Origin of the sequence: Citrobacter sp. UYEF32 (assembly GCF_040546205.1) — a bacterium.
Lineage (GTDB): Bacteria > Pseudomonadota > Gammaproteobacteria > Enterobacterales > Enterobacteriaceae > Phytobacter > Phytobacter diazotrophicus.
Genome location: NZ_JBEPNI010000004.1, coordinates 346,029 through 402,912, shown reverse-complemented (window position 1 = coordinate 402,912; position 56,884 = coordinate 346,029). Strand labels below are relative to the sequence as shown.

The 56,884-nt window shown below is 50.9% G+C and carries 54 protein-coding genes and 1 pseudogene (1 of these 55 running past the window's edge); 28 read left to right on the top strand and 27 right to left on the bottom strand.

Annotated features, from left to right (window positions below):
• From ABIB59_RS13285 to yqhD, 3 genes are all read right to left on the bottom strand, one after another.
• Positions 1–1,312 carry the 5' portion of a DASS family sodium-coupled anion symporter gene (locus ABIB59_RS13285; protein WP_039078082.1) on the bottom strand. It extends 143 nt beyond the left edge of the window, so the window shows 1,312 of its 1,455 coding nt (coding positions 1–1,312); the start codon lies at positions 1,310–1,312; its stop codon lies beyond the left edge, outside the window.
• A gap of 205 nt (positions 1,313–1,517) precedes the next feature.
• On the bottom strand, positions 1,518–2,345 hold the full coding sequence (dkgA, locus tag ABIB59_RS13280) for a 2,5-didehydrogluconate reductase DkgA (RefSeq protein ID WP_039078081.1): 828 nt from the start codon (positions 2,343–2,345) through the stop codon (positions 1,518–1,520).
• Positions 2,346–2,446: 101 nt separating this feature from the next.
• Positions 2,447–3,610, bottom strand: coding sequence for an alcohol dehydrogenase (gene yqhD / locus ABIB59_RS13275; RefSeq protein ID WP_354035732.1), 1,164 nt, complete (start codon positions 3,608–3,610; stop codon positions 2,447–2,449).
• Between the two features lie 193 nt (positions 3,611–3,803).
• Here yqhD and ABIB59_RS13270 point away from each other — a divergent pair, with 193 nt between their 5' ends.
• A complete protein-coding gene (locus ABIB59_RS13270) occupies positions 3,804–4,703 on the top strand; it encodes an AraC family transcriptional regulator (RefSeq protein ID WP_354035730.1) in 900 nt (299 codons plus the stop codon).
• Positions 4,704–4,742: 39 nt separating this feature from the next.
• Here the strand turns inward: ABIB59_RS13270 and yghB are convergent, their stop codons facing one another.
• Together yghB and metC are read right to left on the bottom strand one after the other, a co-directional pair.
• Positions 4,743–5,402, bottom strand: a complete 660-nt coding sequence (gene yghB / locus ABIB59_RS13265) for a DedA family general envelope maintenance protein YghB (RefSeq protein ID WP_039078078.1) — start codon at positions 5,400–5,402, stop codon at positions 4,743–4,745.
• Between the two features lie 131 nt (positions 5,403–5,533).
• Complete coding sequence (gene metC, locus ABIB59_RS13260) at positions 5,534–6,721, bottom strand: cystathionine beta-lyase (RefSeq protein WP_110295745.1); 1,188 nt, start codon at positions 6,719–6,721, stop codon at positions 5,534–5,536.
• A gap of 252 nt (positions 6,722–6,973) precedes the next feature.
• Between metC and exbB the strand changes: the two genes are divergently transcribed.
• Together exbB and exbD are read left to right on the top strand one after the other, a co-directional pair.
• A complete protein-coding gene (exbB, locus tag ABIB59_RS13255) occupies positions 6,974–7,708 on the top strand; it encodes a tol-pal system-associated acyl-CoA thioesterase (protein ID WP_039078076.1) in 735 nt (244 codons plus the stop codon).
• Between the two features lie 6 nt (positions 7,709–7,714).
• Complete coding sequence (gene exbD / locus ABIB59_RS13250) at positions 7,715–8,140, top strand: TonB system transport protein ExbD (RefSeq protein ID WP_125123857.1); 426 nt, start codon at positions 7,715–7,717, stop codon at positions 8,138–8,140.
• Positions 8,141–8,333: 193 nt separating this feature from the next.
• On the opposite strand, the gene ABIB59_RS13245 is transcribed toward exbD, so the two are convergent.
• Both ABIB59_RS13245 and ABIB59_RS13240 read right to left on the bottom strand, forming a co-directional pair.
• Positions 8,334–8,804, bottom strand: coding sequence for a cytoplasmic protein (locus ABIB59_RS13245; RefSeq protein WP_079497104.1), 471 nt, complete (start codon positions 8,802–8,804; stop codon positions 8,334–8,336).
• Positions 8,797–9,201, bottom strand: a complete 405-nt coding sequence (locus ABIB59_RS13240) for a hypothetical protein (protein ID WP_039078073.1) — start codon at positions 9,199–9,201, stop codon at positions 8,797–8,799. The genes ABIB59_RS13245 and ABIB59_RS13240 overlap by 8 nt, the downstream gene beginning before the upstream one ends.
• Positions 9,202–9,304: 103 nt before the next feature.
• On the opposite strand from ABIB59_RS13240, the gene ABIB59_RS13235 reads away from it, so the two are divergent.
• Positions 9,305–9,811: an ESA_00282 family adhesion-associated protein gene (locus ABIB59_RS13235; RefSeq protein ID WP_039078072.1), complete on the top strand. Its 507-nt coding sequence runs from the start codon at positions 9,305–9,307 to the stop codon at positions 9,809–9,811.
• Positions 9,812–9,859: 48 nt separating this feature from the next.
• Here ABIB59_RS13235 and ABIB59_RS13230 read toward each other — a convergent pair whose 3' ends face one another.
• The 3 genes from ABIB59_RS13230 to ABIB59_RS13220 form a co-directional block, all read right to left on the bottom strand.
• Positions 9,860–10,972: a phosphoserine transaminase gene (locus ABIB59_RS13230; protein WP_039078071.1), complete on the bottom strand. Its 1,113-nt coding sequence runs from the start codon at positions 10,970–10,972 to the stop codon at positions 9,860–9,862.
• Between the two features lie 26 nt (positions 10,973–10,998).
• Complete coding sequence (locus ABIB59_RS13225) at positions 10,999–12,225, bottom strand: ATP-grasp domain-containing protein (RefSeq protein WP_071194551.1); 1,227 nt, start codon at positions 12,223–12,225, stop codon at positions 10,999–11,001.
• 214 nt (positions 12,226–12,439) lie between these two features.
• Complete coding sequence (locus ABIB59_RS13220; RefSeq protein ID WP_071194552.1) at positions 12,440–13,480, bottom strand: aldo/keto reductase; 1,041 nt, start codon at positions 13,478–13,480, stop codon at positions 12,440–12,442.
• A gap of 1,097 nt (positions 13,481–14,577) precedes the next feature.
• On the opposite strand from ABIB59_RS13220, the gene ABIB59_RS13215 reads away from it, so the two are divergent.
• From ABIB59_RS13215 to hybG, 10 genes are all read left to right on the top strand, one after another.
• On the top strand, positions 14,578–16,227 hold the full coding sequence (locus tag ABIB59_RS13215; RefSeq protein ID WP_039078068.1) for a methyl-accepting chemotaxis protein: 1,650 nt from the start codon (positions 14,578–14,580) through the stop codon (positions 16,225–16,227).
• Between the two features lie 65 nt (positions 16,228–16,292).
• Positions 16,293–16,580 carry a DUF2623 family protein gene (locus tag ABIB59_RS13210; protein WP_165157976.1) on the top strand — a complete coding sequence of 96 codons (288 nt, stop codon included), beginning with the start codon at positions 16,293–16,295 and terminating at the stop codon, positions 16,578–16,580.
• 226 nt (positions 16,581–16,806) lie between these two features.
• A complete protein-coding gene (hybO, locus tag ABIB59_RS13205) occupies positions 16,807–17,934 on the top strand; it encodes a hydrogenase 2 small subunit (RefSeq protein ID WP_052249210.1) in 1,128 nt (375 codons plus the stop codon).
• A gap of 2 nt (positions 17,935–17,936) precedes the next feature.
• Entirely contained in the window at positions 17,937–18,920 is a 984-nt protein-coding gene (gene hybA, locus ABIB59_RS13200; protein WP_132438597.1) for a hydrogenase 2 operon protein HybA, read from the top strand.
• Entirely contained in the window at positions 18,910–20,082 is a 1,173-nt protein-coding gene (hybB, locus tag ABIB59_RS13195) for a Ni/Fe-hydrogenase cytochrome b subunit (protein WP_039078065.1), read from the top strand. Before hybA ends, hybB begins: the two co-directional genes overlap by 11 nt.
• Positions 20,079–21,782, top strand: coding sequence for a hydrogenase 2 large subunit (gene hybC / locus ABIB59_RS13190; protein ID WP_039078064.1), 1,704 nt, complete (start codon positions 20,079–20,081; stop codon positions 21,780–21,782). The genes hybB and hybC overlap by 4 nt, the downstream gene beginning before the upstream one ends.
• Positions 21,782–22,276, top strand: coding sequence for a HyaD/HybD family hydrogenase maturation endopeptidase (locus ABIB59_RS13185; RefSeq protein WP_039078063.1), 495 nt, complete (start codon positions 21,782–21,784; stop codon positions 22,274–22,276). The genes hybC and ABIB59_RS13185 overlap by 1 nt, the downstream gene beginning before the upstream one ends.
• Complete coding sequence (hybE, locus tag ABIB59_RS13180) at positions 22,269–22,745, top strand: hydrogenase-2 assembly chaperone (protein WP_039078062.1); 477 nt, start codon at positions 22,269–22,271, stop codon at positions 22,743–22,745. Before ABIB59_RS13185 ends, hybE begins: the two co-directional genes overlap by 8 nt.
• Positions 22,738–23,082 carry a hydrogenase maturation nickel metallochaperone HypA gene (gene hypA, locus ABIB59_RS13175; protein WP_071194557.1) on the top strand — a complete coding sequence of 115 codons (345 nt, stop codon included), beginning with the start codon at positions 22,738–22,740 and terminating at the stop codon, positions 23,080–23,082. The genes hybE and hypA overlap by 8 nt, the downstream gene beginning before the upstream one ends.
• Positions 23,083–23,084: 2 nt before the next feature.
• On the top strand, positions 23,085–23,339 hold the full coding sequence (hybG, locus tag ABIB59_RS13170; protein ID WP_071194558.1) for a hydrogenase maturation factor HybG: 255 nt from the start codon (positions 23,085–23,087) through the stop codon (positions 23,337–23,339).
• Here hybG and fucR read toward each other — a convergent pair.
• From fucR to ABIB59_RS13150, 4 genes are all read right to left on the bottom strand, one after another.
• Positions 23,330–24,052 carry an L-fucose operon activator gene (fucR, locus tag ABIB59_RS13165; RefSeq protein WP_039078059.1) on the bottom strand — a complete coding sequence of 241 codons (723 nt, stop codon included), beginning with the start codon at positions 24,050–24,052 and terminating at the stop codon, positions 23,330–23,332. The two genes, hybG and fucR, sit on opposite strands and share 10 nt — an antisense overlap.
• On the bottom strand, positions 24,049–25,035 hold the full coding sequence (locus ABIB59_RS13160) for a sensor domain-containing diguanylate cyclase (RefSeq protein WP_039078058.1): 987 nt from the start codon (positions 25,033–25,035) through the stop codon (positions 24,049–24,051). The genes fucR and ABIB59_RS13160 overlap by 4 nt, the downstream gene beginning before the upstream one ends.
• Positions 25,036–25,169: 134 nt before the next feature.
• Entirely contained in the window at positions 25,170–26,039 is an 870-nt protein-coding gene (yghU, locus tag ABIB59_RS13155) for a glutathione-dependent disulfide-bond oxidoreductase (protein WP_071194560.1), read from the bottom strand.
• A gap of 74 nt (positions 26,040–26,113) precedes the next feature.
• Complete coding sequence (locus ABIB59_RS13150; RefSeq protein ID WP_039078056.1) at positions 26,114–26,668, bottom strand: DsbA family protein; 555 nt, start codon at positions 26,666–26,668, stop codon at positions 26,114–26,116.
• 274 nt (positions 26,669–26,942) lie between these two features.
• Between ABIB59_RS13150 and cscK the strand changes: the two genes are divergently transcribed.
• The 5 genes from cscK to ABIB59_RS13125 all read left to right on the top strand — a co-directional run bounded on the left by cscK (position 26,943) and on the right by ABIB59_RS13125 (position 33,458).
• Positions 26,943–27,869, top strand: a complete 927-nt coding sequence (gene cscK / locus ABIB59_RS13145) for a fructokinase (RefSeq protein ID WP_071194562.1) — start codon at positions 26,943–26,945, stop codon at positions 27,867–27,869.
• 152 nt (positions 27,870–28,021) lie between these two features.
• The gene (locus ABIB59_RS13140) at positions 28,022–29,539 is read left to right on the top strand and encodes a carbohydrate porin (protein ID WP_039078054.1); all 1,518 of its coding nucleotides are present in this window, start codon (positions 28,022–28,024) and stop codon (positions 29,537–29,539) included.
• 69 nt (positions 29,540–29,608) lie between these two features.
• Complete coding sequence (locus tag ABIB59_RS13135; RefSeq protein ID WP_039078053.1) at positions 29,609–30,979, top strand: sucrose-specific PTS transporter subunit IIBC; 1,371 nt, start codon at positions 29,609–29,611, stop codon at positions 30,977–30,979.
• Positions 30,979–32,388 (top strand): sucrose-6-phosphate hydrolase, encoded by a 1,410-nt coding sequence (locus ABIB59_RS13130; protein WP_354035721.1) that lies wholly within the window; start codon positions 30,979–30,981, stop codon positions 32,386–32,388. The genes ABIB59_RS13135 and ABIB59_RS13130 overlap by 1 nt, the downstream gene beginning before the upstream one ends.
• Positions 32,389–32,417: 29 nt before the next feature.
• The gene (locus ABIB59_RS13125) at positions 32,418–33,458 is read left to right on the top strand and encodes a substrate-binding domain-containing protein (protein ID WP_039078051.1); all 1,041 of its coding nucleotides are present in this window, start codon (positions 32,418–32,420) and stop codon (positions 33,456–33,458) included.
• 63 nt (positions 33,459–33,521) lie between these two features.
• On the opposite strand, the gene ABIB59_RS13120 is transcribed toward ABIB59_RS13125, so the two are convergent.
• Positions 33,522–34,115 (bottom strand): TetR/AcrR family transcriptional regulator, encoded by a 594-nt coding sequence (locus ABIB59_RS13120; protein ID WP_354035719.1) that lies wholly within the window; start codon positions 34,113–34,115, stop codon positions 33,522–33,524.
• Positions 34,116–34,229: 114 nt separating this feature from the next.
• Between ABIB59_RS13120 and ABIB59_RS13115 the strand changes: the two genes are divergently transcribed.
• The 4 genes and pseudogenes from ABIB59_RS13115 to ABIB59_RS13100 form a co-directional block, all read left to right on the top strand.
• On the top strand, positions 34,230–34,814 hold the full coding sequence (locus ABIB59_RS13115) for an NAD(P)H-dependent oxidoreductase (RefSeq protein ID WP_354035717.1): 585 nt from the start codon (positions 34,230–34,232) through the stop codon (positions 34,812–34,814).
• 670 nt (positions 34,815–35,484) lie between these two features.
• Positions 35,485–37,194: a fascin domain-containing protein gene (locus tag ABIB59_RS13110; protein ID WP_125123867.1), complete on the top strand. Its 1,710-nt coding sequence runs from the start codon at positions 35,485–35,487 to the stop codon at positions 37,192–37,194.
• 57 nt (positions 37,195–37,251) lie between these two features.
• Positions 37,252–40,149: a LamG-like jellyroll fold domain-containing protein gene (locus ABIB59_RS13105; RefSeq protein WP_169038826.1), complete on the top strand. Its 2,898-nt coding sequence runs from the start codon at positions 37,252–37,254 to the stop codon at positions 40,147–40,149.
• Positions 40,150–40,290: 141 nt separating this feature from the next.
• A pseudogene (locus ABIB59_RS13100) lies at positions 40,291–40,431 on the top strand (type II toxin-antitoxin system TacA family antitoxin); the annotation flags it as partial.
• A 73-nt stretch (positions 40,432–40,504) separates the two neighbouring features.
• Here the strand turns inward: ABIB59_RS13100 and ABIB59_RS13095 are convergent.
• The gene (locus tag ABIB59_RS13095) at positions 40,505–42,694 is read right to left on the bottom strand and encodes a TonB-dependent siderophore receptor (RefSeq protein WP_169038827.1); all 2,190 of its coding nucleotides are present in this window, start codon (positions 42,692–42,694) and stop codon (positions 40,505–40,507) included.
• A gap of 1,012 nt (positions 42,695–43,706) precedes the next feature.
• Between ABIB59_RS13095 and ABIB59_RS13090 the strand changes: the two genes are divergently transcribed.
• Together ABIB59_RS13090 and ABIB59_RS13085 are read left to right on the top strand one after the other, a co-directional pair.
• Positions 43,707–45,851 carry a hypothetical protein gene (locus ABIB59_RS13090; protein ID WP_354035715.1) on the top strand — a complete coding sequence of 715 codons (2,145 nt, stop codon included), beginning with the start codon at positions 43,707–43,709 and terminating at the stop codon, positions 45,849–45,851.
• Positions 45,852–46,040: 189 nt separating this feature from the next.
• Positions 46,041–46,787 (top strand): hypothetical protein, encoded by a 747-nt coding sequence (locus ABIB59_RS13085; RefSeq protein WP_354035713.1) that lies wholly within the window; start codon positions 46,041–46,043, stop codon positions 46,785–46,787.
• Between the two features lie 272 nt (positions 46,788–47,059).
• On the opposite strand, the gene ABIB59_RS13080 is transcribed toward ABIB59_RS13085, so the two are convergent.
• The 10 genes from ABIB59_RS13080 to ABIB59_RS13035 form a co-directional block, all read right to left on the bottom strand.
• Positions 47,060–47,371 carry a hypothetical protein gene (locus ABIB59_RS13080; RefSeq protein ID WP_354035711.1) on the bottom strand — a complete coding sequence of 104 codons (312 nt, stop codon included), beginning with the start codon at positions 47,369–47,371 and terminating at the stop codon, positions 47,060–47,062.
• Positions 47,372–47,429: 58 nt separating this feature from the next.
• Entirely contained in the window at positions 47,430–48,143 is a 714-nt protein-coding gene (locus ABIB59_RS13075; RefSeq protein WP_354035709.1) for a helix-turn-helix transcriptional regulator, read from the bottom strand.
• Between the two features lie 102 nt (positions 48,144–48,245).
• Complete coding sequence (locus tag ABIB59_RS13070; protein WP_354035707.1) at positions 48,246–48,995, bottom strand: YaaW family protein; 750 nt, start codon at positions 48,993–48,995, stop codon at positions 48,246–48,248.
• 134 nt (positions 48,996–49,129) lie between these two features.
• On the bottom strand, positions 49,130–49,516 hold the full coding sequence (locus ABIB59_RS13065; protein WP_233610853.1) for a hypothetical protein: 387 nt from the start codon (positions 49,514–49,516) through the stop codon (positions 49,130–49,132).
• Between the two features lie 74 nt (positions 49,517–49,590).
• Positions 49,591–49,830 (bottom strand): DeoR family transcriptional regulator, encoded by a 240-nt coding sequence (locus ABIB59_RS13060; RefSeq protein WP_072059255.1) that lies wholly within the window; start codon positions 49,828–49,830, stop codon positions 49,591–49,593.
• The gene (locus tag ABIB59_RS13055; protein ID WP_200037227.1) at positions 49,809–50,273 is read right to left on the bottom strand and encodes a lecithin retinol acyltransferase family protein; all 465 of its coding nucleotides are present in this window, start codon (positions 50,271–50,273) and stop codon (positions 49,809–49,811) included. The genes ABIB59_RS13060 and ABIB59_RS13055 overlap by 22 nt, the downstream gene beginning before the upstream one ends.
• Positions 50,274–50,331: 58 nt before the next feature.
• Positions 50,332–50,760 carry a DUF2787 family protein gene (locus ABIB59_RS13050; RefSeq protein ID WP_200037229.1) on the bottom strand — a complete coding sequence of 143 codons (429 nt, stop codon included), beginning with the start codon at positions 50,758–50,760 and terminating at the stop codon, positions 50,332–50,334.
• A gap of 46 nt (positions 50,761–50,806) precedes the next feature.
• Positions 50,807–51,238: a hypothetical protein gene (locus tag ABIB59_RS13045; protein ID WP_354035704.1), complete on the bottom strand. Its 432-nt coding sequence runs from the start codon at positions 51,236–51,238 to the stop codon at positions 50,807–50,809.
• Positions 51,231–51,584, bottom strand: a complete 354-nt coding sequence (locus ABIB59_RS13040) for a hypothetical protein (RefSeq protein WP_354035702.1) — start codon at positions 51,582–51,584, stop codon at positions 51,231–51,233. Before ABIB59_RS13040 ends, ABIB59_RS13045 begins: the two co-directional genes overlap by 8 nt.
• A gap of 87 nt (positions 51,585–51,671) precedes the next feature.
• Positions 51,672–52,070 carry a hypothetical protein gene (locus ABIB59_RS13035; protein WP_354035700.1) on the bottom strand — a complete coding sequence of 133 codons (399 nt, stop codon included), beginning with the start codon at positions 52,068–52,070 and terminating at the stop codon, positions 51,672–51,674.
• A 191-nt stretch (positions 52,071–52,261) separates the two neighbouring features.
• Here ABIB59_RS13035 and ABIB59_RS13030 point away from each other — a divergent pair, with 191 nt between their 5' ends.
• The 3 genes from ABIB59_RS13030 to ABIB59_RS13020 all read left to right on the top strand — a co-directional run bounded on the left by ABIB59_RS13030 (position 52,262) and on the right by ABIB59_RS13020 (position 55,643).
• The gene (locus ABIB59_RS13030) at positions 52,262–53,236 is read left to right on the top strand and encodes a tyrosine-type recombinase/integrase (protein WP_354035699.1); all 975 of its coding nucleotides are present in this window, start codon (positions 52,262–52,264) and stop codon (positions 53,234–53,236) included.
• A gap of 58 nt (positions 53,237–53,294) precedes the next feature.
• Positions 53,295–55,217 carry a DUF927 domain-containing protein gene (locus ABIB59_RS13025; protein WP_354035698.1) on the top strand — a complete coding sequence of 641 codons (1,923 nt, stop codon included), beginning with the start codon at positions 53,295–53,297 and terminating at the stop codon, positions 55,215–55,217.
• Positions 55,218–55,292: 75 nt separating this feature from the next.
• On the top strand, positions 55,293–55,643 hold the full coding sequence (locus tag ABIB59_RS13020) for a hypothetical protein (protein WP_200024184.1): 351 nt from the start codon (positions 55,293–55,295) through the stop codon (positions 55,641–55,643).
• Between the two features lie 51 nt (positions 55,644–55,694).
• On the opposite strand, the gene ABIB59_RS13015 is transcribed toward ABIB59_RS13020, so the two are convergent.
• On the bottom strand, positions 55,695–56,882 hold the full coding sequence (locus ABIB59_RS13015) for a tyrosine-type recombinase/integrase (RefSeq protein WP_354035696.1): 1,188 nt from the start codon (positions 56,880–56,882) through the stop codon (positions 55,695–55,697).
• Positions 56,883–56,884: the final 2 nt, after the last annotated feature.

The following is a 56,884-nucleotide window of genomic DNA, read 5'->3' as shown; positions in this document are numbered from 1 at the left end:
GGGTGTACTGCGTCAGTGAGCAATAGAGGCTACTGGTAAACGCCAGCATCAGCGCCATTGGCGCGGCGGGAATATTCAGGTGAATACCCACGCCGAGGAAGACGGCGTACAGTGCGGCGATTTGCGCATTACCGCTGGCGAAAAAGTAGTGGGTATAGAAATAGGCGGCATTCAGCAGCAACAGTACAATCACCCAACTTGTGCCGCCCATTGCGTTTCCGATGCTTTCACCAATCACGCCGCCAAACCAGGTGGTGAAGCCCAGTTTTTTCAACTGGTTCGCCATCATCAGCAGCGCCGCAAACCAGATCAGCGTATCCCAGGCCCCTTTCTCGCTTTTCACATCTTCCCAGCTCAGTACTCCGGAAAGTAACAGTACCGACAGGCCAACAAAAGATGCGGTTGTCGGGTCCACCCCCAGCGCATCGCCGAAGATCCACAGTATTAGCAGAAGCAGGACGGTGCCGAGCATCAGCCATTCGCCGCGGCTCATTTTCCCCATCAATGCCAGCTCACGCTGCGCCAGGACGGGGGCATCCGGGGTATGTTTGATTTCGGGACGCGTTATCCAGTAAACCAGCACCGGCACGATAAGCAAGGAGACAACGCAGGGGGCCAGCGCGGCGATAAACCAGCCGCCCCAAGTCAGCGTGACGCCTGCGTTTGCCGCCAGCTTCACCGCCAGCAGGTTACCGGTATAGCCGGTCATAAACAGCGCGGCGGTGACATCGTTAACGTTGCCGATACAGGTAATAAGAAAGGTACCGATTTTGCTACGCGATTCATCTTCCGGGCGAGAGTCAAAGCTGCGGGCCAGTGAGTCGGCAATCGGGTAGATGACCCCACCGCAACGCGCGGTATTACTTGGCATGGCGGGGGAGAGGATCAGATCGGCAAACGCCAGACCATATGCCAGCCCAAGCGTGCGCTTACCGAGCAGGCGGATCATTTGTAGTGCGATGCGTCGACCAAGCCCGGTTTTGATAAAACCACGGGCGATCATAAAGGCGACGACGATAAGCCAGATAAGTGAACTGTTCAGCTCGCTTAATGCCGTGAGGATAGCGCCATTAGCGGTTTTATCGCCCGCGGCGTAGGTGAGGGCGAACACGGTAATACCGATGATGCCGACAGCGCCAATAGGCAGCACTTTCGCGACGATCGAGGCAATGGTTGCGACAAAGACAATAGCTGAATGCCAGGCCTGGGCGCTGAGTCCTTCCGGAGGGGCTATTTGCCAGAGGCCGGTGGCGATAGCAACGATAATAATTAAAGGGAGCCATCGGACTCCTGACGTGGTTTTTTCGGCCATAAAGTCATCCCTATTCATGGTGTAAATAAAACATCGCGAATAAATAATCATTACAAGTGATTATGTGGTTTCAGCATAAATTATGCTGCGCTACAAATGTGAACAAATACACAATAAGAATAGGGTTAAATTGTTTCTTGATGTTTCTGATTTCAGAGAAAAAAAAGCCCGGCATGGACGCCGGGCGGGTGGAGAGTAAAAGGCATTAGCCGCCGAACTGATCCGGGTCAGGGCCAAGACGTTTACCCTGATCGAGTTTAGCGATTTCGGCCAGCTCGTCTTTATCGAGACGGAAATCCCAGACGTCAAAGTTTTCGGCAATGCGCGCCGGAGTGACGGATTTCGGGATCACAACCAGACCGCAGTCCAAATGCCAGCGAATCACAATCTGTGCGGGGGTCTTGCCGTATTTATCCGCCAGCTCGCGGATAATTTTCTGGTCAAATACCCCTTCGCCGCCCTGTGCCAGTGGGCTCCAGGATTCGGTCTGGATTTTGTGCGTGGCGTTCCAGGCATGCAACTGGCGCTGCTGCAAAAGAGGGTGCAGTTCAATCTGGTTGATAACCGGGGTCACGTTCGTCTCATCAATTAGCTTTTGCAGATGATGAATCTGGAAATTACATACCCCAATGCTCTTCACCAGCCCCTGTTCCTGGAGTTTGATCATTCCTTTCCAGGCCTCAACATAGTGATCGATAGCCGGAACCGGCCAGTGCATCAGGTAGAGATCAACATAATCGAGCTGCAGTTTATCGAGGCTTTCTTGCAATGCTTCCTGTGGGCGTTTCTGATCGTCATTCCACAGTTTTGTGGTAATAAACAGGTCTTCACGCGCAACGCCTGCACTTTTTAATGCCGTGCCGACGCCGTCTTCATTTTTATACGCGGCAGCGGTATCAATAGAGCGATAGCCCACTTCCAGCGCCTTGTGAATGGCGGAAACCACTTCCTCATTGCCCGCTTTCCACACGCCAAGACCCAGCTGCGGCATCAGGTTGCCGTCCGAAAGCTTAATCACGGTTGGATGTGTCATGCATTCCTCCTGTATGAGCTTACCGGGACAAGTCCCGGTAAGGTTGTGTGCATTAAGTCTGGACGAAAAGTCCAAAAACGAAAGGCAGCGGAGTAAAAAGCTTAGCGTGCCGCTTCGTAAATGCGACGGCTGACTTCAAGAGTAATATCCTGATGTTCACCGAGTTTTGTCATGCCATGTTCTTCCAGTTTTGCCAGCAATGCAGGGATAGAACTGCCGTCCAGACCGTAACCGGACAGACGCGTCGGCACACCCATCTGCTCAAAGAAACCACGGGTTGCTTCGATAGCGGCATCGATACGACTGTCTTCAGAACCTTCCGTGATATTCCAGACACGTTCTGCATATTGCAGCAGTTTGGCGCGCTTGGTGTCGCGTTTCTCATTCCACAGGGCAGGGAGCACTATCGCCAGCGTCTGGGCATGATCAAGACCGTGCATTGCCGTCAGCTCATGGCCGAGCATATGGGTTGCCCAGTCTTGCGGCACACCCGCACCAATCAGGCCGTTTAGCGCCTGGGTGGCCGCCCACATGACGTTGGCGCGGACATCATAGTTTTCCGGTTCTTTCAGCGCCTTCGGACCTTCTTCAATCAGCGTCAACAGAATGCCTTCAGCGAAACGATCCTGGATTTTGCCGTTTACCGGGTACGTGACATATTGCTCGACGGTATGCACGAAGGCGTCCACAACACCGTTAGCGGCCTGACGCGGCGGCAGAGTGTAGGTGTAAACCGGATCCAGCACGGCAAAAATCGGCTGAACGTGTTCAGACATAAACGCTTGTTTATCGCCAGTGGTTTTACGGGAGATAACCGCGCCTTTGTTGGATTCGGAGCCGGTTGCCGGCAGCGTCAGCACGGAACCCATCGGGATTGCGCTGGTGATTTTGCTGCCGTAGGTTTGCAGAATTTCCCACGGATCTACGCCTTCTGCGTAATGCGCCGCTGCAGCGATGAATTTGGTGCCATCCAGCACTGAGCCGCCGCCGACCGCCAGCAGGAAGGTAATTTTTTCATCCTGCGCGATTTTGACGGCTTTCATCAGCGTTTCGTAAGATGGATTGGGTTCGATACCGCTGAATTCCCGCACATCCAGACCTTCCAGCGCGCTATACACCTGATCCAGCACACCGTTTTTCTTCACGCTACCGCCACCGTAGGTAATCAGGACGCGAGCGTCTGCCGGGATTTGTTCACGCAAATCGGCAATTGCGCCTTTACCAAACAGGATGCGGGTAGGGGTATGGAGATTAAAGTTGTTCATTGCTCGTTCCCTTTATGTGGGTGATAGATGAGCAGGCAGTATGCTGCCCGATGGCAATAATTGTGGCCGTGGTGGGCTTACCTCTCAATGCACGTTTCTGCCGATGTCTTGCCTGTTTCTCCAGCTTGCTGGAGAAACCGCACAAAAGATTGCACACTGTAGCGGTCGAAAAACAGTGAAGGAGCGGCGAGCTATGAACCGTGACGAGATTTGCCAGGCGCTAACGCATAAAGTAAAACTACTGAAAAATAATGAAAACTATCTCAGTACGCTGCTTCCGGATATCCGTTTACTTTACGGTACTGAACCGGGAACCCGCACGCCGGTGATGTATCAACCGGGGATCGTTTTTCTCTTCTCCGGCCATAAGATTGGTTATATCAACGAGCGTGTATTTCGCTATGATACCAATGAATATTTACTGCTTACCGTACCCTTACCCTTTGAGTGTGAGACCTATGCAACGCCGGAGGTTCCGCTGGCGGGGTTACGCCTTAACGTCGACATTCTGCAGCTACAGGAACTGCTGATGGATATTGGCGAAGATGAATCTTTCCAGCCTGCGATGGCGGCAAGCGGCATCAACTCTGCCACGCTGTCCGAAGAGATCCTGTGTGCGGCGGAGCGTTTACTCGACGTGATGGAACGCCCGCTGGATGCCCGTATTCTGGGAAAACAGATCATTCGCGAGCTGCTCTATCACGTGCTCACTGGACCGCGTGGCGGCGCACTGCTGGCGCTGGTTAGCCGCCAGACCCATTTCAGCTTAATCAGCCGGGTGCTGAAACGCATTGAGAGCCAATACACGGAAAACCTGAGCGTCGACGAACTGGCGGCGGAAGCCAATATGAGCGTCTCTGCGTTTCACCATAACTTTAAGTCGGTGACCAGCACCTCGCCGTTGCAGTACCTTAAAAGCTACCGTCTGCACAAAGCGCGAATGATGATGATCCATGATGGTATGAAAGCCAGTGCTGCGGCCATTCATGTGGGGTATGAGAGCCCGTCGCAATTCAGCCGCGAGTTTAAACGCTATTTTGGCGTCACGCCGGGGGAAGATGTTGCGAGAATTCGCATGATGCAAGCGGGTTGATTTTCCTTCTCCTTTTGGGAGAAGGAAAAAGGAAAGGTATCAGGCGCTGCAGTATTTTTTCTTAATCACGACGGCCAGCGTACCCACCAGCCCGGCGACCAGCAGGAAAAGCGGCAGAATCATCAGGAATGTCATCACTTGATCTTCGTGGCGTTTGACGAAGGGGATCATGCTAATGGCATAGCCCAGCGTGGTGATCATGCCGACCCACAGCAGGCCACTGAGCCAGTTGAAAAGCTGAAAGCGGCGGCTGGACAAGCCTGAAATGCCGGCCATGGTTGGCAACAGAGTACGCACGAAAGCCAGGAAGCGCCCGGCCAGCAGCGCCAGCAAACCGTGACGGTCAAACATGCAGGTTGCGCGCTGGTGATATTTCTCCGGCAACTGCGCCAGCCAGCTCTTCACCACTCGCGTATTCCCCAGCCAACGTCCCTGCAGGTAGCTTAACCAGCAGCCCAGACTGGCGGCAGACGTCAGGATCAGGAGTGTCGACAGGTAGTCCATGCAACCACGCGCCACCAGTGCGCCAGCCAATAAAAGCAAACTGTCCCCAGGTAAAAACGAGGCCGGAAGCAATCCGTTTTCTAAAAAGAGTGTGGCAAACATCACGAAATAGACGACGCCAACAATATGTGGGTTCGCCAGCGCTGCAAAGTCGTGGTGCCAGAGCGCAGCGATAATGTCTTGAATTACAGCCATGGACTTTCCTGTGGTACCGCTTAGAGAAGGCTATTGTACCTGCTTATCGCCCGAAACACCTTGATCCCAGGCGCAATTAATACAGAGTATTCTGCTAGCGTAATCAGAATTTTCAACCAGCAGTTAACAATTTAAACGATACGCTGGAAACCTGCGGCCAAATCTTCAATTAAATCATCAACATCTTCCAGACCAATATGAACACGAATCAGAGTACCGCTAAAATCCACTCCGCCATCAGGACGAATAGCAGCGATCTGTTCCGGTTGATTTGCCAGAATTAATGATTCATACCCACCCCATGAGTAGGCCATGCTGAACAGTGAGAAATTATCGAGATAGGCCGCCAGCTCTTCATTGTTAAGACGCTTGTTCAGAATGAAGGAAAACAGGCCGCTGCTACCGCTAAAATCGCGCTTCCAGAACTCATGACCTTTGCTCCCGGGCAGCGCCGGATGGTTAACCTGCGCGACTTGCGGGTGCGAAGCCAGCCACTTCGCGATTTTCAGACTGCTTTCATGATGCTGACGCAGACGTACGCCAAGGGTACGCAGGCCACGGCTGGTCATATACGCCGTATCCGCATCGACCATTTGCCCCATCAGATAGGCATTCTCACGCAGTTGATCCCAACAACGGGCGTTGGAAACCGCGGTGCCGATCATCCCATCAGAGTGGCCAATCAGGTATTTGGTGGCGGCCTGAATGGAAATGTCGATATCGAATTCAAGGGCTTTAAAGAGAATGCCTGCCGCCCAGGTATTGTCGATCATAATGATCGCCTCTGGCGCCACGCTTCTGACCGCCTGCACAATTGCCGGTACGTCATGAACTTCCATGGTAATGGAGCCAGGGGATTCGAGGAACACGATTTTCGTATTGGGCTGAATCAGACGCACAATGCTTGAGCCGATCATCGGGTCAAACCAACTGGTGGTCACGCCGAGCTTGGTGAGGATCTTCGTACAAAAATCCTGGCTTGGTTCATAGGCGCTATTGGTCATCAGGATATGGTCGCCCTGTTCTACAAACGCCAGAATGGTATTTGCCACTGCCGCGGCGCCACACGGGAAAAGGGCACATCCCGCGCCGCCTTCCAGCTCACACATGGCGTCCTGTAACGAGAAATGGGTCAGCGTGCCGCGACGCCCGTAAAAAAGCTCGCCTTTTGCGCGATTACGCGTGGCCTGCTTTTTCGCTTCGACAGTGTCGAAAACCAGGGAGGAAGCCCGTTGAATGACACTATTCACCGAACCCTGCGTGTATTTCTTGCTGCGCCCCGCGTTCACCAGAGCGGTATCAATATGCTTCGCCGTCATGTTCGCCTAACCTGTTTTTATACGTCTGGATGTCCAGACTACCATGAATGCCAGACGATGCATCGGTGCCTGTTCTGATAAAGCATAAAATTTTATGAATATTCGGCGATGAAACTTTTTTACTGCGTGAGCGCAAGGAAAAAGCGGGAATATTGCGGCAGTATGTAAATACTAATGAGAACTACTATCAATTCGACGATGTTTTGATATTATTATGCTCAGATTTTGTGATATGCGTCGTGGAGATACACAGTGGGTAATAATTTGATGCAGGCGGATCTTTCCGTTTGGGGTATGTATCAACATGCCGACATCGTAGTAAAAATTGTGATGATCGGGTTGATTCTGGCATCAGTGGTCACCTGGGCAATCTTCTTTAGTAAAAGTGCTGAGATGATTGCGCATAAACGCCGCCTTAAACGTGAACAGCAATTGCTGGCTGATGCCCGTTCGCTGGATCAGGCCAGTGACATCGCCTCCGCTTTCCATGCCAGAAGCCTCAGCACGCAGTTAATTAACGAAGCCCAAAATGAGCTGGAGTTGTCCGCGGGTAGCGAAGATAACGAAGGTATTAAAGAGCGCACGGGTTTCCGCCTTGAGCGTCGCGTTGCCGCTACGGGCCGTCATATGGGCCGTGGTAATGGTTATCTTGCGACGATTGGCGCTATTTCCCCGTTCGTGGGGCTGTTTGGCACCGTATGGGGCATCATGAACAGCTTCATTGGTATTGCCCAGACGCAGACCACTAACCTTGCCGTGGTTGCACCGGGTATCGCGGAAGCGTTGCTGGCCACCGCGATCGGTCTGGTGGCGGCAATTCCTGCGGTGGTTATCTATAACATCTTCGCCCGCATGATCGGCGGTTATAAAGCGACGCTGGGTGATGTTGCCGCACAGGTTCTGCTGCTGCAAAGCCGCGATCTGGATCTGGCTGCCAGCGCCGCAGCAAAACCCGTTCACGCCGCCCAGAAACTACGAGTAGGTTGATGCCCCATGGCAATGCGTCTTAACGAAAACCTCGACGATAACGGCGAAATGCACGAAATCAACGTAACGCCGTTTATCGACGTTATGCTGGTTCTGCTGATTATCTTCATGGTGGCTGCGCCGCTTGCAACGGTAGATGTGAAAGTTAATCTGCCGGCTTCTACCAGTCAGCCGCAGCCGCGTCCGGAAAAACCCATTTACCTGTCTGTCAAAGCGGATAACAGCATGTTCATTGGTAACGATCCGGTGACTGACGAAACGATGGTGACTCAGCTTGATGCCATCACCGAAGGGAAGAAAGACACGACGGTCTTCTTCCGTGCGGATAAGACTGTTGATTACGAAACCATCATGAAGGTGATGGATACTCTGCATCGCGCGGGCTATCTCAAAATTGGCCTGGTCGGCGAAGAGGTTGCAGCCGCGAAGTAACCTTCGCGTTTGCTTATTAAGGCTGGCCTGCGGGTCGGCCTTTTTGTTTTCAGGGCTCCGCTCAGCCGACGATATAACACCTTATTTCAGGGAATCTTAACCTGAGAATGCGTAAACCAATACAGTGGGAATGATTCAGTGAATAGTCAAATCGGGTGAATAATTATTGATAATAAGGGGAGGGATAATAAGGTTATTTCAGTGCTTGCGCAGGCTCTGACGTGAGGGGCGTTGCCGCGTCTTCTGACGCAGGTTTTTCCTCAGGCGCAACGGTCGTCACAACCGCGGTGCGGTATTCTTCATCGGCAAGCTTACGGCTGATGCGCAGGGTTGCGGTCTCTCTGGCAAGGATATGCTGGTAATTGGCTTCCAGCCTGGCCATTATTTTTTCCAGCAGTTCAGGGCGCTCCTCCACGATAGCGTTGATTGTCGCACCATAGATCTCTTCTTTGACCTGAAAGGCATAGATTTCCCGGCGATTTTGCCACTTTAGTCGTACAAGGGCCGCAGGGATAGAGATGAGCTCATGGGCAATGCGCTGTATGGTGGCGTTCTTACTCTGAATCAGTGCATCAATATTTTGCTTTAAGATAAATTCGTCGCTGGGTTGATTGTCTAAAGTCAAATAAACGTCGTTATTATCTATTTTCTCCACGTCATTCATCCCCTAGCTTATAAAACAAAGGCGTATCTTTTTCGCGGGTAATGAGATTAAGCCAAATTTCATTTCCTGCTTCATTAATTTGTTTGGTCTTTTCGGAAATTATTTGGCTTAATGTCTGGGCATCAATCTCGCCTTCGGCTTGCAAATCGTTCAGCAGGCGGGCAAAAGTTTCGATTTTTACCACACGATATAATCGATCTTTTATATGACGATCGCGCTCCTCAAGCAACATATTCCGCGACTGACCGGTACGATTGGCATTCGCTAATATATCGCTGGCATAATCAGAGAGCGTTCTTTTTCCCTGAGTTAAATTAGTGTCTTTTTCTGCTTCTCCCGGTTCTGTTTCCGTAACAGAAATGTGAAATCGAGCCGGGACAAGATTCTCGGGGAGCATTTCTAATATCCTTTAATATCAATAAGGTAGGAGAAGTTCAGGCGTGAGGTTCGTTGACAATATCATGGCGCACTTTTAAAATCAAAAAAAATGGAGCCTGCATATGAACAGTATTTATTATTCTGTTGTCATTTTATTGCTGTTAACGGGCGGCGTACTTTTATTGATGCGCGAGAACAATAAAAAGCCGTCCATAGCTGAAACTGAAACGTTGGCGCCGCAAGCTAAGCCTCTGTCCAAAGAGGAGGGCGAAGACCATTTCGCAATGCTAATGAATGCCATTACCCCGGTGTGGTACTGGCGTGTAAATCATGAATATATCGATTTTCTTCATGCGACGATTAAACGCATGAACATGGCGGAGATAAATAGCGTTCCCGGGTTATTTGAGGCGCAGCGCCGTTGCAGCGATCTCAATTCTGCCGTCTACAAGTATTATGACAATATTAAAAAGCGCTGTTTAAACGGCGAAAAAGTGATGCACTCTGACCTTGATGTGTTGAACCTGCGCCAGTGTTTTCGCGAGTTCAGCATGGAGGCCTACCCGGAACTGGTCGTGCTGGTATGGCCGGAATATCAGCGCCCGGAGATAGACCCGGCACAGGTGTAACCTGTCGTGACGCTCCACTGCTGCCGGAGCAGCAGTGGAGCAGGCGAATCAATATTTCGCGTGGTGTTTAAAGCGGAAATCTTCCATAAAACCGGTCAGTTTTTCTACCGCACCGAGCGTCAGCGCGTTATAGATTGAGGCGCGTACGCCGCCAATCGCGCGGTGACCGCCAAGGCCGGAGAATCCAGCGGCTGTCGCTTCATTCAGGAACAACGCTTCCAGCTCTTTCGTCGGCAAATTGAACGCAACATTCATATCAGAACGGAAAGCCGCTTCACCCCATGGGCGGTAGAAATCATTGCTGCCGTCAATCAGGCCATACAGCAATTTCGCTTTTTGCTGGTTGATTTGAGCCATGTTTTCCAGCCCACCGACGTCATTGAGCAGCCAGCGTGTGACCAGCAGTACAACATAAATTGCGAAGACCGGCGGGGTGTTGAAGTTCGAGTGTGACTCAACCTGACGGCGATAGTCCAGGAATGACGGCAGGTTATCCGGGGCGTTTTGTACCACGCTGTCACGAACCAGTACGATGGTAACGCCTGCCGGACCAATGTTTTTCTGCGCATGGGCGTAAATCAGCGAGAATTTATCGGCCTCACACGGCTTAGACAAAAAGTCAGAAGACATGTCACAGACGCGCGGCACGTCGTCGCGGCCCAGAATACGATTGAACTGCAGACCTTCTACCGTCTCGTTGGAGACATAGTGAATGTACGGAGCGTCCGGCGAAAAATCTAACTCTTCATCGGTCGGCAAACGACGATACCCATGTTCCTCACCGCTCCAGATGACGCGAACCGGGCCTTCACGCATGGCCTCGGTCACCACTTTACGGCTCCAGTAGCCGGTATCAAAATATTCTGCCGGGTGTTTTTTCCCCCGCAGCATGGTCATTGGGACCATAGAGAACTGCTGTGTCGCACCACCCTGCAGGAACAGGATATGGTAGTTGGAAGGCAGGCCTAACAGCGTGCGGATATTGTTTTCGGTTTCACGCACCACATTTTCAAACCAGTCCGAACGGTGGCTGATACCAAGAATGGACAGCCCCGCCTCAGGGACATTAATGATCGCCTGTTGGACCTGGTTTAATACCACCTCGGGCAGCGCGCCCGGGCCGCCGGAGAAGTTCAGTGCGTTATTCGGATTCAATGACATGTTCATACCTGTGTAGCATAAATGGGTTAGAGCGTTTTACCGGCCCGTTGTAACAACATTTCCCGCATCGCAGTTTTGACTTTATGCATATGAATCTGCTTGTTGGGAAACATCACTTCGTCGTCCATGGCGTGCACGACCATCGCCGGATCGATTTCAAAAATCAGCAGTTCGCCGCTCTGCGTCTCGGCACAATCGATACCGATGTACTCAAGGCCTGTGCGCTGGCTAATTGCGTCCAGCGCATCATGGTGGCGTGCGGCAAAATCAGCGAATTCGTTCAGGAAGCGGGCTTCCTGAGCGCGTTTGTTTTCGTCTTCGTACATCCCTGCGTTGACGTAATGGATCATCCAGTTGGACGACACGCCCATATGGCAGGCATACGCTTTGCCGTCGATTAGCACCAGGCGCATTTTGCGAAACAGACCGTCGTCACCGCTGTAATCCACGAAACGGGACAAGAAAAACGTATCCTCGTCGTTCTGCTGCAGATAGGACGCGACGGCCTCACGGTTATCCACTTTTTGTAGACCGTGACCACCATGGCTGCCGACCGGGCGCAGAATAATCGGAAAGGCGTGATCGTCGGCGATATCGGAGACGGACTTCTCTCCCGCTGCCACAGACTGCAGAGACTGGCGGCTGATATGCAGCGCCGGACAGATCACCAGACCGGGCACATTTTGCAGCAGGATACTGGCGTTGTGGCGTTCAGAATTGGGGACGTTTTGAGGCGGATTCAGGACCGGCGTAGGCCAGTCGCGCAGAACATTCTCCAGGCGCTGCAAAACGGCACTTTGTTCGTCGCTGGCACCAATCGCCACCATCACCAGATCGTGTTCCGGCACGGGTGACGTCAACGGATGCGGCGCAGTGGGATCGACATAGTAATTGATGAGATCGATGTCGCTATCTTCAAGCAGGCAGTCGAGCGGAATATTGGCCGAAAGATTACCCGGCACCATCAGCATCAGTACACGCAGTTTCGTTGGCTGACGCGCATGCCAGTGGTAAACACGTTGCATCTGCAGCGCCTGGTTTTGAATTTGCAGACCTAACTCTTCATGTTTCAGGCTCATCATGGCCGTGGCAAGGTTCATCCACAGGGTCGCATCTTCCGGTGCTTTTTCCGCAAGGGCGATCATTTCTTGTGCCATAGAGGAGAAGTCAATACCTGCGATGCTCATACGTAAAAACGGCGCCATTCCCAGGAATGGCAACGATTGAGCTTCCGGCTCTGACGTTAACGACATACTGAGTGCCTCTGGTTATACAGTCGATATGACTTATGATGCTATAAATGACCAGATGGCAATGCGGTGATTAGCGGGGATAAAAAGCGGGATAACGGGAGTTACCCTCGGAAAGTGCGTCATTGCTGGGGTAAATAGTGCGAATTTTTCTATGAAATGCCGATAAACCACCTGAATGGTAATAAAAGAAGGGGGAACTGCGCCCCCATCATTTTTACTTATCGGAGGAGGCGTGCCAGAGGTTGAGTTCACCGTCGGCAACATGCTTATCGATCTGCGCCAGTTCGTGTTCACTGAATGTCAGATTGTTTAGCGCCAGCACGTTTTCTTCCAGTTGCTCCGGACGGCTTGCGCCGATCAACACGGAGGTGACACGGTCGTCTTTCAGCAGCCAGCTCAGCGCCATCTGCGCCATGGATTGCCCACGCGCGGTGGCCATCTCGTTAAGCAACCGCAGACTGTTCAGGTTGGCTTCGGTCAGCATTTTTTCCGACAGTCCGCGAACCTTCTTCCCTTCTTTCTGCATCCGCGAACCTTCCGGGATCCCGTTAAGGTATTTTCCGGTCAGCAATCCCTGTGCCAGCGGGGTAAAGGCGATGCAGCCAACGCCGTTGGCGTCGAGCGTATCCAGTAAGCCGGTTTTATCGACCCAGCGGTTAAGCAAGTTGTAAGAAGGCTGATGGATCAACAGGGGAATCTTCCACTCGCGCAGCAGCGCTACCATTGTCTGGGTTCGCGGCGTTGAATAAGAGGAGATACCGACATAGAGCGCTTTGCCGCTCTGTACGGCCTGGGCCAGCGCAGCGGCGGTCTCTTCCATCGGCGTATTCTCATCGACACGGTGCGAATAGAAGATATCGACGTAGTCCAGCCCCATGCGTTTCAGGCTTTGATCGAGGCTGGCGAGTAAGTACTTACGGGAGCCGCCGGAACCGTAAGGGCCGGGCCACATGTCATATCCTGCTTTGGTGGATATGATCAACTCATCGCGGTAAGCGGTGAAATCTTCACGCAGCAAACGCCCAAAGTTTTCTTCCGCGCTACCCGGAGGCGGACCGTAGTTATTGGCTAAATCAAAATGGGTGATGCCTAAATCGAAGGCTTTACGTAACAGAGCACGCTGGGAATCAAGGGCTTGAACATGGCCGAAGCTATGCCACAAACCCAGCGACAGTGCGGGCAGGCGCAGGCCGCTTTTACCGCAGTAACGATACTGCATCTGCTCATAGCGAGCAGGGTTGGCAAACCAGGGCATGATGTCTCCTTTCTTGTAGATGTAGGGTCGAAACAGTGTTTTTATTCTATAACGGTTCTGGTGGCGTGCTCTCGACGGGATAAAAAATCTCTTCGCTAGCGTTCTTCTCTCTAATGATAACATCGCGCGATTATTCGCTTTATGGGGTTATCAGGTGCTGAAATAGATTGTCGACACTGAACTCCGACGAAGGGGCTCTGGGCGTTGAGGTTATATTGTGTTTAAGACGTTACGGCAAGGTAAAATAGGCTTGCGCAAATGCTTCATATCGACAGTGCTGTCGGCGATGCGGCATGCGAGCTTTTCCGGAAGATGCGCAAATTTTCTGAGAAAATTCTTAGGTTATGACGTTCGTGCACCGTTGTTGCTATGAGACGGAAAAACGATAAATTATATTTATTGAATATGATCGAAATAACAGTTGGCTTTCCATGCTTCCCGTCATCCTGCCTGCGCAGTGTCACTTTCAAAGCAATGCGCTGTTCCATTTATCGCATTTTAATCAGAAGGTTACCATTCTCTCTGGACGTCACGGTGGAGACCGCCTTTTGTCACCATTACGGGTAACAAAAAACGCATTAGCATTACAAATGGTATGGTTATTGTTTCTTTGATTTTATTTATGGCAGCATGGTTAATATTTATTTTTGTATTTTATTATGATTCTTATATCTTTGTTTTAAATTTGAATGCGGTGTCGGTATGTTGTTATTTCCTTTATTGGGTGTCTTTTTTTGTTTATTTATAATATTTTTCTCAGATCTTTTTTAATTTTTGTTTTATTTATAAAGAACGTTTTTTATTTTTTACTTTAATTACGGATGTAATAACTCATCAATAAATTTCTCTCATAATATAAAGCAGTTACATATAGTTTAGTTAGGTTGCTAACCTTAAAAATCGAATGATAAACCGCGCCTTGTTTTCAAAAAATAACATTCATAAGTGAAGGTAAACCACGATGGGATATGGACAAATATTGCCCATTTTGTGATCGATTTTTTACTTTGAACCATACAAATTCCCTAAATGTTGCCGATAAAGGAATTAACTCTCAATTTCGAGTAAGCATGTCCCTTCACTGCAAGGAAATAATTATGCGTATGCTTCAAAACTTTACTATCCGAATCGTCATGCTGGTGATCCTGGGCATTTTTGGCCTGTTGTGGTCCGGCGTCGGTTTGTATAGCGTTTTCTCTCTTTCAAAAGTGGCTGATGGCAATGAAGTTGATCGCCAGCTTGTGTCACAGATGACGTTGCTTAGCCAGGGCAATGACCAGTATTTCCGTTTTGTTACGCGCCTTAGTCGTGCGATGGAGGCAAAAAGCGCAGGCGGTGCAGTCGATTTTGGTCCTGCACAGCAGTCGCTTGAGAGCATGGCGAAAAAACTCACCGAGTTTAAAGCTATCTCTCCAGGACCTATGGATCCCAAGGTATCAGAGCAGGTAATCGCTGCCTGGCAGGCACTGCTTGATCAGGGCATTACACCGCAGATGCAGGCGGCCCAACAAGGGTCGGTTGAAGCCTATCGTCAGCAGGCAAACACCGTGACCCCTGCATTGAGTCGGGCATTTGGCGCAACCACTGACAGCTTTAATAAAGCGGCAGGTGTTAGTCTTGACGAAACCCGTGTGATGGTTGACAGCCAGACCCACATCACCCGTGCGATTATTATCGTGGCAATGGTGCTGGGGTTACTGATTCTGCTATTCACCGACCGCTACCTGGTGACGATGCTGGTGAGACCGTTGGATGCCATTCGTGATCACTTCACGAAAATGGCACAGGGTGACCTTAGCCAGCCAATCCCGGATTTTGGCCGCAATTGCGTAGGACGTGTCGTGCCCTTGCTGCGTGCGACTCAGGATAGCCTGCGAGATGCGGTCAGCTCTATCCGTAACGGTAGTGAGAATATCTGGCGCGGCGCGACCGAGATTTCCAGCGGCAACAATGATCTCTCTTCCCGTACCGAAGAGCAGGCGGCAGCGCTGGAACAGACGGCAGCCAGCATGGAACAACTGACGGCAACGGTGAAACTGAACGCCGATAACGCCAGCCAGGCAAGTGAATTGGCCGATGTCGCCTCCTCAACGGCGAGTAAGGGCGGCGCGCTGGTAGAGGAAGTCATCAGCACAATGGATGGCATCTCTCAAAGCTCGAAGAAAATTGCGGAAATCACTACGGTCATTAATAGCATCGCCTTCCAGACCAATATCCTGGCACTTAACGCCGCTGTCGAAGCTGCTCGTGCGGGTGAGCAGGGGCGTGGCTTTGCGGTTGTTGCAGGCGAAGTGCGTAACCTGGCCAGCCGAAGCGCAGGCGCGGCGAAAGAGATCGAATCGCTTATCGCGGACTCCGTTACCCGCGTGGAGAAAGGCGCCAAACTGGTCAATGACACCGGCACTACGATGGAAGGCATTCTGCGTGCGGTTACCGAAGTGACCACCATCATGAAACAGATTGCTGCCGCATCCGCGGAGCAGAGCAAAGGCATTTCGCAGGTAGGCGTCGCGATTACTCAGATGGATAGCGTCACCCAGCAGAACGCCTCGCTGGTAGAAGAAATTTCTGCTGCAGCGGCGGCACTTGAGGTACAAACAGAAGAGTTGCAGCGTTCTGTACAACAGTTCCGTTTGTCTGCTAATGAGCAGGTCAACGTCGCTGCGCCGACGGCAGTGAAAACACCTGCCTTGCGCGGTACGGCTAAGAAAGCCGCTTCTTCGTCAGATGAATGGGTCGCGTTTTAAATAACACTGTTACTGCTCAAAATATCGCTATATAGTTATGTATATATCGGTTGAGGGCAGTAAGAATGGAAAACCATTTTGGCAAAGGGTTGATGGCAGGGCTTAAGGCAACACAGGCGGATGAAGCCAGTAGGGTCGCGCGTTTTTGTTCTGACTATAAACGCGGTTTTGTGCTCGGTTTTTCGCATCGTATGTTCGAAAAAACCGGTGACAGGCAACTGAGTGCCTGGGAGGCTGGCGTGCTGACGCGCCGCTATGGGCTGGATAAAGAGATGATCATGGATTTTTTCCGTGAGAGCCATTCCGGCACGGCGATGCGTTTTTTTATGGCTGGCTACCGGGCCGAAAGCTAAGCATACCGGAACCGTTTTACCCTTTTAGAAAGCCACTCTTCTGCGTGGCTTTCTTCGTTTTTATGCCCTGTGTAAACACCCTGTACTTTGTGACATACCACGCTGATATTGAATGTTTCATTCGTATAGACACACTTTTTGTATGATTACTTGATCGCACGCGCACACCCATTGCCTGAATCCAGTGTAAAAACAGGGCTAATTTTTGGCAAAGGAATGACAATGCATGGCCGACGAAATTCCTCAACTGACTTCTTTTACCTCCTGCGGCATTAATCGTCGCGATTTTATGAAGCTTTGTACCGCACTGGCAGCCACGATGGGGCTTAGCAGCACTGCTGCTGCGAAGATGGCGCAAGCCGTCACCCAGAGCAGGCGCCCGCCCGTGGTCTGGATTGGCGCACAGGAGTGTACTGGGTGTACTGAATCGCTGCTTCGCGCAACGCATCCCACCGTTGAAAACCTCGTGCTGGAAACCATCTCGCTGGAGTACCACGAAGTACTGAGCGCCGCGTTTGGTCACCAGGTCGAAGAGAACAAACACCACGCTCTGGAAACCTATAAAGGGCAGTACGTTCTGGTGGTAGACGGTTCGATTCCGCTTAAAGATAACGGCATTTATTGCATGGTGGCGGGCGAACCGATTATCGACCATATCCGTAAAGCGGCAGAAAATGCCGCGGCGATTATCGCGATTGGTTCCTGTTCTGCATGGGGCGGTGTGGCCGCAGCCGGGGTTAACCCCACCGGGGCGGTGGGCCTGCAAGAGGTGCTCCCAGGCAAAACGGTGATTAACATTCCAGGCTGCCCGCCAAACCCACACAATTTCCTCGCCACGGTGGCGCACATTATTACCTTTGGCAAACCGCCGAAGCTTGATGCGAAAAACCGTCCGCTCTTTGCCTATGGCCGCCTGATTCACGAGCATTGCGAGCGGCGTCCCCATTTCGACGCCGGACGCTTCGCCAAAGAGTTTGGCGATGACGGGCATCGTGAAGGCTGGTGCCTCTACCATTTGGGATGTAAAGGACCTGAAACCTGGGGCAACTGTTCAACGCTGCAATTCTGCGACGTGGGCGGTGTCTGGCCGGTTTCCATTGGTCACCCTTGCTATGGCTGTAACGAAGAGGGCGTTGGCTTCCACAAAGGCATCCACCAACTGGCGCATGTTGAAAACACCACGCCTCGCGTTGATAAGCCACAGGTGAACAGCAAAGAAGGCGGCGTGATGTCGGCTTCCGCTGTCGGTCTGCTGGGTGGCGTGGTGGGATTACTGGCAGGCGTAGGGGTAATGACGGTGCGCGAGCTGGGCCGCCAGCAAAAGAAAAACAACGCTGACTCACAGGGAGAGTGACCGTGAACAGACGTAACTTTCTGAAGGTGGCCTCCGGCGGAGCGCTACTGGCGGGGGGAGCACTACCCGTTTCCGCCGCTGTGCATAACCGCCCGGCGATACCGGGCGCGTGGGGAATGCTCTACGACTCCACCTTGTGTGTCGGTTGCCAGGCGTGCGTCACCCGCTGTCAGGATATCAACTTCCCGGCACGTAACCCACAGGGCGAACAGACCTGGTCGAATAATGCCAAACTCACCCCCTATACCAACAATATTATCCAGGTGTGGCGTAGCGGTACGGCGCAGCATAAAGATCAGCCGACAGACGGTTATGCCTACATCAAAAAACAGTGCATGCACTGCGTTGACCCGAACTGTGTTTCTGTCTGCCCGGTTTCGGCCCTGAAAAAAGATCCCAAAACCGGCATCGTCCATTACGACGCCAGCGTCTGTACCGGTTGCCGCTATTGCATGGTTGCCTGTCCCTACAACGTGCCGAAGTACGATTACAACAACCCCTTCGGCGCGCTGCATAAATGTGAGCTCTGTAATCAGGCGGGCGTGGAGCGGCTCAACAAAGGGGGGCTGCCGGGCTGTGTCGAAGTCTGCCCAACCGGCGCGGTGATTTTCGGTACGCGCGAAGCGTTGCTGGCCGAGGCGCAGAAGCGCCTGAAACTGCAACCCGGCAGTGAATATCCTTACCCGCGCCAGACGCTGGATGCCAACGATCCTAACGTTCGCGAAGTCCCGAAATATCATCCGCACCTTTATGGCGAGCATGAAGGGGGAGGCACGCAGGTCATGGTACTGACGGGCGTGCCTTATACCTGTCTGGGCTTGCCGGAGCTGGATGATGTTTCAACCGGTGCGCGTTCAGAAAACATTCAGCATACGGTGTACAAGGGGATGATGTTGCCGCTGGCCGTTCTTGCGGGTTTGACCGCGCTGGTGTATCGCCATACCCGAAGCGATGACCATAAGGGAGGGGATGACGATGCATCATGATCCGCAGCCGCTTGGCGGAAAGTTACTCAGTAAACCGATCTATATGTTTGGGCCGCTGATCGTCTTGTGCGGGCTGTTTATCCTCAAGCGCCTGGTTTTCGGTCTGGGATCCGTTTCCGACCTGAATGGTGGGTATCCGTGGGGGATTTGGATCGCCTTCGACTTGCTCATCGGCACCGGTTTCGCCTGTGGCGGCTGGGCGCTCGCCTGGATGGTCTATGCCTTTAATCGTGGCGAATATCATCCGCTGGTGCGTCCGGCACTGCTGGCCAGCCTCTTCGGTTATTCGCTGGGGGGCTTATCCATTACCGTCGACGTTGGTCGTTACTGGAACCTGCCGTATTTCTACATTCCGGGCCATTTTAACGTCAACTCGGTGCTGTTCGAGACTGCGGTGTGCATGACGATTTATATCGGCGTGATGGCGCTGGAGTTTGCCCCTGCTTTGCTGGAGCGTCTGGGCTGGAAGGTGTCGCTAAAACGGCTCAATAAAGTGATGTTTTTCATCATTGCGCTGGGTGCGTTACTGCCCACCATGCACCAGTCGTCAATGGGATCGCTGATGATTGCCGCCGGACACAAAGTGCATCCGCTATGGCAAAGCTATGAAATGCTGCCGCTTTTCTCGTTGCTGACGGCGTTTATTATGGGCTTCTCCATCCTCATTTTTGAAGGTTCTTTGCTACAGGCGGGGTTAAAAGGAAACGGGCCGGATGAACGGCACCTGTTCAGTAAACTTACCGGTACGTTGAGCGTGCTGTTGGCGCTGTTTCTGGTGGCGCGCTTTGGCGAGCTTATCTGGCGTAACAAACTGTCGTTCGCTTTTGCCGGGGATGGTTACAGCCTGATGTTCTGGGCCGAAATACTGCTGCTGGCTTTCCCGCTGGTGGTGTTTCGTGTGCCGCGCCTGCGCAACGACGCCCGGTTCCTGTTTACCGGTGCGGTGAGTATGCTGCTGGGTTGTGCGCTGTGGCGTCTGTCCTACTCTTTACTGGCATTCAATCCCGGTGACGGCTACCACTACTTCCCAACGGCTGAAGAGCTGATCATTTCCATTGGTTTTGTGGCAACGGAGATTTGCGCGTACATCCTACTTATCCGCCTGTTACCCATAATTCCCCCGTTAAAACAATCAGAAAGCCATGAGGCGAGTAAAGCATGAGTCAACGTATCACCATCGATCCGGTGACCCGTATTGAGGGTCATTTACGCATTGATTGCGAAATTGAAAACGGCGTGGTTTCCCGTGCCTGGGCATCGGGAACCATGTGGCGCGGAATGGAAGAGATTGTGAAGGGGCGGGATCCGCGCGATGCGTGGATGATCGTGCAGCGCATTTGCGGCGTTTGCACCACCACCCATGCGATTTCCTCGGTGCGTGCGGCGGAAAGCGCGTTGAAAATCAATGTGCCGCTAAACGCTCAGTACATCCGTAATATTATTCTGGCGGCGCACACCACCCACGACCATATCGTGCATTTCTACCAGCTTTCCGCACTCGACTGGGTAGATATCACCTCGGCTTTGCAGGCCGATCCGCAAAAAGCGTCGGCATTGTTAAAAGGCATCTCGAACTGGTCGCTAAACAGCGCCGAAGAGTTCGCCAAAGTGCAGCAGAAAATCAAAGCGCTGGTTGCCAGCGGGCAGTTAGGTATTTTCGCCAACGGTTATTGGGGACATCCGGCAATGAAACTGCCGCCGGAAATTAACCTGATTGCCGTGGCGCACTATCTGCAGGCGCTCGAGTGTCAGCGTGATGCCAACCGCGTGGTAGCGTTGCTTGGTGGCAAAAGCCCGCATATCCAGAACCTGGCGGTTGGCGGCGTGGCTAACCCGATTAACCTCGATGGGCTGGGCGTGCTCAATCTTGAGCGCCTGATGTACATCAAAACCTTTATTGACCGGCTGGAAGACTTTGTCGAGCAGGTTTACAAGGTCGATACGGCGGTGATCGCGGCGTTCTACCCGGAATGGCTGACGATGGGCAAAGGCGCGGTTAACTATCTGAGCGCGCCGGAATTCCCTACTGATGCCCAGAATGGCAGCTTCCTTTTCCCCGGAGGCTACATTGCCAACGGGGACCTCGCTACCCGTCGTGAAATCACTTCCCACAGTGACGAATACCTGATCAAGGGGATTCAGGAGAGCGCGAAACACGCCTGGTATAAAGATGAGGAACCGCAGGCGCCGTGGGAAGGGACGACCGTGCCTGCCTATACGGGCTGGCAGGACGAGGGCAAATACAGTTGGGTGAAATCCCCCACCTTCTATGGCAAAACCGTGGAAGTTGGCCCGCTGGCGAACATGCTCAATAAGCTGGCCGCGAAACGGGAAACGACCTGGGAAAAACTTAACGATATCATTGCTATTTACCAGAAACTTACCGGGAAAACCCTTGGCGTCGAGCAGTTGCACTCCACACTTGGCCGCGTGATTGGCCGTACCGTTCACGCCTGCGAGCTACAGCATATCCTGCAGCATCAATACAAGGCGCTGATTACCAATATCGGCAAAGGCGACCACGTGACGTTCGTGAAACCGGATATTCCGGCGACGGGCGAGTTTAAAGGGGTGGGTTTCCTGGAAGCGCCACGCGGTATGTTGTCGCACTGGATGGTTATCAAGGACGGCAAAATCAGCAACTACCAGGCGGTAGTGCCGTCGACCTGGAATGCCGGTCCGCGTAATGCTAATGGCGATATCGGGCCGTATGAGCAGTCGCTGATTGGCACTCCGATTGCGGATGCGAATAAACCACTGGAAGTGGTGCGTACCATCCACTCGTTTGACCCTTGCATGGCTTGCGCGGTGCATGTTGTCGACGCGGACGGTAACGATGTTGTCTCGGTGAAGGTGCTGTGATGCGTATTTTGGTACTGGGTGTCGGTAACATTTTATTGAGCGACGAAGGCATTGGCGTTCGTGTTATTGAAGCGCTGGAGCAGCGTTATGTTATGCCGGAAGGCGTAGAGGTGCTGGACGGCGGCACTGCGGGCATGGAGTTGCTGGAAGCCATGGCGAATCGCACCCACCTGATCATCGTTGATGCGATCGTGTCGCGCAAAAGCGAGCCGGGCGCGCTGCTTATCCTGCGTGATGAAGAGGTGCCGGTGCTGTTCAACAATAAAATCTCGCCCCATCAGTTGGGGCTATCTGATGTCCTTTCCGCCCTGCGCTTTACCGGCGAATTCCCGGATAACATTACCCTGGTGGGGGTGATTCCCCACTCGCTGGAGCCGAACATCGGGCTGACGCCAATCGTTGAGGCAAGCCTGGAGCCTGCGTTACAGGCGGTACTTATGGCGCTACAGGAATCCGGCGTAACACCGGCATTACGGGAGCGCGCGTATGTCTGATTTCCTCGGTTTTCAACATTCCCCGCATGAACTGGTGGAAGCAGCGTTTGCGCGCATTGCCACAGATGAGATGCAGGATTTGCCCTTTTTACATCCGACTATGCCGGTTTTTGTCCCCGGCTTTACGTTGTTTGAAGGGCAATGGATCGGCTGCGTATTGACGCCCTGGATGCTGAGCCTGGCTATCTTTCCCGGCCCGGATCAGTGCTGGCCCCCGCGAAAAGTGGGGGAGAAGATCGGCCTGCAACTTCCCTTTGGCGAGATGATGTTTACCGTCGGCGAACTGGATGGGATATCCCAGTACTGCGCCTGTTCACTGATGTCGCCGTTGGCGCACGATCTCTGTGTCGGGCAAGGGAAAACGCTGGCCCAGGATTGCCTGCGTATGGTGCTTTCTCTGCCGGTGCGTGACCCGCAGCTCAGCCGCCGAGCCCTGTTTGCTGGCCTTAAAGGCGGCGAGTATGCATGAGCTTTCCCTGTGCCAGAACCTGGTTGAGATCCTTGAACAACAGGCTCAGCAGCATGGGGCAAAGCGGGTAACGGGCGTCTGGCTGGAACTGGGGGCGTTTGCCTGTATCGAGGAGAGCGCCCTGCGTTTTGGCTTTGAGATAACCTGCCGGGGAACGGTGGCAGAAGGGTGTCAGTTGCATCTTTCACAGCGTCCTTCGCTGGCCTGGTGCTGGAACTGCAACGAAAGCGTTGAGGTGAGCGGGGATGAGGTGTGCCCGCATTGCCACAGCCCCGGCTTGCAGCGGGAAAACGACAGCGGCATGCAAATCAAAAGTATCGAAGTCGATCAGGAGTAACTATGTGTATTGGTGTGCCCGGCCAGGTGGTGAGCGTCGGTGAAAGCGCTCATCATCTGGCGCAGGTCGATGTCTGCGGCGTTCGCCGCGACGTGAATATTATGCTGGTGTGTGAAAGCGAACCCGCCGCGCTGCTTGGTCAGTGGGTGCTGGTGCACGTGGGGTTTGCCATGAGCGTGATTGATGAGGAAGAAGCCCTGGCGACGCTGGAAGCCCTGCGCGAACTGGATATGGATTTCACCGAACCTCAAAGATGAACCAGACCGGGTTTGGCATCGGTAATCATCTGGGTGACCAGCGCCAGATTACCGATTTTCGCCTCGCTGGCCCGGTAAAATTTACTTTTATCAATCAGCAATAAAGACTGATTTGCACGACGCAGAAGGTGCGCTTTATAGGTGGCGTTATATTTCGTTGAATCCCACATCTCCCCGCTGGCATCCACCCCTTCGCAGGAAAAAATAAACAGGTCGACCTCAAGCGATTTCAGCATTGTGACCAGCGCCGGGTTCACGTAGCAGCGATTTTGCCGCTCCAGCCGCCCGCCGGAGCAGATGAGATTGATATGCTGGCGGCGCGCCATCTCCTGGCAAACGGGCAGGCTGTTGGTAAAGACTGTCAGGGGGATATCCGGCAACTGGCGCGCCAGATGAAAACAGGTCGAACTGGCATCCAGCGCCAGCGTCATCCCTTGCTCAATCCAGTTCAGGGCGTGGCGGGCAATATCGGCTTTATCTGCATAATGGCTTTTACGCCGGGCGTAAAACGGCTCTCCATCACTCTGTTGCGGCGTGTGAAGTAATCGCGCCCGACCGTGGCGGCGCACAATTTTTCCCTGCGTCTGTAGCGCTTTTAGATCCCGACGAATGGTCTCTTTGCTGACGCCAAGCTGCCCGGCGAGTGCGTCGGTGGTCAATGTCTCATGTTCTGCCAGTAGCTGAATCAACGAAGCCTGGCGTGTCATTTTCATGTCGGTTCCGCCTGCCGGTATGAAAGGGACAGCAGCGTGTGACCAATGGCTGCTCCATTTTTACCGGTATGTTTTATCTGATACATCGACTGGTCTGCGCGGCGTAATGCGTTAACAAAATCGTCGCCGCGCTGTACTTCATCAATACCGATGGATGCTCCCACCTGTGCCTCGCCATTATCCAGCTCGAAGGGCGTTAGCGCGGCGTGCAGGCAATTATGCGCGGTGCTGTTGATAAGCAAACTATTGAGCGCAAACGGTAGCAGCAGGACAAACTCATCGCCCCCCAGACGCCCTACCACTGACCCTTCCGGACAGGCTTCACGCAGGCGCCGACTTAACTGTATCAATAATTCATCACCACTACGGTGACCAAAGGTGTCGTTGACGACTTTAAAATCGTCCAGATCGATAAACGCTATGCACAACGGGCCAGCCGCCTTGAGCGTATCGAAATGATGAATCAGCGCGTGGCGGTTCGCCAGCCCGGTCAGCGGGTCGTGGTTCGCCAGCGCCGCGAGTTGCTCTTCATACTGCTTCTCTTTGGTCATGTCGATGTGGGTACCGGTGACCTTTAACGGCTTGCCGTCGCTGTCCCGGTCAGTGACACGCCCACGGTCCAGCACCCAGGTGACGGTGCCGTTTTTATGCTGCATACGGTGCAGCGCTTCATAGAACGGGGTTTTGCCGTTGAGGTGGTCATAAAACGCATCGAGAACGCGCTGGCGGTCATCCTCATGCAGGTGCTCTTTCCAGACATCAAAGTGGGCGCTGAGCTCTTTTGGCTGATAGCCGAGCATCGATCCCCAGCGTCGGTTGTAGATAATCAGTTTCCCGCTGGGCACATCAAGCTGCCATAAACAGAGGCCCGTGCCATCCAGCGCCGCGCTGAGCTTGTTACGGGCATCACGCGCAATTCGCACCAGACGGGCGTTATGCTTTTTCAGATTCTGGATCTGCTGTTTTAGCGCATTTTCAGACATTTGGCGTGATTATGGGTAAATAAAAGGCATTCTTACTGGTTATATCAGAGGTTGTAAATACGATGTGATAAAAACAGTCTCAGGCTGGCCTGGGAAAGGAATTCCCGGACGCTTGCCGTCCGGGAAGAGGGGGGTTAGCCGTTGCGTTTGTCTTCGGTGTGGGTGTCGAAATCGCTGGCATCGTGGCGTTCGTGCAACTGTTCGCTTGGCTCACCAAAGGTACGGTTGACCATACGCCCACGCTTCACGGCAGGACGCTCAGCAACCTCTTTGGCCCAGCGCAGAACATTCTGGTAGCCACTGGCTTCAAGGAACTCGGCGGCGTTGTAAACGTTGCCCAGCACCACGTTGCCATACCACGGCCAGATGGCCATATCGGCGATGGTGTATTCGTCACCCGCCACGAATTTGTGGGTTGCGAGCTGTTTGTCGAGCACATCTAACTGGCGCTTGGCTTCCATCGTAAAGCGGTTGATAGCGTACTCGATTTTCACCGGCGCATAATTATAGAAGTGGCCAAAGCCGCCGCCGAGGAACGGCGCAGAGCCTTGCAGCCAGAACAGCCAGTTCAGTGTTTCAGTCCGCCCGGCGGGGTCTTTGGGCAGGAAGTGACCAAACTTCTCTGCCAGATACAGCAGAATGGCGCCGGACTCAAATACGCGCGTTGGCGGGGTGGTGGAGTGGTCGCGCAGCGCCGGAATTTTGGAGTTCGGGTTCACGTCCACAAAGCCGCTGGAGAACTGATCGCCTTCACCAATGCGGATGAGCCAGGCGTCATACTCCGCCTCTTTCACGCCCTTCGCCAGTAGCTCTTCGAGCATGATCGTCACTTTCTGGCCGTTCGGCGTACCCAGCGAATAAAGCTGTAGCGGGTGTTTACCCACGGGTAATTCTTTGTCATGGGTCGCGCCGGAAATGGGGCGGTTGATATTGGCAAACGCGCCGCCGCCGCTGTCTTTATCCCACGTCCAGACTTTTGGGGGCTGATAGGTGTTCTCTGACATGTTGACCTGCCTTTTCGTTAAGGTATTGAAGCAGTGTAGTAGCCGTCGGATAGGGGCGTGTTTCCCCGCTCCGATCAGGCCAGAATACGCGCCGCCCAGGCGCTGATATCATCACCGCTGCCCAGATCCGCCTGTACCAGTCCGTTGACCATAAAGGTGGGGGAGACGTGGATACCGTTCTGGCGCGCATACTTACAGTGCCATTTGATTTCCGCCTGCAATTCCGGGCGCGCAAAGGCTTCGCTCACCTTCACGCCGCTATAATTTTCAATTCGCTCGATGATCTGCTGCGGGGTGGCATCCATATTCGGGCCGCTGCAGTGGTCGGTAAACTCGAACTCTTCCCGGTGGTCGGCAACCGCCTGCATCACCTTATGTGCGGCATCGCGACCATTGGGCAGCGTGGAGGCGGCAAGAATGCAGCGCACAATGACGCCAGAAAACAAATGCCAGGGCTGCGATTGCAGGCGAATTTTTACCGTCACCTTGTCTTCACCCACTTCTTTTAGCAGCGCATCCAGTTTGTTAAACGCGCGCACGGAGAACGGACAGGTGGGTTCCAGAAAAACTTCAAAAGTGCGTGGGCCGTGACCCCAGACCAGCGGCTCGGCATGTAACGGTTGGCTCATGTTGACTCCTGATGGTTAGCACGATGTTGTGGCAGATGTGAACGTTGCGATGACCAAAGAGAATATCAGGATGTGATTTCGTGAGGCACTGGAATTGATGAATTTGGCAGGAGTGACGGCTAAACCGCCCAAAAAGCCAATGCCACAAGCAGACCGCCAGGCGAGACCCTGTGTTTGATGTAGCGCACCTCATTTTGCATTGGTAGCAGAATAGATTTGCTTTGCTAAACCGGTTTAATTAGATTTTAGCGATACATTCTACTGGGAGAAAACCATGTCAGCTCAAGTCTGGTGTCTGGGTGATGCCGTTGTTGATCTGTTGCCAGAGGGCGACGGGCGATTAATGCAGTGCGCGGGGGGAGCTCCGGCCAATGTCGCCGTTGGCATTGCGCGGCTGGAAGGGAAAAGCGGTTTTATCGGCCGGGTGGGGCAGGATCCTTTTGGCAAATTTATGTACGACACGCTACGTCAGGAAAAGGTGAACACGGATTATATGACCTTTGACGAGGCACAGCGGACATCCACCGTTGTCGTCGCCCTTGACGACGAAGGCGAGCGTTCCTTCACCTTCATGGTGCGCCCCAGCGCCGATCTTTTCTTGCAGGCTGATGATTTGCCAGCTTTCCGGCAGGGGGAGTGGTTACACTGCTGTTCTATTGCGCTCTCGGCTGAACCTTCGCGGACCACGACGTTACTCGCCATGCAGCGCATACGTGAAGCAGGCGGCTTCGTCAGTTTTGATCCTAATATTCGAACCGATCTCTGGCAGGATCCGCAGATGCTGCAGCGGTGTCTGGAGCGTGCCTTCGCTCTGGCCGATGTGGTCAAACTCTCAGAAGAAGAGTTGGCTTTCATGACGGCCTCCACGGATTTACGTGTCGCGATGAAAACGCTGGCAGAACGTTTTGCGATCAAACTTTTGCTGGTCACTCAGGGCAAAGCTGGCGTGCAGGCGCTCTTCCAGGGCGACATTTTCCATTATCCCTGCGTGCCCGTAACTAGCGTGGATACCACCGGTGCGGGTGATGCCTTTGTGGCCGGGTTGCTGTGGCAACTGGCGCAAACAGGTTTACCCCAAAGCGAGCCAGATCTGGCATTGGGCCTTAAGTATGCGCAGCGATGCGGTGCACTGGCGACCACGGCGAAAGGGGCGATGACTGCGCTGCCCCATCTTGCGGCTTTGATGGCGCCGCAGGGCTGATTTCCATAACGATTTGCGACCCTCCTCACATTCACTAAACCGGTTTAGCTAATTTGTTTGCAGGTTGAAATTAACCACGATTATTATTCGCGACTAAACCGGTTTAGCAAAATATTCAGCACTCTTACCTCTTTCATAGGGACGCAAAAACAATGAGAAAAAGCACGCTCGCTATCACGCTTGGTTTGTTAATGGGGTCGGGTTCTGCCCTTGCAGCAGAGGCGGGAAACAGCAGCATAGAGGCGCGCCTTGCCGCGCTGGAACAACGCTTACAGGCCGCCGAACAACGGGCGACTAACGCAGAAAAAAGAGCAGAAGCCGCCGAGTTACAGGCGAAAAAGGTGGCAACCGAGCAGCAGAAAACGCAGACCACCACGGCTGAGGTGGCGCAGCGCACTACGCAACTGGAGCAGAAATCATCACAGGAAGGTGGCTTTGAGTTCCATGGCTATGCCCGTTCGGGACTGCTGATGAGCGACTCCGCAGCTAAAACCCAGGGTGGGCCAGGGATGACGCCAGCCGGTGAAACGGGTGGACATGTCGGGCGTCTGGGCAACGAACCGGATACCTATGTTGAGATGAATCTTGAACATAAACAGACGCTGGCTAACGGCGCCACCACGCGCTTCAAAGTGATGCTGGCCGACGGGCAGCGCAGCTACAACGACTGGACGGCATCGAGCAGCGACCTCAACCTGCGTCAGGCCTTTACCGAGCTGGGCCATCTGCCCACCTTCACCGGCGCGTTTAAAGACACTACCGTCTGGGCCGGGAAACGCTTTGACCGAGATAACTTCGATATTCACTGGCTTGATTCGGACGTGATTTTCCTCGCCGGGACCGGCGCAGGTATCTATGACATGAAGTGGAGTGATAATGCGCGTAGCAACTTCTCGCTCTATGGCCGCACCTTTGGCGATATCGAAAACAGTGAAAATAATGCCCAGAACTACATCCTGACGCTGAACAACTACTTTGGCCCGGTGCAGGCGATGGTTAGCGGCATGCGTGCAAAAGATAACAACGACCGCGTTGACCTCGATGGCAACAAAGTGAAAAGCGATGCGGCTAACACCGGTGTCCATGCGCTGTTAGGGCTGCACAACGAAAGTTTCTATGGCTTGCGTGAGGGGATGTCGAAAACCGCGCTGCTTTACGGCCATGGCCTCGGTGCTGAGGTGAAAACAGTAGGGGCGGATGGCGCGCTGTTACCTCAGGCCGATACCTGGCGTCTGGCGACCTACGGCATGACCCCACTGGGTGGTGGCTGGCATATTGCCCCTGCGGTACTGGCACAGAGCAGCAAAGACCGTTACGTCAAAGGCGACAGCTACGAGTGGGCGACGGTTAACATGCGACTGATTCAGGAACTGACGCAGAATTTCGAGATGCAGTATGAAGGCAGCTATCAGTATATGGATCTCAAACCGGAGGGGTACAACAGCCGCAATGCGGTCAACGGCAGCTTCTACAAACTCACCGTTGCGCCAACATTGAAAGCGGGTGATGTGGGTGAGTTCCTGAAACGTCCGGAACTGCGTCTTTTCGCCTCCTGGATGGATTGGGATCACAAGCTGGACAACTATGCCAGCGATGATGCTTTGGGTAGCAACGGCTTTAAGTCTGGCGGCGAATGGACCTTCGGCGTGCAGATGGAAACCTGGTTCTGATAATGAAGCCCCGTTAAGGGGCTTCTTGACGCGCTAATTATTACAAATCTCCATAAAACAGGGGCTTATATGGACTTTGAACAGATTTCCCGCTCGCTCTTACCGCTGCTGGGCGGCAAGGACAATATCGTCAGCGCAGCGCATTGCGCTACGCGACTGCGGCTGGTTCTGGCGGAAGATGCCAAAGCAGACACCACGGCGATCGGTAAGGTAGAAGGGGTGAAAGGTTGTTTTCGCAATGCCGGACAGTTGCAGATTATTTTCGGCACTGGCGTGGTGAATAAAGTCTACGCCGCCTTTATCAAAGAGGCGGGTATTGGCGAAACGAGCAAGTCCGAGGCCGCAGCCATTGCTGCCCGCAAACTGAATCCGTTCCAGCGGGCGGCCCGTTTGTTGTCGAACATTTTCGTCCCGATCATCCCGGCCATCGTGGCGTCGGGTTTGTTGATGGGGCTGCTGGGAATGGTGAAAACCTACGGCTGGGTCAATCCGGAAAACGCGCTCTATATCATGCTGGATATGTTCAGCTCGGCGGCGTTCATTATTCTGCCTATCCTGATTGGTTTCACCGCGGCGCGTGAATTTGGCGGTAACCCCTTCCTGGGCGCGACGCTGGGCGGCATTCTGACGCACCCGGCGCTGACCAATGCCTGGGGCGTAGCCGCCGGGTTCCATACCATGAACTTTTTTGGTATCGAAGTGGCGATGATCGGCTATCAGGGCACGGTCTTCCCGGTGCTGCTTGCCGTCTGGTTTATGAGTGTCCTGGAAAAACAGTTGCGCCGGGTCATTCCTGACGCGCTGGATCTGATTCTGACGCCATTTTTGACGGTTATTATCACCGGTTTTGTCGCGCTGCTGGTCATCGGCCCGGCGGGGCGTGCGCTGGGTGACGGTATCTCCTTTGTGTTGAGCACGCTCATCACCCATGCCGGCTGGCTGGCAGGGTTGTTGTTCGGCGGTCTCTATTCGGTGATTGTCATTACCGGCGTGCATCACAGTTTCCATGCGATCGAAGCGGGACTGTTGGGCAACCCGTCCATTGGCGTGAACTTCCTGCTGCCTATCTGGGCGATGGCCAACGTGGCTCAGGGCGGTGCTTGTCTGGCGGTGTGGTTCAAAACCAAAGATGCCAAAATCAAAGCCATTACCCTGCCATCGGCGTTTTCGGCGCTCCTTGGCATTACAGAAGCCGCTATTTTTGGTATCAACCTGCGTTTTGTAAAACCCTTTATTGCAGCGTTGATTGGTGGGGCGGTTGGCGGTGCCTGGGTGGTCTCGGTCCATGTCTATATGACAGCCGTAGGGTTAACGGGCATTCCGGGCATGGCGATTGTACAGGCCAGCTCGTTACTGAATTATGCTATCGGGATGGTGATTGCTTTCAGCGTCGCCTTTGTTATCTCTTACCTGCTTAAATACAAAACGGACTCCGAATAATGACGCCATCAGCCCTGTTGCCGAAGATTTTACTGTCAGTACTTAAAGGACAACCGAAAGCACTGCGAGACAGTCACTATCCGGCCTGGCATCTGGCCCCGGCGACGGGGCTGTTGAATGACCCCAACGGCTTTATCCATTTTCAGGGGCGGTTTCATCTGTTTTATCAGTGGAACCCGCTCGGCTGTCAGCATAATCACAAATGCTGGGGGCACTGGAGTTCAGCGGATTTACTGCACTGGCAGCATGAGCCGATAGCGCTGATGCCGGAAGAGGAGTATGACCGCAGCGGTTGTTATTCCGGTAGCGCGGTCGACAACCAGGGCGCACTGACGCTGTGTTATACCGGCAACGTGAAATTCGCCGGGGGTGGTCGCACGGCCTGGCAATGTCTGGCGGTGCAGAACGCCGAAGGCGGGTTTGATAAGCTGGGGCCCGTTATCGCGTTGCCGGAAGGCTACACCGGGCACGTCAGAGATCCGAAAGTCTGGCAGCACGAAAACCAGTGGTACATGGTGCTCGGTGCCCAGGATCTGGCGCTACGCGGCAAAGTGCTGCTGCTTCGTTCCGACGATTTGCATCACTGGCAGTTACTCGGTGAGCTCGCCGGTAGCGGTCTCGGCGGTTTAGGGGAGGCAGGGTATATGTGGGAGTGCCCGGACCTGTTCACTCTGGGCGCTGATACTTTCCTCATCTGTTGCCCGCAAGGGGTGGCACGTGAAGCGCACCGTTTCCTTAATACCCACCCGAGCGCGTACCTGAGTGGGGCATTCACCCCTGAACAGGCGACATTTGAACATGGCGCGCTGCATGAGCTTGACGCCGGATTTGAGTTTTACGCCCCGCAAACCACCTTAAGCGCTGACGGTCGGCGCCTGCTGGTGGGTTGGATGGGGGTGCCGGATGGCGAAGAGATGCGCCAGCCGACGGTAGCGCAGGGCTGGATCCATCAAATGACCTGCGTGCGCGAGCTTTCCAACCGTAACGGTAAGTTGTATCAACAGCCGGTCAGGGAATTGCAGGCGCTGCGCGAAAATGAGCGCCGTTTTGCAGGGCGTGTGGATGACGCACCGGTGATGGATGCCCGGAGCCTGGAGCTATGGATCGAGAGCGAAGGTGAGCTGACGCTGAATATTGGCGATACGCTTATCCTGCACTGGCATAAAGACCATCTGCGTCTTGACCGTCGTAGCCTTGAAAATGGCGAATGGCTCTCGCGTTACTGGGACGGAGAGGCAAATGTGCTGCAAATTTTATGCGACAGCTCAAGCGTTGAGATCTTCATCAATGAGGGCGCTGGCGTAATGAGCAGCCGCTACTTCCCGTCACATCCTGCGCAAATAACCTTTAGCGGAAGTGGCGAACTGCGGGCGCAATACTGGTCGTTACGTCCTTGCATGGTAGAATAACAGCTTGTTTCATTAACCGATGCATTGTCGTGAGAAAAACAAAACGCGTTACCATCACTGATATTGCCGCGCTGGCGGGTGTCTCAAAAGCCACCGCCAGTCTGGTTCTCAATGGACGAGGTAAAGAGTTACGCGTGGCGCAGGAAACCCGTCAGCGTGTGCTTTCGCTTGCTCAACAGCACCATTATCAGCCGAGCATTCATGCCCGGCTGTTGCGCGAGGATCGCAGCCACACGCTCGGCCTGGTGGTCCCTGAGATAACCAACCACGGGTTTGCCGCCTTTTCTCATGAACTGGAAAACTTGTGTCGTGAGGCGGGCTTGCAGCTTCTTATCTCCTGTACCGATGAAAACGCCAGTCAGGAGTCAGTGGTGGTCAACAATCTGGTCTCCCGTCAGGTGGACGGGCTGATCGTCGCCTCCAGCATGCTCAACGACGCCGATTATCTGAAACTCAGCGAGCAACTGCCCGTTGTGTTGTTCGACCGCCATATGAACAGCACGCCGTTGCCGTTGGTTATCACCGATGCGGTGACACCCACCGCCGATCTGGTTGAACGTCTGGCCCGTGCGAATCCGGATGAAATCTACTTTTTAGGTGGGCAACCGCGACTGTCGCCAACCAAAGATCGTCTGGCGGGTTTCACGCAAGGGCTGGAGAGAGCAGGGGTGGCGTTGCGCCCTGAGTGGATTATTCACGGCAACTATCACCCCAGCAGCGGCTACGAAATGTTTGCCGCCCTGTGTGCGAAGCTGGGACGTCCGCCCAAAGCCCTGTTTACGGCGGCATGTGGGCTGCTTGAAGGGGTGTTGCGCTATATGAGTCAGCACCATTTACTGCAAAGTGATATTCACATTGCCAGCTTCGACGATCACTATCTCTATGATTCTCTCACCTTGAGTATTGATACCGTCGAGCAGAACATTCCGCGCCTGGCGTATGACTGTTTTGACCTCATCACCCAGTTGATTGAGGGCAATGAGCCGACCGAACAACAACGCATTTTGCCCGCCACACTACGCCTGCGTAATGAACGTTTGAAAAACGCAGCGCCTGGTCAGGCTGGCTGATGTAACGGCAACGCATGTCACCATTTTGATAATACAAGGGGAAGGGGCTTCCCCTTGTGTTCATCATTGCTGGCTGCCGCGCACCATCGTCACGATCGCCTGTACCAGTTCATTCTTCGCCTGCTGCGCGCTGATTTTGCCAATCACTACCGCCCAGGATAACCCTTCTGCGGCGCCGAGCATCGCCCATAGCGCGGGTGTTTGTAACGTATTGCCATTGCAGAAAGGGGTAAACAGCGCCCGGCATTTCTCGGTAAATGTCGTGGCGTAGTCCTGACGGATTTGCTCCAGTTCCGGCGTGCCGCTGAGTGCGGCAATGACACTTGGCATTTCGCGCCCCGATAGCAGCACACACTCAATGTACGCATCGGCAATGACCGCCGCGAGCTTCTCCAGCACAGGTTCTGTCTGGCTAAGCTGTGCGTCCATACGTGCCGTCGAGCGAAGATCATATTCCCGATAAAGTGCGGCAAACAGGCCCGAACGGCTGGTGAAATGATCATAAACTACCGGCTTTGTGATCCCGGCGCGTTCTGCGAGATGGCCGAGTGTCAGGGCTTCTGTGCCTTCTTCCCGAATGATCTGCCAGGCCACCTCAATCAACTGGGTATAGCGTTCCTGCCGTGATAAACGCTGGCGTGTGCTCTGACTGCCCATCGTAAAAATTCTCCGTTGACATGCTTATATACCAAAGGTAAGTTACTATTGGTAGGTTACCTTTGGTATATAGAGTACGTTTGCTTACGCCATCCCGCAACCAGGAGTCGCCAAATGCATGCTTTAATCGTCGTTTCTCACCCGGATTCACACTCTCTGAGCCACAGTGTCGCTGCCGCCATGGCGAAAGGGATTACCACTCATCCGCAACACACCGCAGAGATTGTCGATCTCACCACCGAAGGCTTTAACCCGACCTTCACCGCGCAGGACTTTGCCGCGTTCAAGCTTACCGCACCTGTCCCGGCGGATATTGTGGCAGAGCAGGCTCGAATTGATAAGGCTGATGCGCTGGTGCTGGTGTTCCCGGTCTACTGGTGGTCAATGCCCGCACTGCTGAAAGGCTGGATTGACCGCGTGTTTACCAACGGTTGGGCTTATGAAGAGACCGCCGAAGGAGAGGTGGTGAAAAAGTTGGGCCGCCTGCCGGTCCATGTTATTGGCCTCGGCGCGGCAAGCCAGGGCACCTACGACCGGCACGGCTTTACCGCCGCCTTTCACGCGCAAATTGCCCACGGCATTCTTGATTACTGCGGTGCGCAGGTGAAAGCGTCTGAGCTGCTATTACTGCCGGAACTGGGAAGCGGGGAGGCGTATCTGGATAAAGCGTTGACGCTGGGGCATGCCGTTTTCGCATAGTTGTACGCTGTTTTGATACCGTCTCAAGGCCGTAGTTCACTCTGCTGCGGCCTTATGTTTGCTGCGAAAATATATGTTTTTAAATATGTTTATATTGTGGATGACCATCATTCCTATAACATTCAAGAATGTTATTTATTTTATTTTTTTACCGTTCAGACGAAATTTGCTGCGTTAATGTTAATAAATGCACGTGCTGAATCGACGCGCACGTGATTTTCTTGAGGATTGACATTGCAGAGGTAAATTATTCTTTCTATATTGACTTCTTTCCTTTTAGTGCTTAACTATTAATAGCCAATATTTTCCCATCCTGACATGCGTTGGTAACATAACCTGCTCATTATATTAAAAAGGCCTGCTTGTGATTCATTTCTGAGAATGTGTGGTCTGATAATTATCACAATACCAGTAAAACATACCTAAGCTTGGGTTGTTTTTTCTTGTCTCTATTTAATCTTCCAGGTTAGTTGTTATTTAAGTCAGTCTAACATCGAAATTGTTTGATGCTGAAATATCAGATATTTTGGTGTGTTAATTCCTGTGCGCCAGGAAAGATTCATTTTTATATAACCTATTACTCTTCAATCAGTAAGGAGGAAAGTACCTTAATTTATTTTGCTCGGCTGTGAACGTCAGAATGTCATTCTAATTTCAAAAAAGGAACTACATGATGAGTACAGAACCGATTAAGATCGCGTTGAAAAAGAGTAGCGGACATTACGTTACTGTCGACAGTGGGGCTAATCTATTAGCGGCGACGAGTTCAACGTGTGGAAACAATGAAATTTTTCAGTTGGTTTACCAGCAAGACATGATCTTTGCTCTGCAAGCGTTTAATGGAAAGTATGTGACAATTAAGCCGGGCGAAAGTAATTCATTAGCCGCAATAAGTGACTCGGTGGGCGAAAACGAAAACTTTGAGATGTTCAACTGGCATTCAGATGAGCAAATCGTCCTGCTGGCAGCGAATAAGATGTATGTCGATATCAAGGCCGCAGGTGCTATTTTGCAGGCCAACTCTCTGAATCCAACGGACGATGATATCTTCGAAATTATTCCCCTTGATCAATCCGGCAATCCGCTCCCGCTCAACGAACCCGATACGCTTACAGAGCAACCTTCTGTACATGTGTTAAAAGCGGCTGCGGCAGGAAGCTCTCCTTCTGTGTTTACCGTCTGCTTTAGTGGCACCGCCTGTACTCGCGATGAAGGTGAGGTATCACGTCCTGGTAGTGATAAAAATATCTATTGTCCGAATACGGGTTATATTCCGGTACGGATCCACAAAGAGATCAGCGGCTCATTACAGGCCGTCACGCCGAGTATTTCTGTTCGTGGTGTAGGTGAGAATGATTGGGCGGTTCCCCGCAACGACAGTGAACCGCTGGTCTTTAATGGACCACTTGATGCAGATTCCAGCCTGCTTAACTATGTAAAAAGCTACTCAGGCGGCGACCAGTATTCTTATGCCACTCAGCTTGATGGCTGGTCCGCCCCGGCACTGGCTTTGCATGGCGCTAACATCGCATGCAAAAGTGGCAAACAGCAGTTTAATTTTATCGGACACAGTCGGGGAGCCGTTGAGTGCATCATGGCGGCCTGGTTTATCTATGCCTACGGTTCGGAGCAACTCAAAAAAATCCCCATCAATATTTTTGCGATCGATCCTGTTCCCGGGACTGGCCAGTGGTACAGCATGCTTACGCAGCTTCCCCCCAACGTGGTGAATTATGTCGGTGTCTATGCCTGGGATATGTGCATACAACCGGGTGATAAACCCTTTATGGCACTGGTCCCTCGTCCCAACGGGCTCATGACAGGAAAAGACAATACCGCCAAAATCTACAACTCAGTTTTATGGTGGGACAGATGGAAATACATCGCGGATAACGCGCAATTGACCGACCCTCTGGAGAAAGGCAATTATCCGCAACCCGTGGGCTATACGCTGTACGCCATACGCGGCAGGCACAGCACCGTCGCGGGAAATTACACCGCAGACGCAAAATATGATGCGGCAAACGTATCGGCTTCGGTCGCACCCGTACCTGAGCTTATCTACAAAATGGCACGCGGTTATCTTACTCAGTGGGGCACCGTTTTCCCGACGGCGAGCGCTGTAGGTGAAGATGTTGTTCCGCTTCGACAGGCTATCAACACTGACCACCGCGATTTCGACGCGATGGGCGGAGGAGAGACACGAACCAGCTCTCTTCCCTACCGACCATATGTGCGCAGAGTTTCTTCCATTTATGGAATCAACCCGGCAAATAGCTACTACATGGATAACGTTGTTGGCAACCCGCCTTATTCAATGGCCTACCCGGTCACGAATGAACGAACCGACGCCGGATGGGTTAAATGGACGTTTTTATAATTCAACGCCCAGCCAATTAACGGACATACCTGATTATCATTCACAGGAAAGATTATCATGAGCTATGCACTCAATTTAGTGGGAAATCCGTCTTATCTGTCTGCGCCAAATAGCACGGTTTATAATTTTGGCACAGGTGACTTTACGCTTCAGTGCTGGGTAAAAACCCGCGCATCCGGCACCGTTATTTCACGCAAAGCAACCGAAGGCGGTGCCGGTAACGGTGGTTTTTTGCTGGTCATTAAACCTGGCGGTCTGGTTAAACTCGCGACGGATAATGGATTTGGCTTCTATGAAATTAATACGGTTGCCACCCATATCAGTGATGGAAACTGGCATTTTTTAACGGGTGTTCGTCAGAATAGCCAGCTCTCTGTCTATGTAGATGGCACGCTAGTTTCATCAAGCCCAAAAAACAATATTACACCACCTGTCAACGTGAATAACGCCTTGCCACTGTACATTGGGGCCACGGCGCAACGACAAGAACAATATAATCAATTTAATGGCGAGCTTGATGAAGTTCGCGTCTGGAATATTGCACTATCCGCAGCGCAAATTAGCACGCAAATGAATCAGCCGCTGACTGGCACGGAGCCAGGCCTGGTGACTTATTACACTTTCGCCGGACAGAATGCGACGGACCAGTCACCGAGCCATAATAATGCGAGCCCCGTTGGCGCTGTCGCATATTCCGCCCCCGGCGTTTTTTCCGGTGAGGATCTGCCTTTTATCGACCGGGTTGAACAGGCCGTTAAAGGCTATTTCAATCAGTTAAGCGGCCCGTCGTATATTCGTATTATGGATACACCCCATATCTGGGGAATGGATTTCGGGCGGGATATTATGACCCAGGCCCGTAATCGACAAAGGGATTTCTCCCGGGCCATTGATGAAATCATTCAAAAAACCAAATTTCGTTGTGATGTGTCCTCACTAAATAGTCCGGATCCGGACTGGCAGCGGGTGATTTTTGGCGCCATTGATACCTGTTTAACTCAACGCATGGGCAGAACTCAGCCGACACAGTTCCGCTTCTTTTTTGGCCAGACCCCCACCACGCCGGTTGGCGAACCGGCTAACTATACCGAGTTTAAAGCGGGGCTGATTCGCCTGATTCAGGAGCGCGGTAAAGAGTGGGAAGTGATGCCCGAGATCTGGATGGGGCGGTTCTATCGGCTCGGTGCCGGGATCATTTCGGCGATTCAGGCCAAAGTGTTTGGTAGCGCAGTGATTGGTGTCGACGACACGAAAATGACGTGGAACCACACCAAAATTATCAGCATGGATGGCACATCGGCACTGGTTGGCGGACATAACCTGAATATGGATCTGTTTCGCAGCTATCCTCCCGTGCACGATGTGTCGGTGGTTGTACACGGCAAGCCTGCGCAGGGGTCGCAGCTTTTCCTAAATCAAATGTGGGTATGCGGCAAAGACCTGATTACCAAAGAGACGCTGAACGTAAGCAACCTGAGCTGGCAAAACAAGGATAGCGATCCCACATTACCTCGCGACCCCTTCGTGCAACCTGAGGTTGCGGCTTATCTCGAGGGCCAGCAAAAAGCGATTATTGCCCTTCATAAGGGGGGCGTTCAGCCTGATGGCGGCGAACAGGGGGTAAACCATGAGGAGTACGCCCCGGCGAGCCTGGACATTCGCGATCAGGATTTAAAAACGCTGCTGGATCTGAAACTTCCGGTTTTCCCGCTACGTGTAATCTATACGAAATATGCCGGATTTGAAGAGTACAAACTCGCCACGCGTAATCTGGTGCTGGGGAAATACTGGAATGGCCCTGACCCGGCAACGAGCTTTCAGAAAGCGGCAGAGATCATGAAAGAACAGCTCATCAAGCATGCCAAAAAGACTATTCGTATGTCGCAGATGGACCTGGTGAGCGCATGGAAGAAAAACTGGTCCGATCATAAAGTTTGTCAGTGGCTGCTGGAGGCGTTACTGAATAATACGGCATTACAGGTGCAAATTGTCGTTTCGCCGCTGGATGCCGGGGCTGGCGCGGCGGGCGATCAATATTCTTTTGGTTCTGGTGCCTCCCGAACATTCGAGCTGATGGAGTATTATATGACGCATGATGTCGCCACGGATGCGCCCATTAGCGACCCTGGCGGTATACGTGCTAATGCCCTGAAACGTCTGCATATCGCGCCGCTGTATTACACGGATAAAGTCCCGGCGAACAAAACGCAGGAGGGGGTGACTTACAAATGGCCGGATCTGAGCCCCGAAGGTTACACGGCAACCCTGAAACAGCCGCCGCTTTCCGTTGAGCCACCGGTGAAAGGTGTTATCGGCAGTGCCGCCTGGGCAGTGATCAATGCCAGTGGTTACATCTATTCCAAAGTGCCCTCGGCACCGGGCAACCACGCCAAGATTATGATTATCGATGACGAGGTGTATGTGGTCGGTTCCGATAATCTCTACCCAGGCTTCCTCTCGGAGATTGATTATCTTGTAGAAGGGAAGGATGCGGTCAGCCAGATGATCAATTCGTACTGGAACCCGCTGTGGCAATATTCCGGCCCCCACAGTATTTCGGGCTCAAGCGATATCCGCAGCAATTACCTCACGCTGATGGAACCGCTTGGGGTGAATGGCACGTTGATTTCCAGCAATCGGCAATATTTCGCCATCATGCAGGCCGATGGTAACCTCTGCGTTTATCAGGGCACACCCCATAATCAGGGTAAATATGTCTGGGGCAGTCAGAAAACGGGGCCGGGAGGACAGTTCTTTACAGTGGTGCAAGCCGACGGCAACCTCTGTACCTACTTTGGTACCATGGGTAACCAGGGGAAATACCTTTGGGGTACACAGCGGCTTGCCGACGGTGGCAAATTCTTCCTGATTATGCAGGATGACGGCAACCTGTGTGTCTATAAAGGAACCGGTCCGCAAGACCAGGGCGCATTTGTCTGGGGTTCGAAGAACTGAGTGTTGAATTGTCTCGCAAGAAAATTCAAACCCGCCCTCAGTTCATCAGGGCGGGTTTTTTAATGAGTCAGGTGCGCATGTAATGGCGTTAGCGTTACATCGTGTGTATTTAACGCTCAGAAAATGAGAGGGCAATTAACTATGCCAGTTTCACATAGCATTTCTGCTAAACGCGAAACGTTAAATTTACGCATCAAACCTGCGAAGCGGGAGCTAATTGATCGTGCCGCGAAAGCCAGAGGTAAGAACCGAACTGATTTCGTTCTTGACGTTGTCCGCGCAGGCTTCGCACGACTCAAGGAGTGAAGCTGCTCTTGGCAAAAACTGCCGCCCACATCGCAGGCGGCAGCGGTCATCAGAACAATACCGAGTAGTTCAGGCCGAAGGTACGACCGCGGCCTTTGTAGGTATACAGATTCTCAGCACCGTAGGTTGGGCTATAAAGGCCCGGTGCGCGTTGTCCCCAGGCGGTGGTGTAATCTTCATCCAGCAGGTTTTCGACGCTAAAGCTCAGCTTGCCCACGGGCAGTACATAGCTGCCTAACAGGTCAACGGTGTTATAGCCATCGATGTGCTTACCGGCTTCGTCAGAGAGATCAAAGGTCTGGGTACTTTGCAGACGCAGTGTCCAGTCGCCCGGCGCCCAGGTGACCCATGCGCTCATTTTCGACGGGCTTGCACTGTCGACCGTCAGCTTTTGCCATTTCCCGTCAACGCGGGTTTGCGATTTAATGGCGTTAAAGTTCGCGCCGGTGCTCCACTCGCTATCAGTAAAGAAGTAATCCACCTGGCCTTCAACACCATAAATACGACGCTGGTCATCTTCAATATTGATGGTCATGTCGGTTTTATTGATGTTGATGGTTTTGTCAGAAAGTGAGTAGTAACCAGCAATTTGGGTGCGCAGATTATCCCCGGTGAAACGCCAGCCCAGCTCATACGCATCGACTTTGATACCGTCGAGTTTTGAGTCGTTGACGTTCACGCTGTTGACCAGACGATAGTGCCCATTACTCAACTGGTAGGTGCCGGAGCCGTAGTATTTCGCCAGATCCGGGATCTCAAAGCCTTGTGAGAAGTTAAACCACAACTGCTGGCGATCCGTCAGATGACCCAGAATGCCTGCGTTAAACAGCAGGTTGTTGTAATCGGTTTTCCCGCCCGGCACCGCGTCTGCTGAGGTGGCTCTGCCTGTGGCAATCGCCTGCTGCTGCGCGTAACCAATAAAGTCATCGACCCGGTTTTCTGTGTATTGATAGCGCACGCCGCCGCTCAGGGTGATAGCTGAGATGTCGTAGCTACTTTGCAGGAAAGGGGCGAGGTTGGTGATGCTGTAACCCGGATAACGCCCGACGTTCCAGGCGTTGTCCAGCTTCATGCCACCGCTGGCCGCCGCTTTGTTAAGGTCGAAAAATTGCTGGTTGGCGTCGAAAGTTTCATGTTCGGCATCCACGCCCCATGTCAGGGTTAAATCCTCCAGTGGCTTGCTGTTGATGGTCAGCTTGCCGCCGTAGAAATCGGTCTTTTGCTGCGATGCGCCAATACTGGTCACCCGGCCGCCGGAGAGGGTAGGGAAGGGGTAGAACGTCAGGCTTTCATCACGGTAGTAAATCTGTGCGAGCAGGTCCTGGCCCCAGAAATCGGTGTTGGAATATTGCAGGTTGATCAGGTGGCGCTCGGTGCCCGGAATGCGGTCGGAGTCGAGGTTGTTTTTGTTGTACGCTTTGCCAGAACCGGTTACCGCCGAGAAATTCTCGCCAAGGTACAGGCCGTGCTTACCGTCGGATTCGCTTTTGTAATACTGAGTGGTGAGCTGCAACTGCTGATGAGCGTCGATATTCAGCGTACCGGTGCCCATGACATCCAGACGGTCTGAGTACTGCAGGCCGGTCTGGGTGTTATCGATATTGACCTCATTCCCTTTGCCGTCATACCAGCCGCCAAAGCGCTGATACGCCACCGACAGGCGTCCGGATGCATTGTCGTTGCCGCCGCTGACCGCCGCCGCGACGTTTTCGTCATTATCGTTATGGCTGTTAAAGCCCGTCTTCATGCCGGTCTGAAACTCGACTTCTGTTTCCGGCTGGCCTTTTTTAGTCACGATATTGATTAAGCCACCGGTACTGCCGCCGCCGTAGAGAGAGGTTGCGCCGGAGATAACTTCAATGCGGGCGATATTAAATGGATCGATTGAATCAAGCTGGCGGCTGTCGCTGCGCGAGGAGTTTAAACGTACGCCGTCGACCATCACCATCATCGAACGACCACGCATATTCATACCGTAGTTGGTGCGGCCCTGGCTGCTGACATCCATACCGGGAATCAACTGCGCCAGCACTTCTTTGAACTCTTTACCGCCCTGAACCTGCTGTTCAATTTCCGCCTGTTCAATGACCCAGGTGGTCTGCGCCATGTCGGTAATGCTGTGATTAGCACGGCTGGCGGCCACCACCAGTGTCTCTTCTTTTTGACCTTCAGCTGCGGCATTTGCGTTTAACATCATCAGTAAACAAGGACTTAACGTCCAAAAGTAACGAGGTTTCATTATTGTGGTAATCCTGATTAATCCAAAGGTACGGCGGCGTTGATTCTCCCGTGCCGCAAGCGCATCACCTTAGTGGTGATAGTGATTATCAAGATGATATGAATTATCGTTACCATGTAAACAGTTTATGTTAAAAAATATTTCTCTAATGGCATGATTTTTATGTGGTTTATGGTGCGGGAAATAGGATGTTTGGCGAGTCTTTAGAGTTAAGGGGGGTAACCCGGATAAGGCGCAGCCGCATCCGGGAAAGAGGGCGCTGAATGCTCCCCCTCACACCGATTTTCTGCCTGAAGGAGAAGGGGAAACCAAAAGCAAAAACCCGCCTTGTGGGCGGGTTCTCTGAATAGTGGTGCCCGGACCCGGACTAACGCCGGAGGCGTTGAACAGCGCGCGTGTCGCGCTGGCCCCGTAGGGGTGAGCCGCTTGCGGCGAATAATCGAACGAAGTTCGATGAAGAGTCCGGTCGCAGAAAAGCAAAAACCCAGCCATAGGCTGGGTTCTCTGAATAAGTGGTGCCCGGACTCGGAATCGAACCAAGGACACGGGGATTTTCAATCCCTTTAAAACTGCTTATGAACTACCTACCTCCACTTCAGTGGCAAGACATTTTGACTGGATTTTTTTGCTAAAACGTTTCCCCTACTAATGCATCATACTTATATAGCTTATAAAACAATCAATTCGATCCTACCAGAATCCTACCTTGTGATTAGTATCATAGCTAAGTTCTCTTAAGAGGAGGATGATCAGCGTCTGTCTGTAGGCAAAGCAATTGATTTGCCTATGCACGGATATGACTTGTCACTAGAAGGGTTTAATCTGCCTTCAATGATATTGCAAATGGGGACCTAGGGGCTGGGGCGGTAGAAAGAGCAATGGAGCTTATTCAGGTGTCGCTGCAAAGAACGCTTTTAAGGTAAATTAAACTCTCTTGTGGTCAATGCTACAAAGTTTGATTTATAATCAAAGATGCATCTTAGATAGCTTAAAGTAATCTAGTGAGGAATATATGGCATTAGACATTCGGGGCGGGTTAAAAAATACTAAATTAAGTAAAAATCCGTATGTTGTTTTTGAAGAGCTGATTTCAAATTCAATTGACTCATACTTGATTCGTAAATATTACGATCAGTATGCTCCCGATATGAGAATTGACATAGAGGTTGATGTATCTAATGCTGGAATGTTTAAAGATACGGCTAACATGGAAGTTATATGTAAAGATAATGGATGTGGATTAGGTGATGAGCAATTAAAAGCATTTCTTACCATGGATACATCATATAAAGATGATTTGTCTATACCAGGGATAGGAAAATGCAAAGGGGCTGGGAGAATACAGTATTTTCACTATTTCTCAGTGATAGATATAGCGAGTGTTTACACAATCAATAATGAATGTTTTAAACGTGAGTTAAGCTACGTTGATTCTAAAAAAGAAATTACAGAATCAGATGTCATAACAGCTCCGTGTGACGATGGTATGATTGGTACAAGTATCAGATTAAGCCATTTGAAAGATCAAGTCTGTACAAAAATAACTAACTCTGAATGTCTCTCTGAGTCTTATTCTGCGAATGTTTTAAGTAAAAGCATGTTGCTCTCTTTTTTGCAAAGACTAATTGGTCTGGAGGAGCAGTTAGGTGATTTTGAAATAGAATTTAAGACAATAAAAGATAGCGAAATAGTTGAAGTTGCAAGGCTAAAACGTGACGATTTACCTGGTGTGACTAGTGTGGATACTGTTTTCGTTCAAGAGTATGATGCAGAATCAGGTACATACTTAGGTACGTCAGAACTATTCAAAGTATCTCATTACAAATTAGATTCAAGAAAGTATGGGCTCCCCAAAAATTCGATAGCATTATGTGCTAAATCATCACCTGTAAAAGATATTACATCAAGATATCTTCGAAGTAGAAGTGAGCAGAATAATGCTGTCAATGGATTTCATCATATAGTGATGATTGAGAGTGAGTATTTAGATCTTCATGTCAATGAGCAACGAGATGACTTTGATAATATACCAGAGGAATTTGTTCACTCCAAGCTTTTTGCTAATGAGGATATTTCATACTCTTCTATTTATGAAAAAATAGATCCTATAATTAGACAGATGGTTGGACCTGTAAATTGGAAAAAAGAAGATGTAATAAAAACTATAATTAACAATTTTGGTATTAGTGAAAAGATGCTACAAGAAACATCGACACGAATTGTGTATGGAGATACTCCACAAGATGTTGCTGAACGAGTTCTAAAGAAATATCAAGAGAAAGTATTAGATGAAACAGCAGAGATAATGAATCTCAAGGAGGAGATTGCTAAGTCTGAACCCGATACTGATGATTTTAGAGAAAAAATAAATAATCTATCTTGGAAGTATACTGCTTCACTAAAAAATATCGATATGGCTAATCTTTCCCAAGTAATTGTTAGGCGAGCTGCAATAATTGAGGTGCTTAGTTTAGCTTGTGGACAAGGCTTAAATATACAAGCTCAAATTGAGGGCTCAAGGCGAAAAGATGAAAGAATTATACATAGCATCTTTTTCCCAATGAGAAAAGACTCAAATGATGTTACTGATCATGATATTTGGCTGTTAAGTGAAGAATATCATTATTATGACTATATTGCTTCTGATATGCCATTGTCTAAGCTCAAATGGGATGATGGAAGTAATATTTTTTCTAGTGAAATTGATGTGGAAATGCAGGCTTTGCTCAATAAACGGTCTAATGATAATGGTGCTAAGAGACCTGATATTGCGATCTTCAATAAAGAAGGTTCTGTTATTATTGTTGAATTCAAAGCCCCTGGTGTTAATATGGATGAGCATGTAGGTGATCTTATCGAGTACTCTCATCTTTTAGCAGCTAAATCTAATGGCAGATTAAAGAAGTTTTACGGATATCTGATCGGTGATCGTGTAAACCCTCTCAGACTTAATGGTTGGACTAAGTTTCCTTTAGGTAACGGGTGGTTTCAATCCAACCCATTGCAAGATCCTACTACTGGCGTGAAGTTAGGAGAAACTTATTTTGAAATATTGCATTTTGAAGATGTTATAGAGCGTGCAAAAAAAAGAATTGGAGTATACCAAAATAAGCTTAATCTCAAGTTGGATATTGATGAACTCAACCTCATGTTGTAGTTAACAATAATGTGAGTTGGCTCAGATTGAACTGATGAGCCCATGGCGCATAATTAAATATTATCTTCTGGGGTTTTATGAGCAAGAAATATAAGTATTGTTAATCGAGAGTTCATGCTGTTTTTAAGCGAGATAAGTTAATCTTGGTGCCCTAAATGACATGTATAAAAAACAAGAATGGTGAAAAAATTGACAGAAAATATCCCTGATTGGTTTAAGCTAACAGAGTTGGCAATCTCAGAAACAATGGAACGTGTATCTGAGTCTTTATCTTCAAATAATTTCCCATTGCAGGTTAAAAATTGTCCATTGCTGGCTCATTGGTTTGTTCTTGATAGCTTATCTCTTGCAAACCAAGCTAACAGAGAGGGTATGCATGCAAACGCACTTGTAGCAACTCGCCAATGTATTGAGGCTATTAGCGTTATTGAACTTGGTATTTGTGGGCATCCTGAGGCTCATCTTGTCTTATCAGAATGGGAGCAGGATAAGATTACGCCCGGGAAACTTAGAGCATGGTTACAGGATAATGTATGGATAAGTTATGGTTCTGGATTATGGAATGAACCTTGGGCTATTTTCATGCGTGAATTTGCCAAATCAATTCAATCTTATGCTCATTACGGAAGAGATTTAGCGCAGTGGCAAATGAAGCTTCAAAGTATGAGTGGTGATAAACTATTTCTTGAAATAAAACCACGAGCATATGACCCCCAAAAGGCTACAAGAATTACTCTTTATCATGCTTTGTTAACATATATACTTGGACGACAATGGCTTGCGAGAAATCAGGATGATAAACAATTTGGAGAGCTCATAAGAGAATTTGGAGAGGCTCTTGGAAAATCCTATTACTTTGATGGGAACACAACTAATTGGAGTCAGCAATTTTGGGCGATGCTATGGGATAACAATGGAAATACTATCCTTGAATGATAAAGTTTGTATTTGTCATGTATTTGTCATGTATTTTATTGAGTAATGGTCGGTGGCTTTTATTGTAATTTACACGCGTATTTTTGTATGCAGTTAAAATTAGATTATTTAGTTTGATGATTTAATTACTTAAAAATAATCACATCAAGTCTGAATTAATACATAGCATGTCAAGCAAATACTGTGCTTTCAATAACCACTATAATTTCAAAGAAATTATAGTGGCATTCCTTATTAATATTGAATGTAAATAATTCTTAACCGAAGAGGCATTATTTAAGGCATCTGAATAATTGACGACTCGGTTTGTGTTTTTCATTCGGGTAGTATCGCATTGCGGATTCACAAAGTGATGAAACCTGTCTTGCTATGTTTTTACCAAAGTTAACAAGAAGACCATGTTTTATCTTTTCGTCATATGTCCTGACTCTGATGATAAAACTGAACTGATAAATGACTATGCCAGTGAGGTCATTACCAAACGTCACGCTGGCGGCTCTGTTTATTTCACTTTCATAGTCTCGCAGGTCAGTGTTAAGTCTTGCTGTTGCATCTACAAGTGCGTATTCTTTATCGATAATCATAACTTTCTCACTTATCATGTTAATGTGATTTAATCATCACTAATAATATGTTGTAATTTTAATTATGATTATTCGTCTGTTTGCTCCCGTAATGCATTATCTGATGAATAATGTTCATGTGGGGTAACGCTTCCATAAAGTCAGACTGTTCAATCAGCGAAATAAGCGCACTATCGATCTCAAACGTCGTATCCGGTAACACCTCAACCAGCCTGATTCGGGACAGGGAGATAACGAACACACCCGATAAAGTACATCCGGCAAGAAACCACTCCGCATGGCTGCAAAGCAGACGATAGGGATGAACGGTATGGCTGACGTTTTCGTCGGTTCTGATACGCACCTTGGTCTGGTTAAGTATGGCGAGCGTTAGTCTGCTGAAATCACCGAACAGCGTGGGTTTCTGGCGTGGTTCCGGAAGCATAATCCTGTAGGGTGAAGGGTGCTCCCCGTCAAGCAGAAGGCTCAGCAGTTTGGCATCCATCGCGGGTAACAGACGGTCGAGATGCAGTAGTCTCGCCAGTATTTTCATATCCCGTTCCGTGCGGCGACGAAAGTAATGTGAGGCGAGCTGATACACGCCGTTTGCCTGTTCAATATCAAGATACGTGAGGCGGACATTGAAATCCCTCCGCAGCGTTCGCGTTGTTACCCCGAATTCTTCTGCCAGCGTCCCGATATGCAACTTTTCACCCTGAAACAAACGGCTCAGGATGATGGAAAGGCGGGTTGCCAGTCTGTCATGTTCGTTTTCTTGTGTTATCAGCGTCATACATCGTTCCCGAATTTTGCCCGGAAATGATGCCAGCAGTAGCGGACAGGATTTGTCCGCCCTCTGAAGTTTTTTAAAGCCTGAAAATCTTAAATGTAAGTGCTAAGCGTCAGTATTCTCAGGTGAATAAAGATGCTTCTGGCGCATGTAGGCAATAAAAATACAGGATGGTAGCGTCACCCGGTATGCGGGACCGGCTAAATCTATCAGCAGCCAGAGAGAACTTAGCACCCAGCCCACGGGACCTGCAAAAGCTCCCATGGTACGTGTCAGCATGGCATTTCCTGCAACGGTCAGCCCTCTGCCTAACAGGGCTTTCGCCACGCCATTCGTCACAACAAGTGCCATCTGATAGGCCGCAAACCCGGATGTTTTTATCCCCGCTTGGATTGCCATGGTCAGCAGCTCCGGCGTGGGGTTGCTGTAGCCTGTCTGCAATTCTTCCGCCACTGTCTTTAGTTGATCGGGCGTCATCTTCTCAAGGCTTTTCTCCAGGATCTTCATCAGCAGATTCATTTCAATGGTTTCAACACTGGATTTGTTGTTGTAGTTCACCTTCATTTTATCGCAGGCATCAGTAAGAATTTCCCGGTACAGTACCCCTTTACCCCAGCGGAGCAGCGTGGCGAAGCTGTTTGCTCCAAATGTCTGAACCTCGGCGGCAATGGCATCCCAGTAACGCGGATGATTGGGCTTGTGTTTTTTATACTGAGGATCGTAAGTCAGCGTTTCCGTGATACGTGCCAGTCCGTCTTTCGGATCGCAGATAAGCACAGAAACCAGTAAATCCAGATCGTCACGATGACAGTGGCGCAGAAACTCAAGGTCAGGGTCGTGTCGGTAGGTAGCCATATTTCACCTCATAGCGGATATTGAACCTGACAGTTTAAGGATGTCCCCGGACAGGGCGTGTCCGGCTGAAAAAGAAAAAGTAAAAAAAAACCTGCCCGAAAGCAGGTTTCTGTTCACCAGATATTGTATTCCGGTTACTTTTTACGCCATTCCTTTTCCACTTTATTCGCGAAGGCATCGCACTGACGCGCATATTCCGGGTTATAAAGCAGCTCCGACTGCGAAAGCTGCATGGCGGTCATGCTGCCATTACGGGCATTTGATTCGAGCCAGGTTCTGCCATAGGTTTTGTTCATCACCTGGAGCACCCGGTTGAATACCGGTCCGTTGAAGCGGGCATTGAGATTGACGCCTTTTACCTGAAGGCCGCTGTCACTGGTCTGGGTCAGTCGGGTGGAGTACATCGCGCAGAAGGTCGAGTTGGTAATCATCTGAGCGTCAGCCTGCTCATCGGCAAATGCACTGTGGCTGAAGGCGGAAAGCAGAATGGTTGCGGTTAACAGTTTAAGAATTTTCATCATTTTCCCTTATGGATTAAAAAGCGGAGACAGCCTGCCACACGGAGTGGTCAGGAGATGTCCGGCAGAGAAAAAAGTCAGGGTTTCAGCGAGGGAGCCAGTCGCCAGCGGTGAGGGCCAGCGGATTCAAGCACAAAGGCCAGATGAGTGAGGTCCCGTCTTGCAGTACGGGGAGAGACGTCAAATCGTCGGGTGATATAGCGAACAGATATTGTCTGACCGTAAAACAGCACCATGGTCAGGCGGATAAGCCGTTCTCCCTGTCCGGTAGCGTGTTGCCTGCGACGATTAACGTTCATCGTTGCCATACGCGCCATCGGTCCCCTTTCTGAAATCTATCGAGGTGCCTGGCAAGCCATATATCAGCACACGATTTTCCGGTAACGCAGCGGGCAGTAAAACGGTGGCAGTTAAAGTCGAGCAGGCTGTAGGGATAGCGCTGACCCACAGCCGCCTGTGCCCGTTCAGCGGCCTGCGTACAGCCCTGTGGCGTTAAATCCATACAATCGGTATACACCGAGATAGCGGAGTTCCAGCCATCGAGCCGGTCAAGAAACTCATGAGCCTGACTTCGGATAACGATGCCGTCGCCGTCAAGATGAATGATGTCACCGTTACCTACATAGATACCGCTGTGTGCGGCAAGGCCAAAAAGCAGTTCGCACTGCACGATACCGCCGTAAGCCGGTTCATCGACGCAGGACAGAATGCAGTTATCGATAAATGAATCCACGAAGTTAAGCAGCAGAAGCCGGTACATAACATTCAGTTCCTTACTTCGGGGGAGAGGGGGGATGCGGGGGAAACGTAGTGAATACTCAGCTTTCCCACAAAATACGGACCGTGAAAACCCCCATATCGTGGTACGTCATAAAGTTACTTTCCCACAGCGACCAGAACTCACGGGCGTCGGCATGAGAGATATCGCCACAGCGGGAAAGCCATGTGTACTGATGCGTCCAGCTCACATCAACATCTTTTTCAAGTTCAGGCCACGGATGCCCTGCATAGTGAAAATCGGTGACGTAATTGAGCTGCCAGTCTTCTCCGGCAGGAGTGAGGCGTATTTCGACCGGATGCCAGCCACCCGTTTCCGGTGAGTATTCAGGGTCACGAAAGTTAATGGTTAATCCGGTGATGGGGTGACGATGGGGCGGTTTTTGCGCAACGATACCCAGAAGCATTTGGGTGAACGACCGGGAGAGCGGCAGCACATAGCCGCCCTGCAATATAGCGGGTGATGACATAGTGAATTTCCTTTTTAAGGGGTATGGAACACAGAAAAAGCGGGGATTAGTCCTGGCTGAGCGTAGCAAGCTGCGTCATACGATGCTGCCAGTCGGCATAACAGCGGTGCATAAAAAGCCTGCTGCTGTCCGCTTCGATAAGACAGATATCCGGGCTTCTCAGTACAGCGGCAAGAAACCCGGCGTTGTTGGTGCTGCCCTGACCAAACAGCGGGCGGAATACACGGGACGGGAAACTGTCCTGCTGCTGTTCAAGAATGGCGTGAATAGCATCAAGCGTTATCCATTCACGGGAGAACAAGCCTCCTTCGCCATTGGCGGTTAAGCGCAGGGCAAGGCTTCCGGTTTCATCCTCCTGACCCAGCTCATACGTCAGCAGTCCCTTACTGTGGGGGCTGATTTTCTCTGCTTCCCCGCTGTAGAACACGGTATAGCTTTCGGTGACAGCGGCTTCGGTAGCGACTTTTTTCTTACTCATGGTTCAGCGCCTCAATCAGATTATGTAGCTCAGTGATAACGGTCGTGTCCGGGAACACCAGATAGATGCCCTGTCCGTTATCGCAGACGATGCCGAGCAGGAGGTACCAGCCATCATCAAGCGCGGTGACGTATTCCGGGTTAGCCAGTGCGACTGCCAGCAGCGGGTCTTCAGGGAGCGTGTCATCGTGGTTGAGATGCCAGAGCAGGGTTCCCGTTTCGTTCCAGAAACCGGTAAACAGGTCGATATCATCGACAGGGCCAAGGATTTCATTGCTGAGGGCTTCCAGCGCGGAGGCGGGCAGTTTGAGTAGGGGAATACTGGTGGGGGTAGTGAGTTTAAACATGGCTTTCTCCATATATTGCTGATATTCAATGAAATAATATGTTTCTCATGCTGTTGCCATTACGGAGATTGATTCGCCGGATGGCATTTACCGGGGGGCTGGTAAAAAAGATGAATATTCTGGAGGCCTAATTTTCGGAAAAAGAACACGATCCGTTTTGGCAAGGTTCTTCAGGGCGAAAACGATCTCACAATGGTTTTCGCCCCAAACCTCAGGGGATTTATACATCAGAAGAAATAACTGTATGATTTTTATAGATAAAACTTCAAATGATATTTTTCTTATTTGAATTTTTAATCTGTTTATAAGTGGCTTGAATGTCTTTCCTGACATAATGTGCTGCTTTGTCGATTTGCAGTAGCGATTAGTCATGAGTAGTATTTCATTATCGCTGGCCAGCGTCTCTTGTAATTTGTTTCTGACGATTTTAATGAGACGAACGCGATATGAAGTTATATCCCTCCACAAAAAAGGCGAATCAGCCATTAACTAAATCCGTTATTGCGGAAAGCTGTGCCCGTGCATTGCATGAAGGCCGGGCAGTAGAAGTCAGTGATACCAAACTAACGGGTCTGAAGATAATTGCCTCTCCTGCTAGTCCAGGTGAAGCCACATTTATCGTTCGCAAAAGTATCTGTGGCGAAAATATCTATGCGCGTATTGGACGATATCCTGAGATGTCTGTTGCCGAGGCCCGTGAAACTGCATCAGCAGTTATGACCAGCCTGAAAGATGATCGTAAAAAGCACGGTAAAGATTACCGTAAGATTAAAAAAATGGACTTTAATGGTCTTCTGGAAATATACGTTGAAGAGGTTCTGAACAAAGGTATTAAGCGTTCAGCCAGGACAGACCTGTCTAAAATTCACAAGTATCTGCTCCCTCGTCTTGGTGATAAAAAAATCGCCGATATGACGGAGGCGGACATTGTTGCCTATCTGCATGATCTCGATCTGAAGCCTGCCACCCGCAACCGCCATCTGGCGCTCATTAAAGCGGTTTTTACCTGGGCTATACGCATGGGATACATCAGCCGCTCTCCGGCGCTTTATATCAAAGCGCTACCTGAAGTGACGTCCGATCGCCGCGCCATGGATGACTTCCAGCTTCAGCGCTGGATGGAAGTCTGTGAGCGCTGGCGTAATGGTAAACCCGATCATGAAGCCCTTGCTCTGCTCATGTTCCTTGCCCTGACGGGGCTGCGTCTGGGGGAAACCCGTCATCTTCGTCTTGAGGATGTGGACTGGAGTCGGAAGGTTATCACCCTTCGCCATACCAAAAACGGCAAACTCCGCCGTGTACCGGTATGTGACAAGGCTTTCGTTCTTCTGACAGAACAGCGTCAGCATCTGGGTGATGAAGGCTGGGTATTTCCTGGCAAGGGTACCGACAATCCGGTTTCTGAGCCGCGTCGCCTGCAAAAACGCCTTTGTGAGGCTGCGGGTATTCCACCGTTCACCATCCATGAGATGCGTCATACCTTTGCGACAAAACTCATTGAGAGCGGGGCCGACATTCACACCGTCAAAGACTTACTGGGTCACAGCACTATCAAAGTAACGGAGCTTTACTTGCACGCTTCCCCGGCGCGTTACCACGAAGCTGTTGACCGGGCGATGGCAGATTTGAACCTTGTAAACATGACTCAATGAAAACATTTATAGAGCAGGACATGGCTTATACCGTTATATATTTTACAGGACAGAATTAATGACAATTGAGACTAAAACATTATCAACGCTACCACCTGCGCTTTCACCACTCGCGAAAATTATTTCAAATATGCATCGTGAAAACACCGACAGGTCAGATGTAAAGAAGTTGCTGAGAAAAGCTTCACAACATAAAGATATCGATCCTTCCGTTATCAAAGAAATGGTATTCCGTGAGGGATTGCCGGAGGGTTATGGAGCCAGTGCAGAAGCGCTTTATTCACTCTCAGGTAAGGCCCCGGTACCCTTTACGTTTACACCTGTATTTCCTTATGCGAAATGCTTTTCTGCTGATAGTCAGTCTGATATGCAGCTGTTGCTGGCCGCAAGGAATCAGGCTGGAAAGATTATTTCTATTCGTATCAAAATGGATGAACTGTATGCCGATATTGATCGGGTAATGGCCTCTCTCGCTCACAGAGGCGTTGCGATTGATCCTGTTCGTAAATATGAACTGATTAGATTCATTCTCAAGTGCATGGATATGAAGTTACCGTGTTATCTGGTGACGCCATCTATGGGGATGATCGATAAGAAAGCCGCCTTTTTGCACGGAAAAACTCCTGTTTTCTGTCACCTTGACGGATTTGAAAATATTATCCCGGCTTCTGTAAAGCGTATCCCCGAAGGGATTAAGGAATACGGTGAACTAGATCAGTGGCAGGAACTTATTGCTGAACATGCAAAAGGCGATTATCAAATTTTTGCCATCATGCTCTCTCTTGCATCCCCTTTGCTTGGGCTTGCCGGGCAGGATATTGCTATATTCCATTTCTATGGTTTTTCCACGACAGGAAAAACAATCCTGCTGCAACTGAGTGCATCGTGTCACGGGTATGGAGGAGATGCCGGAAGTAACGGCCCGTCGCTCATTGCCCGGTGGAATGCCACAAGCAACGGTATCGAGAGTCATGCTGCTTTACAATCCGGTACCGTGGTATGTCTTGATGAATTAGGAGCATTTTCCGGAAAAGAGCTTTCCTCCCTGATCTATAACCTGACATCCGGTGTCTCAAAAATTCGCATGGATAAAACGCAGGAGATGCGCGAACCGTTAAGGTGGAACTCGTTCTTTGTGTCTTCCGGCGAGATTTCATTTTCCCATAAGCTGCGAGAAAAAAAACAAAACCTGCAGGGCGGTCATGAGCATCGGGTTATCAATCTCCAGATTTTCCCGAAAGATGCCGGAGCCCCTGGAGAGGGGCCGGAAATTATTCGTCAGCATGCTGACAAACTTAAGTCGGGACTTGAGCGCTTCTGTGGGACGGCTGGACCCGCTTTTCTCCGTAGCCTGCTTTCTCAGACTGATGAAGAGGGGCTTCCTGTGAGTTATCAATGGTTACATGAATCCGTTAAAGCTAAGGTATCAGAATGTGAAGGCCTGCTTCTGGCTGAGCTGATTGATGAAGGGTATCTCCTGACGGATGTTCAACTCCGTGCGCTTCGACGCTTTTCTTTCATAATGGCTGTAGGTCTGATGGCGCAGGAACTGGGTATCTTGCCTTACTCTCCGGAACGAATTGCGACCGCTGTATGGGAAATAGTTATTCGTTGGCTGAGTGATACCTCTGTGCAATATAACCCGGTCCAGCAAGCATTGATTGATATTCAGCGTGATCTTGTTAAAAGGGAAGGGGCACATTTCATCGGCCTGAAAGATCGTGAGAGCCGTAAACCCGGAAACCACTGGGGATATATCCATCATACTAATGAGGATTTTTTAATCTTTGCTCCTGTATTTGAAGAGTGGTGCCAGAAACATTCATTAAGCGCTCGAGAAGTCGCTAAGGAGCTGGCATGCCGAAAACTCCTGCGGGTAGAAAGTAAAGGGCATTACAAAAAGCGTCCTCTTACTGGTATGGATAAGTGTTACTACCATATTAAGCGGGAGTTTATCAGTGCTGATTTGAATTGTGCTTAGAGCATTATCTGAATGTAGTTAACTAACTTATCTTTAAACTTATTATTCTGAATAAATGAACAGAAGGGGAACCCCATGACTGATTTCTGCGAATTAAATGAAATTCACACTTTTCCAGGTGCTATTACAGGCTGTGAAAATATTCGCCCACCATTTACGCCTCATGGTCTTATCATGACGCAGGCTAAATGCAATTTCTATGATATCTGTAGGGAAGTGACAGACAGTGAGTATCCTGAATTAAAAGCAATGATTAACCGAAATGAAAATATTCGTTTCTTTGCCAGTTATATTTTCAAAGGTAACGTTCGTTATGATTATCTTGGCGAATTTCCAACACTATCAATCGATCAGGCTCGCAATAAAGCCCGATATCTTGCCAGAAGTAATGAGGATGAGACCGCTTATGAATACATCCCATTCTGATTGATGAGTTTACCCTCAAAAAAAGCAGGGGCATTTGCCTCTACTTTTCATTTATCGCAAAGAAGATAGCTGAGCCGTTATCCTTTCCGCCAGAAGCTGACTGGTGTTTTGTAAGCGCTGAGGGTGAAGATGCGCATAACGTTGTGATGAATGACTGCTGCGATGACCCAACTGGGCCTGAACGTCATACAAGGTACCACCGTAGGACACGATGAGCGCGGCAACAGAATGGCGACAGGTATGAATACACACTTCTTTGTCGAAAATTCCTGCCCGACGAACGATACGCTGAAAGGCTTTAACGGGGTTATTCAGCGGCATTCCAGGTTTTTTGCCTATAAACAACCACGGATTTCCCCGCTGCGTTTGCAGCGTTCTGATTACGTCCATCGCCAGTGAGTTAAGATGAACAATCCGTCCATAACCATTCTTGGTTTCAGGAAGCCACAGGGTGCGTTTGACCGGGTCAACATGCTCCCACCTTGCCAGACGCAACTCATCACGGCGAAGGCCGGTCAATAACAGCAGTTTGACATAGCGGGCAGCGACGGGGCTGGTATCATCATCGGCGGAGAGAAAAATACGACGAATTTCATCCTCGGTGAAATAGCGTTGTCGGGCGTTGTTTTCCCTGAGAAGCTGTACCACCCTGGCCGGATGAACAGAGGTGATGCTTTGCCTTCCGGCCCAGGTAAACACGGCTTTAATCAGTACGATGACACGATTACAGGTAGCTGCTGATAGTGACGTGCTTAACGTCTGCTGGAGGCGGAGAATGCTGGCTGGTGTGATATCGCTAAGCAGCATCTGACCAATGGCGGGACGGATATGATCCCGGTAGCGCTGGAAATCCTTTCCCCAACTACGTTTAGCAGACTTTGCCCAAATCAGATAATGCTGGTTAAAGAGTTCATCAAATGTCATCTCTAGTCTCTTGTTTTCGCGTTCCTGCTTAGGGTCAGTTCCGGTGGCAAGTGAGCGTTTATGTTCCATGGCAATCTTACGGGCTAAGGTGACATCCACCTCAGGCCAGTGACCAATAGCGATGGCGCGTTTTCTTCCATGGTAGAGGTAGCGGAGCAAAAACTTTTTACGTCCTTCACCCTTACTGACTAAGCATTTCAGACCCGAAATCTCGGTGTCGCTGTATTCGGCATCGGTGCTGCGTGAATCTGATGAATTAGGAAGAAGGGATTTAATGAGCTGGTTGGTAAAACGGAAGCGTTTCGGACTGGACATAT

Bases quoted from the DNA above. Each gene is read 5' to 3' on its own strand.
- dkgA (WP_039078081.1), bottom strand. From the start codon at position 2,345: ATGACACATCCAACCGTGATTAAGCTTTCGGACGGCAACCTGATGCCG.
- yqhD (WP_354035732.1), bottom strand. From the start codon at position 3,610: ATGAACAACTTTAATCTCCATACCCCTACCCGCATCCTGTTTGGTAAA.
- ABIB59_RS13270 (WP_354035730.1), top strand. From the start codon at position 3,804: ATGAACCGTGACGAGATTTGCCAGGCGCTAACGCATAAAGTAAAACTA.
- yghB (WP_039078078.1), bottom strand. From the start codon at position 5,402: ATGGCTGTAATTCAAGACATTATCGCTGCGCTCTGGCACCACGACTTT.
- metC (WP_110295745.1), bottom strand. From the start codon at position 6,721: ATGACGGCGAAGCATATTGATACCGCTCTGGTGAACGCGGGGCGCAGC.
- exbD (WP_125123857.1), top strand. From the start codon at position 7,715: ATGGCAATGCGTCTTAACGAAAACCTCGACGATAACGGCGAAATGCAC.
- ABIB59_RS13245 (WP_079497104.1), bottom strand. From the start codon at position 8,804: ATGAATGACGTGGAGAAAATAGATAATAACGACGTTTATTTGACTTTA.
- ABIB59_RS13240 (WP_039078073.1), bottom strand. From the start codon at position 9,201: ATGCTCCCCGAGAATCTTGTCCCGGCTCGATTTCACATTTCTGTTACG.
- ABIB59_RS13235 (WP_039078072.1), top strand. From the start codon at position 9,305: ATGAACAGTATTTATTATTCTGTTGTCATTTTATTGCTGTTAACGGGC.
- ABIB59_RS13230 (WP_039078071.1), bottom strand. From the start codon at position 10,972: ATGTCATTGAATCCGAATAACGCACTGAACTTCTCCGGCGGCCCGGGC.
- ABIB59_RS13225 (WP_071194551.1), bottom strand. From the start codon at position 12,225: ATGTCGTTAACGTCAGAGCCGGAAGCTCAATCGTTGCCATTCCTGGGA.
- ABIB59_RS13220 (WP_071194552.1), bottom strand. From the start codon at position 13,480: ATGCCCTGGTTTGCCAACCCTGCTCGCTATGAGCAGATGCAGTATCGT.
- ABIB59_RS13215 (WP_039078068.1), top strand. From the start codon at position 14,578: ATGCGTATGCTTCAAAACTTTACTATCCGAATCGTCATGCTGGTGATC.
- ABIB59_RS13210 (WP_165157976.1), top strand. From the start codon at position 16,293: ATGGAAAACCATTTTGGCAAAGGGTTGATGGCAGGGCTTAAGGCAACA.
- hybO (WP_052249210.1), top strand. From the start codon at position 16,807: ATGGCCGACGAAATTCCTCAACTGACTTCTTTTACCTCCTGCGGCATT.
- hybB (WP_039078065.1), top strand. From the start codon at position 18,910: ATGCATCATGATCCGCAGCCGCTTGGCGGAAAGTTACTCAGTAAACCG.
- hybC (WP_039078064.1), top strand. From the start codon at position 20,079: ATGAGTCAACGTATCACCATCGATCCGGTGACCCGTATTGAGGGTCAT.
- ABIB59_RS13185 (WP_039078063.1), top strand. From the start codon at position 21,782: ATGCGTATTTTGGTACTGGGTGTCGGTAACATTTTATTGAGCGACGAA.
- hybE (WP_039078062.1), top strand. From the start codon at position 22,269: ATGTCTGATTTCCTCGGTTTTCAACATTCCCCGCATGAACTGGTGGAA.
- hypA (WP_071194557.1), top strand. From the start codon at position 22,738: ATGCATGAGCTTTCCCTGTGCCAGAACCTGGTTGAGATCCTTGAACAA.
- hybG (WP_071194558.1), top strand. From the start codon at position 23,085: ATGTGTATTGGTGTGCCCGGCCAGGTGGTGAGCGTCGGTGAAAGCGCT.
- fucR (WP_039078059.1), bottom strand. From the start codon at position 24,052: ATGAAAATGACACGCCAGGCTTCGTTGATTCAGCTACTGGCAGAACAT.
- ABIB59_RS13160 (WP_039078058.1), bottom strand. From the start codon at position 25,035: ATGTCTGAAAATGCGCTAAAACAGCAGATCCAGAATCTGAAAAAGCAT.
- yghU (WP_071194560.1), bottom strand. From the start codon at position 26,039: ATGTCAGAGAACACCTATCAGCCCCCAAAAGTCTGGACGTGGGATAAA.
- ABIB59_RS13150 (WP_039078056.1), bottom strand. From the start codon at position 26,668: ATGAGCCAACCGTTACATGCCGAGCCGCTGGTCTGGGGTCACGGCCCA.
- cscK (WP_071194562.1), top strand. From the start codon at position 26,943: ATGTCAGCTCAAGTCTGGTGTCTGGGTGATGCCGTTGTTGATCTGTTG.
- ABIB59_RS13140 (WP_039078054.1), top strand. From the start codon at position 28,022: ATGAGAAAAAGCACGCTCGCTATCACGCTTGGTTTGTTAATGGGGTCG.
- ABIB59_RS13135 (WP_039078053.1), top strand. From the start codon at position 29,609: ATGGACTTTGAACAGATTTCCCGCTCGCTCTTACCGCTGCTGGGCGGC.
- ABIB59_RS13130 (WP_354035721.1), top strand. From the start codon at position 30,979: ATGACGCCATCAGCCCTGTTGCCGAAGATTTTACTGTCAGTACTTAAA.
- ABIB59_RS13120 (WP_354035719.1), bottom strand. From the start codon at position 34,115: ATGGGCAGTCAGAGCACACGCCAGCGTTTATCACGGCAGGAACGCTAT.
- ABIB59_RS13115 (WP_354035717.1), top strand. From the start codon at position 34,230: ATGCATGCTTTAATCGTCGTTTCTCACCCGGATTCACACTCTCTGAGC.
- ABIB59_RS13110 (WP_125123867.1), top strand. From the start codon at position 35,485: ATGATGAGTACAGAACCGATTAAGATCGCGTTGAAAAAGAGTAGCGGA.
- ABIB59_RS13105 (WP_169038826.1), top strand. From the start codon at position 37,252: ATGAGCTATGCACTCAATTTAGTGGGAAATCCGTCTTATCTGTCTGCG.
- ABIB59_RS13095 (WP_169038827.1), bottom strand. From the start codon at position 42,694: ATGAAACCTCGTTACTTTTGGACGTTAAGTCCTTGTTTACTGATGATG.
- ABIB59_RS13090 (WP_354035715.1), top strand. From the start codon at position 43,707: ATGGCATTAGACATTCGGGGCGGGTTAAAAAATACTAAATTAAGTAAA.
- ABIB59_RS13080 (WP_354035711.1), bottom strand. From the start codon at position 47,371: ATGATTATCGATAAAGAATACGCACTTGTAGATGCAACAGCAAGACTT.
- ABIB59_RS13075 (WP_354035709.1), bottom strand. From the start codon at position 48,143: ATGACGCTGATAACACAAGAAAACGAACATGACAGACTGGCAACCCGC.
- ABIB59_RS13070 (WP_354035707.1), bottom strand. From the start codon at position 48,995: ATGGCTACCTACCGACACGACCCTGACCTTGAGTTTCTGCGCCACTGT.
- ABIB59_RS13065 (WP_233610853.1), bottom strand. From the start codon at position 49,516: ATGATGAAAATTCTTAAACTGTTAACCGCAACCATTCTGCTTTCCGCC.
- ABIB59_RS13060 (WP_072059255.1), bottom strand. From the start codon at position 49,830: ATGGCGCGTATGGCAACGATGAACGTTAATCGTCGCAGGCAACACGCT.
- ABIB59_RS13055 (WP_200037227.1), bottom strand. From the start codon at position 50,273: ATGTACCGGCTTCTGCTGCTTAACTTCGTGGATTCATTTATCGATAAC.
- ABIB59_RS13050 (WP_200037229.1), bottom strand. From the start codon at position 50,760: ATGTCATCACCCGCTATATTGCAGGGCGGCTATGTGCTGCCGCTCTCC.
- ABIB59_RS13045 (WP_354035704.1), bottom strand. From the start codon at position 51,238: ATGAGTAAGAAAAAAGTCGCTACCGAAGCCGCTGTCACCGAAAGCTAT.
- ABIB59_RS13040 (WP_354035702.1), bottom strand. From the start codon at position 51,584: ATGTTTAAACTCACTACCCCCACCAGTATTCCCCTACTCAAACTGCCC.
- ABIB59_RS13035 (WP_354035700.1), bottom strand. From the start codon at position 52,070: ATGGCTGATTCGCCTTTTTTGTGGAGGGATATAACTTCATATCGCGTT.
- ABIB59_RS13030 (WP_354035699.1), top strand. From the start codon at position 52,262: ATGTCTGTTGCCGAGGCCCGTGAAACTGCATCAGCAGTTATGACCAGC.
- ABIB59_RS13025 (WP_354035698.1), top strand. From the start codon at position 53,295: ATGACAATTGAGACTAAAACATTATCAACGCTACCACCTGCGCTTTCA.
- ABIB59_RS13020 (WP_200024184.1), top strand. From the start codon at position 55,293: ATGACTGATTTCTGCGAATTAAATGAAATTCACACTTTTCCAGGTGCT.
- ABIB59_RS13015 (WP_354035696.1), bottom strand. From the start codon at position 56,882: ATGTCCAGTCCGAAACGCTTCCGTTTTACCAACCAGCTCATTAAATCC.